Raw genomic sequence first — 57,671 nt, 5'->3', positions numbered from 1 at the left:
CGGATTGCTTAGCCTGACGCAAAGCCTGGCGCAGGAATGGGGGCCAGACGGCATCCGCGTCAACGCCATCATCGCCGGGCTGATGCAGACCGAAAACAGCGGTGACACCTATGGCGACGCGGCCGCGCAGGCCGCCGTGGCACGATCGCTGCCGCTGCAACGCATGGGCCATGGTGATGATATCGCCGGCGCGGTGCTGTGGTTGTGTTCCGATCTGGCCGCGTGGGTCAGCGGCGCGCGCATCAATGTCGATGGTGGCGGCGAACGCCCGTATTTCCTCGATCTGGTCAAAGGAGGCTGATGGCCATGGGCATCAAGGCGCTTGGTTATGTCGTGATCGCAACCGCAAAGGCGGCCGAATGGCGCCATTTCATGACGCAAGTCGTCGGCGTGATGGACGCCGGGCATGCGCCCGATGGCGCCGCGCTGTACCGCATCGATGACCGGCCGTTCCGTTTTCGGATAGAGGCGGGTGACACCGAGCGGCTGCTGGCGGCGGCCTATGAAGTGGGCGATGCCGCCGAATTGGCGGCCCTGCGTGCGCAGATCGCCGCGCTTGGCCGGCCGGTGGCCGACCTCAGTGCCGAAGACGCCAGCGCCCGCGGTGTTGCGGCCTGTTTCCGCACCAGCGATCCCGCTGGCAATGGTCTGGAATTCTTTCACGGGGACACCCGCGATCACGTTGCCTTTGTGTCGCCGGCGGGCGTCAGCGGTTTTGTGACCGGCGCCATGGGCATGGGCCATGCGGTGTTTGCCGCGCTGAATTTCGATGAAACCTATGCCTTTTACAAGGGCATAGGCTTTGGCGATACCGATATCCCGCGCTTTCATTTCAGCGATGATCCGGGCGATCCCGGCATGGGTTTTGCGTTCATGCATGCGCAAAACGGCCGCCACCATTCGGTCGCGCTGGGGCAGATGCCAGCGCCGCCATCCGGTTGCGTGCATCTGATGCTGGAGATGAAAACGCAAAGCGACGTGGGCAAATGTCATGACCGCATGCGGCTGAACAAGGTCCCCGAAAGCGCCACGATCGGCCGGCATGTCAACGATCAGACTTTCGGCTTTTACATGCAGACGCCGGGCGGGTTCGACCTGGAAGTGGGGTCCGACCCGCTGGTGATCGATCCGGCCACCTGGGTTCCCACCGCGCACCTGCAGCCCAGCGAATGGGGCCATGTCTGGGCCTGGCAAAAGGCCATGGAAGAACAGGCCACACAGGGAGAAACAGCGTGATTTTGGACAAGCGGATGAGCGCCGACGACGTCGTCGCGCAACTGTCCGACGGTATGACCATCGGCATCGGCGGCTGGGCCACGCGGCGCAAGCCGATGGCGCTGGTGCGCGCGATCCTGCGGTCCGACGTAAAGGATCTGACCGTGGTGTCCTATGGCGGGCCGGATGTCGGCATGCTGTGCGCGGCGGGCAAAGTGAAAAAGCTGGTGTTCGCGTTCGTCAGCCTTGACCATTATCCGCTGGAACCGCATTTCCGCGCCGCCCGGCAAAGCGGCGCGATCGAGGTGCTGGAACTGGATGAAGGCATGTTCCACTGGGGCCTGCGCGCCGCCGCCATGCACCTGCCGTTCCTGCCCACGCGGGTGGGCATCGGCACCGACATCATCACGCAAAAGGGCTTTACCTTTAAAACGGTGACCAGCCCTTATGACGATGGTGAGGAACTGATCGCGATGCCGGCGCTCAACCTGGATGTCGCGCTGATCCATGCGCAACGCTCGGATCAAAAGGGCAACCTGCTGGTCACCTCGCCCGATCCGTTCTTTGATGAACTGTTCACGCGGGCCGCGCCCAAGGTCTACGCCAGCGTCGAACAGGTGGTATCGACCGCCGATCTCGATATCGAGGCCAACGCGCGTTTTGCGCTGGTAGAGCGCGCGCGCATCACCGGCGTGGTGGAGGCACCGTTCGGTGCGCACCCGACCAGCGCCAACCCGGAATATCACCTCGATCTCAAGCATCTGAAAACCTACGTCGACAGCGCTGCCTCGCCCGAGGCCTGGGCCGACTATCGCAAGACGTTCATCGACGTCAGCGATGCCGATTACCTCGCCGCCGTGGGCGGTGCCGAGACGCTGCGCGCGCTGCCTCGCCCGGTTTATTGAGGAGGATGACACCATGACCGAAGCCACCCTGGCAGACCTCGTCATCCTCGCCTGCGCGCAGGCCTGGCGCCACGACGGTGAATTGATGGCAACCGGGATCGGCCCGTTGCCCCGGCTTGGCTCTGCGCTGGCCAAGACGCTGTACAACCCCGCGCTGCAGACCACCGATGGCGAATACCTGTACGGCGATGAACCGGTCCCGCCGGGCAAGCGCACCGGGCCGATCGTCTATGAAGGCGTGGCCAATTATGAACGCGTGTTCGCGGCGCTGTGGGGCGGCCGCCGCCATTCGATGGTCGGCCCGGTGCAGTTCGACCGTTTCGGCCAGGCCAACATCAGCGTGATCGGCAGCCACGACAAACCGAAATCGGCGATGCTGGGCGCGCGTGGCTTTCCCGGCAATTCGATCGTTCACCCCAACAGCTTTTTCTTCCCCAGCCACAACAAGCGCGCGTTTGTCGAAGGTGAGGTCGATTTCGTGTGCATGGCCGGGTACAATCCGGCGCGGTATATGAACGGCAAGGCGCCCGCGGGGCTCGACCTGCGGGTAATCGTCACCAACCTGTGCGTGATGGATTTTGGCGGGCCCGATCACCAGGTGCGCGTGGTTTCGCTGCACCCCGGGGTCACCTTTGACGAGGTGCAGGATAACACCGGTTTCCCGTTGGCCCGGATCGCCGATGCCATTCCCGCAACGCCGGTGCCGACTGACGAACAGCTGGCGGTGATCGCCAGGCTTGACCCCAACAACGTGCGTGCGACGATATTCAAGGACAACCCGCCGGCACAGCGGGCCGCCTGAAGGAGGATGCTGAGATGAGCGATCTGGTCGAGCCGCGCAAAGTTGATGTGGTCTATGAAACCGAACACCCGGTCCTCTATGAGGTCGACGGTGCGGTGGCGTGGATCACCATGAATCGCCCGGATTTTCACAACGCGCAAAACGGGCAGATGACTTATGCGCTGGATGATGCGTTCAACCGCGCGGTGCAGGATGATGCGGTGCGGGCGATCGTGCTGGCCGGCAATGGCAAGCATTTTTCGGCCGGCCACGACATCGGCACCCCCGGACGCGACTTGCACAAACCGTTTGAAAACCGGCTGATGGTGCAGGGCCATGTCAACAAGCCGGCGGCCGAGCTGCTTTATACGCGTGAACAGGAACAATACCTGGGCATGTGCCGGCGCTGGCGCGATATTTCCAAACCGACCGTGGCGATGGTGCAGGGCGCCTGCATCGCCGGCGGGCTGATGCTGGCCTGGGTGTGCGACCTGATCGTGGCCAGCGAAGACGCGTTTTTTCAGGACCCGGTCAACCGCATGGGCATCCCCGGGGTCGAATATTTCGCGCACGGGTTTGAACTGCCGCCGCGCGTCGCCAAGGAATTTCTGCTGCTGGGCGAACGCATGCCCGCGGCGCGTGCGTACCAGTTCGGCATGGTCAACAAGGTCGTGCCGCGCGATGAACTGCGTGCGGCGACGGCGGCGTGGGCGGCCAGGCTGGCGGCGCAACCGCGCCTGGGCAACTGGCTGACCAAGCAGGCATTGAACCATGTCGAAGAATTGCGCGGCAAGCGCAGCGCAATGGACGCCGTGTTCCACATGCACCATTTTGCCCATGCCCAGAACGACCTGGTGCAGGGCAATTCGATCGGCGGCCTGGGCGCCAAGGAAATGGCCGCCGCCAACAAGAAGCAGGCCGGCGAAGGCTGATGCCAGCTTCAACGTCTTTTGGCGCACTGCACACCGTGTTGACCGAGCGGCTGGGTTGCCGCGTGCCGATCATCCAGACCGCGATGGGCTGGGTGGCGGAACCGTCGCTGGTGATTGCCAGCAGCAATGCCGGCGCGTTCGGGTTTCTGGGCGCGGCGGTGATGACGCCGGATGAATGCCGCACCAAATTGCTGGCGGTGCGGCAGGGCACCGACCGGCCGTTCGGGGTGAATTTTCATTCGTTTCAGCCCGGTGCCGATGCGATTGTCGATCTGATCCTGGCCAACCGTGAACAAGTACGCGCGGTCAGCTTTGGCCGCGGGCCGAATGCGAAAATGATCGGGCGGTTCAAGGATGCCGGCATCCTGTGCATTCCCACCGTGGGCGCGGTGAAACACGCGCAAAAGATGGTCGAGCTTGGCGTCGACATGGTGACCGTGCAGGGCGGCGAAGGCGGCGGGCACACCGGATCGGTGCCGACCACCGTGCTGCTGCCGCAAGTGCTGGATGCTGTCAAAGTGCCGGTGATAGCCTCGGGCGGGTTTGGCGATGGCCGCGGGCTGGTGGCGGCGCTGGCCTATAGTGCGGTCGGCATCGCGATGGGCACGCGGTTTTTGCTGACTCGCGAAAGCCCGGTGCCCGACAATGCCAAGGCTGCCTATCTGCGGGCCGGCACCGACCAGATCATCGTGACCACGCGGCTCGACGGCATTCCGCAGCGCATGGTGCGCACGCCGTTGCTGGACCGGATCGAAAAATCCGGCACGATCGGCATGTGGCTGCGCGCGTTTGAGGCCGGGCGCGACATGAAACGCCAGACCGGCGCATCGTGGCTGCATTTTATCCGCGCCGCGCGCGGGATGACCGGGCACGGCGATGTGCCGCTGCGCCAGGCGATCATGGCTGCGACGATGCCCATGCTGATCCAAAAGGCGGTGGTTGATGGCGACATCGAACACGGCGTGATGGCCACCGGCGTCGTCGCCGGGCGGATCGGCGAAGTGCCCAGCTGCGCCGAACTGGTCGACCGCATCATGGCCGAGGCGGAAAGCCGGCTGGCCGCGCTGGGCGTGCCGCAGGTGGCCTGTGCGGCCTGAACATCAATAAGGACATCACCATGCCCATCACGCTGACCGTCAAGGACCGCATCGCGGAAATCGTGTTCGACCACCCGCCGGTCAATGCGTTCGACAGCGAAACCTGGCTGTCGATCCCCGCGCTGATCCGCGCAGCCGCCAGCGATCCGGATGCCAATGTCGTGCTGATCCGCGCCGCTGAAACCGCGCGCGGATTTTGCGGCGGGGTCGATATCAAGGAAATGCAGGCGCATCCCGAACGCATCACCGTGCTCAACCGTGGCAATTACCTGACCTTCAAGGCGATCCGCGACGCGGAAATTCCGGTGGTGGTGGCCGCGCACAAGTTCGTGATCGGCGGCGGCATCGGCATCTGCGGGGCCAGCGACGTGATCATCGCCGCTGACGATGCGTTCTTTTCGCTGCCAGAGGTTGATCGCGGCGCGATGGGCGGCGCCAGTCACCTGTCGCGGATGCTGCCGCTGCACAAAGTGCGCGCGGCATTCTTTACCGGTGGCACCATCCCCGCGGCCGAAGCCTGGCGGCTGGGCGCGGTCGAAAAGGTCGTGCCGCGCGCCGATCTGGTGGCCGAGGCGCATGCATTCTGCGCGGTGATCGCGGGCAAGAGCCGCAAGGCGCTGGTGATGGCCAAAGAGGCGCTCAACGGCCTGGAGCCGCGCGATGTCGATCGCGGCTACCGCTGGGAACAGGGCTTTACGTTGGAAATGTACATGCACGAAGACAGTCAAAAGGCGCGCGATGCGTTTGTCGAAACCGGCAAGGCGGCAAAGTTCTGATGCACCTGGCGTATACTCCCGAACAGCAGGCTTTCCGCGCTGAAGTGCGCGCGTGGATGCAGGCGCATGTGCCGGCGCACCCGCTGGAACATTATGACGCCAGCCGCGCCGGGTTCGAGGCGCACCGTGCCTGGGAAGCGACGCTGAAATCGGGCGAATGGGGCATGGTCACCTGGCCGCACGAATATGGCGGGCGCGGGCTGGACCTGATCCAGTGGCTGATCTTTGAAGAAGAATACTACCGCGCCGGCGCACCCGGGCGGGTCAACCAGAACGGGATTTTCCTGCTTGGCCCGACGCTGATGGAATTTGGCACCCACGCACAGAAACAGCGGTTCCTGCCGCCGATGGCCAGTGGAGAGGAAATCTGGGCGCAGGCCTGGTCCGAACCGCAGGCCGGGTCTGACCTCGCCGGGGTACGCGCCACTGCGCGGCGCGATGGCGACGACTATGTTTTGAATGGCCACAAGATCTGGTCAAGCCGCGCCGTTTTTGCCGACTGGGCATTCGGGCTGTTCCGCGAACCCGGCAGCGAGCGGCACAAGGGCATGAGCCTGATCTTTTTCCCGCTCACTGCGCCTGGCGTCACGCGCAACCCGATCCGCAAGATCAACGGCCATGTCGGTTTTGCCGAAGTGCTGCTGGAGGACGTGCGCGTGCCGGCGTTCAACCGGCTGGGCGATGAAGGCCAGGGCTGGCACATCTGCATGGCCACCGCCGGGTTTGAACGCGGGCTGATGCTGCGCAGCCCGGCGCGGTATCAGGTGGCGGCGGCTGCACTGGCCGATCTGTGGCGCACGCGCGGCAACAGCGCCGATCCCGCGCTGGAGGCCGATGTGGTGCGCGCGTTCATGAATGCAGAGGCCTATGCGCTCAACATCTATCAAACCGCATCGCGGCTGATGGCCGGCGCCAAGATCGGGCCGGAGGCGAGCACCAACAAGATTTTCTGGTCGGAAATGGACATCCACCTCAACCAGACCGCGCTGGCCATCCTGGGGGCAGAGGCGGAGCTGCTGCCTGAACCCGGCGTGCACGACTGGCTCGATGATTTCATCTTTTCGCTCGCCGGGCCGATCTATGCCGGTTCGAACGAGATTCAGCGCAATATCATCGCCGAGCGCATGCTCGGCCTGCCGCGCTGAAGGGGGACGAACCGATGGACTTCACCTTCAGCGACGAACAGACCATGTTTGCGCAAGCCGCAGCGACGCTGTTCGGGGAAACCTGCACGCCCGATCATTGGCGCCGCATGATGCAGACCGATACGGCGTTCGATGCGGCACGCTGGGCGCAGATTGCCGAAAATGGCTTTACCACCCTGCTGCTGCCCGAATCCGCAGGCGGGCTTGGCCTGACCGAGCTCGACTTTGCGCTGATCGCACAGGCCGCCGGATATGTGGCCTTGCCCGAACCGCTGGTGGAATCTGCCGGGATCGCCGCACCGATGCTGGCGGCGCTGGCGCCCGGTCATCCGCTGCTGGCCGATCCGGCCGTGATCATCGCGATTGCGCCCGCTTGCAACCCGGTCGTGGCCCACGCCGACGTGGCCCACGCGCTGCTGCTGGAACGCGACGGTCATGCCTTTCTCGCTACGCCCGATCAGGTCACGCTGACCCCGGTGGCGACCATCGATCCGCTGCGCCGGCTGTTTCGCGTGGATTGGGACCCGGACCATGCGGTGGACCTTGGCCTGGCCGACTGGGCACAGGCGCTCGATCGCGCAGCGCTGTTTGCTGCGGCGCAGGGGATTGGGCTGGCGCAACGCGCGGTCGATCTGGCAGTGGCTTACGCCAAGGATCGCACCCAGTTTGGCAAACCGATCGGATCGTACCAGGCGGTCAAGCATCACCTCGCCAGCGCGCAAGTGGCGATCGAATTTGCCCGCCCGGTGGTGATCGCTGCCGCCGCGCAGATCGGTCAGCGCGACATTTTCGCTCAAGCCCGGGTCAGCCATGCCAAGATCGTGGCGCTTGAAGCGGCCGACAACGCGGCGCGCGCGTCAATCCAGGTGCATGGCGCCATGGGCTATTCATGGGAAGTGGACGTGCACCTGTTTTTGAAACGCGCGCTCGCCCTGACCAACAGCTGGGGCACACCCGCGTTTCACCGCGCCCGCGTCGGCGCCCGCCTGTTTACCCGCCTGGCCGGTCCGGACCAGACTTTTGCCCAAGACCCACTTTTTGAAAACGAGGCCTGAGATGCCTGAAGCCTATATCATCGACGCCATCCGTGCCCCCGTCGGCCGCAAAAAGGGCAGCCTGGCGCATTTGCATCCGGCCGATCTGGCCGCGCATCCGATCAAGGCGCTGATGGAACGCAATGCGTTCGATCCGGCGCTGGTCGAAGACGTGGTGTGGGGCTGCACCGAAACCATCGGCGGGCAGGCCGGCGATATCGGCCGCACCGCCTGGCTGGTCGCGGGCCTGCCCGAAGACGTGCCCGGCGTAACCATCGACCGGCAATGCGGCAGCGCGCAGCAGGCCGTGCATTTTGCCGCGCAGGGCGTGATGAGCGGCACGCAGGATATCGTGGTGGCCGGTGGCAGTCAGGCGATGAACCGCATTCCGATCATGGCGGCGATGATCGCCGGGCAGACTTATGGCTTTGACAGCCCGTTCATCGGTTCCACCGGCTGGGACGCGCGCTATGGCGATCAGGAAGTGAACCAGATCCGTTCGGCCGAGATGATCGCCGAAAAGTGGCAGATCACCCGCGAAGAGCTCGACGCGTTTGCCTATGCCAGCCACATGCGCGCCCACGCCGCGACTGAGGCCGGCTGGTTCCAGGCCGAAATCGCGCCGCTGGCCGGGCTGGACCGCGATGAAACGATCCGCCCCGGCACCACGCTCGAAGGACTGGCCACGCTCAAACCCGTGCGCGAAGGCGGGCGCGTGACCGCCGGCAATGCCAGCCAGAACAGCGATTGCGCCGCCGCGCTGCTGATCGCCAGCGAACGCGCGGTACGCGATCACGGGTTCACACCGCGCGCGCGCATCCATCACTTGTCGGTGCGTGCCGACAACCCGGTGTGGATGCTGACCGGGCCGATCGCCGCCACCCGCTATGCGCTGAACAAGGCCGGGATGCGGGTGGAGGATATCGACCTGTTCGAATGCAACGAGGCGTTCGCCTCGGTCACGCTGGCCTGGATGAAGGAGCTCGCTATCCCGCACGACAAGGTCAATGTGCAGGGCGGGGCGATCGCGCTGGGCCATCCGATCGGTTCGACCGGGGCCAAGCTGATGACCACTTTGCTCAATGCGCTGGAGCGCACGGGCGGGCGTTATGGCCTGCAAACCATGTGCGAAGGCGGCGGGCAGGCCAACGTCACCATCATCGAACGGCTATGACATGATGCGGGGCGCCCAACCTGCGCCAAACACCAGGCCCCTCCCCTCAGGGGAGGGGTTGGGGAGGGGTGTCCAGCGCCCGTGGGACGCGTGCCATCGCCACGTCGGACACCCCCACCCAACCCTCCCCCTGAGGGGGAGGGCTTTCATCGCCCCGCTGCGGAGCGCTGCATGAGCCCCGAAACCCACATCACCAACCTGCTCTACCGCTATGCCGAACTGATGGACGCTGGCGATCTGGAAGCGGTGGCCGCGCTGTTCACCCACGCCGATGTCACGCTCGGCGGCGGGCAAGTGGTGCATGGCGCCGCGCCGATGCTGGAACAATGGCGCGCGTTCGTGCGCATCCACGCGTGCGGCACGCCGCGCACCAAACACGTGATTACCAACGCGATTGTCGAGGTGGATGCGGACGCGGGCACTGCGGCGTGCCGTTCGTATTACACCGTGTTTCAGCAGACCGACACGCTGCCGCTGCAGGCGATCTGCGCCGGGCGGTATCACGATACATTTGCGCGGGTGGATGGCGTCTGGCGCTTTGCCACGCGCGATTATTCGCTGCTCGACATGATCGGGGACCTGTCGCAGCACTTGTTGCTGCCCGTCCCCGCGCCGACCTTGTAAGGGAGAACACCGTGGGCATTTGCGAAAACCGCACTGTCATCATTACCGGCGCCGCGGGCGGCCTGGGCCGCGCCTATGCGCTGGCATTCGCGGCCGAGGGCGCCAATGTGGTGGTCAACGACATCGGCACCTCGCTGGGTGGCGAAGGCCGCGATACCAGCGCGGCCGACCGCGTGGTGGCCGAAATCATCGCCGCCGGTGGCCAGGCCGTGGCAAATTATGACGACATCACCGACTGGGACGCGGCCAAACGCATCGTTGATGCCGCGGTGGCCGCGTTTGGCGATCTGCACGTGGTGGTCAACAACGCCGGGATCGTGCGCGACCGCATGTTTGTTTCCGCGACGCCCGACGAATGGGATGCGACGATGCATGTGCATCTGCGCGGCCATTTTTGCGTCAGCCGCCACGCGGTCGATTACTGGCGCGCAAAGCAAAAGGCGGGCGGGCAGCCCGACGCGCGGATCATCAACACCTCGTCCGGCGCGGGATTGCAGGGGTCGATCGCGCAGGCCGCCTATGCCACTGCCAAGGGCGGGATCGCGGCGTTGACGCTGGTGCAGGCGGCGGAATTGGGCCGTTATGGCATTACCGCCAACGCGCTGGCGCCGTCAGCGCGCACGCGCATGACCGAACAGGCGTTTGCCGACAAGATGGCAACGCAAGGCGCTGAATTTGACGCGATGGACCCGGCCAATGTCGCGCCCACGGTGGTCTGGCTGGGCAGCACCGAAAGCGCCGATGTCACCGGCTGCGTGTTCGAACTCGAAGGCGGCAAGATCATGCTGGAGCAGGGCTGGCGCGAAGGCCCGGTGATCGACAAGGGCGCGCGGTGGGAACCTGCCGAAGTGGGCGCAGTGGTCGAACAGTTGCTGGCCGAGCGCGTGCCCCCGCGCAAAGTGTGGGGGACCGCCTGACATGGAGTTCGCGTTTACCGACGAACAGCGGATGATTGGCGAAACCGTGCGCGGGTTCTTTGCCGAACACGCCACCAGCGCCCGCACCCGGCAGGCGATGGCGGGCGAGGGGATCGATCGCGCGTTGTGGAGCGCCTTTGCCAGCGAATTGGGTCTGGCCGGGATTGCCCTGCCCGAAACGCATGGCGGCACGGGCCTTGGCATGGTCGAACTGGCGCAAGTGGCGGAAGCCGCCGGCGCGCATGTCGCAGCGCTGCCACTGCTGGGCCATGTCATGGTCGGGCAGGCCATCGCGCAGGGCGGCAGCGACGCGCAACAGGCCGAATGGCTGCCAGCGCTCTGTGCCGGAGACCTGATTTGCGCCGCCACGTGGAAGGCTGAGGTCGTGGTTGCCGGTGGGCGGCTGTCGGGCAGTTTTGCCTTTGTCCCGCATGGTGCGCTGGCCGATCTGCTGCTGGTCACCAGTGGCGACAACGCCTGGATCGTCGATCTCAAGGGCGAGGGCGTGGCGGTTACGCCGCATGTGACAATGGACCAGACCCGCCCGTTTGCCACCATCGTGCTGACTGCTGCTGCTGCCGAAGCGTTGGAACATGGCGATCGCGCAATCAGTGCGGCACAAACCGCCGGGTGGATCTGCCTGGCCGCAGAGGCACTGGGCGGGGCGCAGCAAACGCTCGACCACACAGTCGCCTATTCGCGCGAACGCGTGCAGTTCGGGCGCGCGATCGGATCATTTCAGGCCTACAAACACCGCCTGGCCGACATGATGATCGAAATCGAACAAGCGCGATCAGCCGTCTATTGGGCGGCCTGTGCGGTGGATGAAGCGTCGGACGAAGCGGCGCTGGCGCTGCATGCTGCAAAAAGCTTTGCCGCCGACACCTATTTCATGTGTGCGGGCAACATGATCCAGCTGCACGGCGGCATCGGCTTTACCTGGGATCACGACGCGCACCTGTTTTTCAAACGCGCGCGATCGATTCAGACCATGCTGGGCGATGGTGCATATCATCGTGAGGCCATTGCCGCGATGGTCCTGGGGGCAGCAGCATGAAACTGGGATTTTCTCCGGCGGAAGAGCTGTTCCGCGCCGAATGTGCGGACTGGTTGCAGGCGCAGATGGCCGGGCCTTTCCGCGACATCAAGGGCATCACCACGCTGACCGCCAAGGCCGAACGGCGCAAGGAATGGGAACAGCATCTGGGCGAACATGGCTGGTCGTGCATCGGCTGGCCAGCGGCCTGGGGTGGGCGCGACGCGACGCTGGCCCAGCAGGTGATCTTTGCCGAGGAATATGCGCGCGCCGGCGTACCGGGTCGAGTCAATCACATCGGTGTCGAACTGGCCGGGCCAACCCTGCTGGCGTTTGGCAGCGAAGCGCAAAAGCAGCGTTTTCTGCCCGATATTGCCGCGGGCAAAACCATTTTTTGCCAGGGTTTTTCCGAACCCAATGCCGGTTCCGATCTTGCCTCGGTGCGCACCAAGGGGCGGCTGGACGGTGGCGAATGGGTGGTCAATGGCCAAAAAGTCTGGACCAGCCTGGCGCATATTTCCGACTGGATCTTTGTCGTCACCCGCACAGAGGAAGGATCAAAAGGGCCAAAGGGGCTCACCTTTCTGATGATGCCGCTCGATCAGCCTGGCATCGAAGTGCGCGGCATCCGCCAGATCAACGGCGATGCCGAATTCAACGAAACCTTTTTCACCGACGCGCGTTGCGCCGCCGACAGCCTGATCGGCGCGCCGGGCGATGGGTGGAAGATTGCGATGGGCCTGCTGGCGTTTGAACGCGGGGTTTCCACGCTGGGCCAGCAGATGTCGTTCCGCAACGAGCTGGAGGCGCTGATCGCGGCGGCGCGCGCCAATGGCACCGCACATGATCCGCTGATCCGCCAGCGCATTGCCAGGGCCGAAACCGGGCTTCGTTTGATGCGCTATGGCGCGCTGCGCATGCTGTCGAACACCGACCATTCCAGCATCGACGGCGCGGCGCTGACGTACAAGATCCAGTGGGCCACCTGGCGGCGCAATCTGGGCGAACTGGCGATGGACGTGCTGGGCCAGGCGGGCGAAGTGGCGCAGGGCGAAGACTATGAATGGACCACGCTGCCCAACCTGTTCCTCTTCAGCCGCGCCGATACGATTTACGGCGGTACCAACCAGATCCAGCGCAACCTGATTGCCGAACGCGGCCTCGGCCTACCCCGGGAGCCGCGAGGCGACCTTTGAAAAAATTTGAACCACGAGGTGACCTGTGACCGTACCCGTTCCGCCATATCCCAGCCCGCTTGGCCTGCTGAAGGGCAAATCGGTGGTGATCACCGCGGCCGCCGGCACCGGCATCGGTTTTGCCGTGGCCAAACGCGCGGCGGAGGAGGGCGCGCGGGTGCTGATCAGCGATTTTCACGAGCGCCGGCTGGGCGAAGCCGCCGACCGGATCGCGGCCGAAGTGGGCTGCGAACGCCCGGTCACCTGCGTGTGCGATGTAACCAGCCAGGCCGCTGTCGATGGCCTGCGCGATGCGGCGCTGGCCGCATTTGGCAGCGTTGATGTGCTGATCAACAACGCCGGGCTGGGCGGCGAAGTCGATGTGGTCGCCATGACCGATGACCAGTGGAGCCGCGTGATCGATGTCACGCTGACCAGCCTGTTTCGCATGACCCGCGCGTTCCTGCCGTCAATGTATGCCGCGCGCAGCGGCGTGATGGTCAACAACGCCTCGGTACTGGGCTGGCGCGCACAACGCGGGCAGGCGCATTATGCCGCCGCAAAAGCAGGCGTGATGGCCTTTACCCGCTGCACCGCGCTGGAGGCGGCCGACCACGGCGTGCGCATCAATGCGGTCGCGCCCAGCCTGGCCATGCATCCGTTTCTGGCCAAAGTGACGACCGAAGAACGGCTGGCGGACCTCGTCAAGACCGAGGCCTATGGCCGCCCCGCCGAAGTGTGGGAAGTCGCCAATGTCATGCTGTTTCTGGCCAGCGACCTGTCATCCTATATGACCGGAGAGATTGTGCCGGTGTCGAGCCAAAGGGCGTGACCATGGCGCGCGTGTTTGACCGCCCGGCCGACCTGATCGGCGCAGAAGGGACGGTGCTGGGCCCCAGCGATTGGCTGACGATCGATCAGGACCGCGTGAATGGCTTTGCCGATGTCACCGGTGATCACCAGTGGATTCATGTCGATGTGGAACGTGCAAAGGGCGGCCCGTTTGGCGGCACGATCGCGCATGGCTATCTGACGCTGAGCCTGGTCAACCATTTCCTGCCCGAACTGATCGACGTGCGCGGTTTTGCCCATGCGGTGAATGTCGGCGCAGACCGCCTGCGTTTTCTCAATCCGGTTAGGGTTGGCAGCAAGATCCGCGCGAGCGGAGAGATCGTGGCGGTTGAAGAGATCAAGGGCGCGATCCAGTCGACCGTGCGCGTGACAATCGAGATTGATGGTGAAACCAGACCGGCCTGCGTGATCGACACGATCAGCCGGTATTTTCCGGAGTGAATGCGATGCCCGATGCCAGCCTGATGGAAGCCGCCGTCCACGAATATGTTGCCGCCTTTGCCGCCGGCAGCCCGGAACGCGTGGCGGCGATCTTTGCCCCCGATGCCGCGGTCGAAGACCCGATCGGCACGCCGCCCCATGTGGGCCATGACGCCATCCTGGCGTTCTATACCGCATCGATGCAGACCGGCGCGCGGCTTGAACTGCAGGGGCCGGTGCGCATCGCCGGCGATTATGCCGCGTTTGCCTTTTCGGTGCATCTGCACTGGGATGGCAGCGACAAGCGAGTCGACGTGATCGACACATTCAAGTTCAATGAAGCGGGTAAGGTTATTGAAATGAATGCCTATTTCGGGCCAACCAATTTTCACGGCTTCGGCTGAGAGGACCAGATATGCGTGAAGCAGCCATCGTTTCGACCGCCCGCACCGGCGTCGGCAAAGCCTACCGCGGGGCGTTCAACGACACCGAGGCACCGTTCCTGTCCGCCCATGTGGTCAATGCCGCGCTGGCCCGCGCCTGCATCGATCCCGCGCGCGTCGACGATGTCTATCTCGGCGTCGGCAACCACTGGAACACACAGAGCTACAATCTGGGCCGGTTGACGGTCCACGCGTCGAACCTGCCCGATACCACCAGCGGTTTTACCATGGACCGCAAATGTTCGTCGGGGCTGAATGCCATCGCGTTCGCGGCGCGCGGGATCATCGCCAACGAAATCGATGTGGCGGTTGCCGGCGGGATGGAAAGTATTTCGCTGACCCTTAACAAGCACGCGCCGGCGTTCCGCAACCGTTCGCAAACGGTCACGGCGCACGACCCTTATGCCTATATGGCGATGATCGAAACGGCCGAAGTGGTCGCCGAACGTTATGGCATTGCCCGCGAAGACCAGGACCACTTTGCCGCGCAATCGCAGCAACGCGCCGCCGCAGCGCAGGCTGCAGGCAAATTCGATGACGAAATCGCACCGATCACCGTCACCAAGGCGCTGTTTGACAAGGAAGGCAACGAGACCGGCAAGGAAGAGGTCACGCTGACCAAAGACGAAGGCGTGCGGGCAGGTACGACGTATGAAGCGCTGGCCGGGCTGAAGCCGGTGTTCAAAAATGGCATGGTCATCGCCGAGGGCAAGCATGTGACCGCGGGCAACGCCAGCCAGCTGTCCGACGGTGCATCCGCACAAGTGCTGATGGATCTGACCATGGCACAGGCGGAAGGCCGGCCGGTGCTGGGCATCTATCGCGGGTTCCAGGTGGCGGGCTGTGGCGCCGATGAAATGGGCATCGGCCCGGTGTTTGCCATTCCCAAGCTGCTGGACCGGGCAGGGGTCCGCCTCGAAGATATCGGCCTGTTCGAAATCAACGAGGCGTTTGCCAGCCAGGCGCTCTATTGCCAGCGCAAGCTGGGGATCGATCCCGAACGGCTGAACGTCAACGGCGGCGCGATCGCCATTGGCCATCCGTTCGGCATGACCGGATCGCGGCTGGTGGGCCACGCGCTGATCGAGGGCAAGCGGCGCGGGGTGAAATACGTCGTGGTGTCGATGTGCATTGCCGGCGGTATGGGCGCGGCCGGCCTGTTTGAAGTCGCGTGATCGCACCATGATTGAACAGCCCGGCATCTGGCCACCGACCATCCCCGCAGCGGCGCGGCGCGCGGCGGAGCAATGGCCGGATGCCGTGGCACTGATTGCGGGCGACCACAGTTGGACCTTTGCGCAGCTGTGGGCGGATGCGCGCGCCTGTGCCTCGGCCATGCTGGCCAGCGGGGTCGGGCATGGCGACCGGGTGGGTATCTGGGCACCCAATTCGCGCGAATGGATTCTGGCCGCGCTGGGCGCGCAGAGCGTGGGCGCGGCGATCGTGCCGATGAACACCCGTTTCAAAGGCGGCGAAGCAGGCGATATCCTGCGCCGTTCGCGGGCAAAACTGCTGTTCGCCCCGGCGCAGTTTTTGGGGCAGGACTATGCCGCGCTGATCGCGGGCGAAGACCTGCCCGATTTGCGTGAGGTCATTCCCCTCGATCGCGACTTTGCCGCCTTTGTCGCGCGCGGGCAGGGCAGTCACGATCCGGCGGTCGATGCCGCGCTGGCCACGGTCGGGCCTGATGACATTTGCGACATCATCTTCACCTCCGGCACCACCGGCCGGCCAAAGGGCGCACTGACCGCGCACCGGCAAGTGCCGCAAAGCTTTGGCGACTGGGCGGTGCGGGTCGATCTGCGCGCCGGTGACCGCTATCTGATCGTCAATCCATTCTTCCACACCTTTGGCTACAAGGCGGGCTGGGTCGCCAGTCTGGTGCGCGGGGCGACGATGATCCCGCTGCCGACGTTCGACGTGGCCGAGGTTGTGCGCCAGGTCGAACACAACCGCATTTCCTTCATTCCCGGTCCGCCGACGATCTACCAGTCGCTGTTGCAGGAACTGGCAAGTGGCGAGCGGCGCGATTTTTCATCTTTGCGCGTGGCAGTGACCGGCGCTGCGCCAGTGCCGCCCGCGCTGGTCGAACGCATGCGGCACGAACTGGGCATGCAAAACATCGTCAACGGCTATGGCATGACCGAATGCGGCGTGATCGCGATGACGCGCCAGGGCGATGATGCGGAAACGGTTGCGCATACTTGCGGTTATCCGATGCCTGGTATCGAAGTGCGCTGCGTCGATGATCAGGGGCACGATCTGCCGCCGGGGGTCGCGGGCGAATTGCTGGTGCGCGGGCATGGCGTGACGCGCGGCTATCTCGACGATCCGGCCGCCACGGCAGAGGCGATCGACGCGCAGGGCTGGTTGCACACCGGCGATGTCGGCACGATTGACGCGCGCGGCTATCTGGCGATCACCGACCGCAAAAAGGACCTGTTCATTTCGGGCGGGTTCAATGTCTATCCGGCCGAGGTGGAAAAGCTGCTGGCCGCGCACCCGGCCATCGCCCAGGCCGCGGTGATCGGCGTGCCCGATGAACGCATGGGCGAACTGGGCCGCGCGTTCGTGATCCTGCGCCCGGGCATGACCGCGACGGAGGCCGATCTGATCGCCTGGTCACGCGATGCCATGGCCAATTACAAGGTCCCGCGCAGTTTTGTGGTGGTGGCCGATTTCCCGCGCAACGCGGCGGGCAAAGTGCTGAAAACAGAATTGCGCGGATAAAAGACACATAGGGAGTGAAGGCATGACGCGGTTTGCTGGCAAAGTCGTGATTGTAACGGGCGGGGCATCGGGCATTGGCCGTGCGGCGGCGATCCGCTTTGCCCAGGAAGGCGCGACAGTGTTTGTCGCCGACCTCAATCTTGCCGGGGCGCAGGCCGTCGCGTCCGAAATCGGCGCTGCGGCCCATGCGGTGCATGTCGATGTGGCCAGCATGGCCAGCAACCAGGCGATGGTCGATGCGGTGATGGCAGCAGCCGGCCGGCTTGACGTGGCCTTTCTCAACGCTGGCTATTACGGCGACGCTGATGGCCTCGACACCGTGGATGAGGCGCTGTTCGACCGACTGATCGCGATCAATTTGAAAGGCACTTTCAACGGGATAAAGGCGGTGCAACCGGTGATCGCCGATGGCGGCGCGGTGGTGGTCACCGCCTCGGCCGCAGGCGTCATCGGCCATCCCGCCAATCCGGCCTATAGCGCGGCGAAACACGGCATTGTCGGCCTGGTCAAATCCTGTGTCACCGCCTTTGCCGAACGCGGCGCCCGGATCAACACCATCTGCCCCGGCGGCGTGCTGACCCCGCTGATCGGCGTGCCCGATGTGGCGATCGTGCCGCCGGGTGATCTGGCGCGGGTGCCGCTGCGCGGCATGGGCGGCGCGCAACACGTTGCCGAAGTCGCGCTGTGGCTGGCCAGCCCCGCTGCGGGTTTCATCAACGGCCAGGCGCAAGTCGTCGACGCCGCGCTGCTGTCAACCTTTGCGCCGGTGATGCTGCCGGTCGGGCCATGATACAAGATGCATTTTGTGCAACTGTGTACGTCATTCTCGCACTTGCAGCACGCAGCGAACAAGCCCGTATGAACGTTGCCTTTCAGGCATCCTCTCCCAAAACTTTCAAGGGCCGGCGCAAGCCGGCCCCTTTTTTTGGCGCTGCAGCGCTGCTGAATGAAACGCGCCGGTCCGTGCCATATCCGCGGACCAACGTCGTTTGTAGGCCCCGCGCTATACGCGCGGACCGACCAGTCCAAACGTCGCCCCTTGGGGATCAACGCAGTGGCAGCTGAATTCCCCACCGGGGATCGCGTTGGGCGGGCCAGCCAGTGTGCCGCCGCCGGCCGTTACCGCCGCCACCGCGCGATCGATATCGTCCACCCCGATATAATAATCCCAGTGCGATCCTGGTCCATCGGGCGTGGCCATGCCGATCGCGCCGATGCCGGTGCCCTCATGCTGGATAAAGCGGTATTTGCCCATTGGGCCCATGTCCATGTCGCCCTGCTGGGTCCAGCCGAGCAGCCCGGTATACAGCGCGACCGCCGCGTCCGGATCGCTGGTCCACAATTCGTTCCAGCGCACATGCTGCGGCTCGGTTCGGGAATAAACATCGCTGACAGCATCGGGGTTGTCGGCAGGCGGGGTCGGCGTCATCAGGTAGATGACCGCGCCCTGCGGATCGGCGACCATCGCCATGCGGCCGACATTGTCCATATCCTGTGGCCCCATGAAAATGGCACCGCCGGCATCGACCATGGTCTGCGCCGCCGCATCGACATCGGGCACGTGGACATAACCCAGCCACCCGGGCTTCGCGCCACTGGCAACCATCGCGGGCGCCATCGCCAGCAGCCCGCCGGCGAAACCGCCATCGCCGCGCACGATCATCCGGTAATCAAAAGATGCGTCAGGACCGCTATTGCCGGCATCGATGTTCCAGCCGACCACAGCGTCATAAAACGCCTTTGCGCCGGTGGCGTCGGTGGTCATCAGTTCGTACCAGATGAATGCGCCGCGATCGCTTGCCATGGGACTTACCTCCGGACTCGTGCGGATGTTACGGTACTGTCCATTGTTGCGCTTCGCAAACAAAGAACAAGCAGCCCTTGACCTCAACCTGCCCGGGGGCAGCCCGCCGCACATAGACCTTGTAGCTTTGCCCGGAACGCGGGTCATAGACCGTGCCGCGCCAGGCTGCGCCCTCGAACCGGTCGAGCTTGATCAGTTGCAGGCCTTCGATCGGGCGGTTGCGCAGTGCCGGATCGGGGTTGCGCACGTCGGTGGTCGGGCCACCGGGCGTGCGGCGCAGCACTTTGGTGATGTTGCCACACCAGCCCGGGCCACAGGGCGCAAAGCTGACGATGGAATCGTGTTTGGCGGTCAGCCATGGCCCGGCAATGTCGCGGGCGATATCGGTGGCGCGTGCCGGTTGCACACTGGCGATTGCCACTGCCATGGCGGCAATCGCCCCGCGCGCGATGGCGCGCGCGGGGCTTTGCTGCATCATTCCGCCGCCTCGGCCAGCGCCGGGGCATCGGGGCCGATATATTCACCGGGGAACGCCCCGGTATAGGCGCCGCGGTCGAACGTCGGCACACCATTGACCATGGTCAGCCGCATCGGCGCGGCCTGGCGGGTGTAGCGATAGGTGCGGCCGCCTTCGCCATCGGGCACATCCCACGCCTTTTCTTCGGGGCGACGTTCGATTTCATCCAGGTCGAACACCACGATGTCGGCCTTTTGCCCCACTTTCAGCGTACCGCGATCGTCCATGTGGAAATGGCCGGCGATGCGCCCGGTCAGATATTCGATGCCCTGTTCGATGGTCAGCTGTTTGCGGTCACGCACATAGCGAGTGAGGAACAGCACGTTGTCACCCACGCCGCAGAACATCTGCCCGTGTGCGCCCGAATCGCACAGATTGCCGATGGCCTGCGGATCGGTCAGCAATTTGTCCAACGCTTCTTCGTTGTTGGCAAAATCGCTGATCTTGATGGTCGAATCCGTGCCGTTTTCCAGCAGCCAATCGGCCAGGCCGTCTGACGGATGGGTCTGCCCGTGCACATCCATATAATCCTGCAGCGTGCCGGTAACCGGCCCGACGCCGGTCGCGCTGTCCAGGAAATGGATGTCCTTGGCGTTTTTCACAGGCGAGATTTCAAAGGTCTTTTCCCACGAATCGCGTGCGCGGGCGCGCCATTCGGGGTCTTCCAGCATGGCGAACTTGGCCGGTTCGCCCTTGGCCTGGATCATTTCGCTCCACACATAGTTGTTCGATTGCGCGAACAGCAGCGACGAATTGAAACTGACGATGGTGGTTGGCGAAATCACGTGGAAACCTGGCCACACGTCGTTGCCTTCGGCCTTGTTGCGCGCGTGCAGCGCCTCTGCACCTTCGATTGCGAACGCCTGGAATGCCAGGGTCGGCACGCCGCCGGCGATCTGCATGCGGATGCCGTGCTTTTTGGCCAGTGCGCTCATCCGTTCGGAATTGGGCAGGCCATCCAGCCGCATAAAGAAATCGACGATCACCTGCACGCTGGTGCCGGGGTGGCGCGCGATCACGGCAAACAACGCGTCAAATTCGGCATCATCGGCCTTGCGAGTCGGGATCGGGCGGTCGTTCTTGTCATGGTCGAGCAGGTTGCTCGACATGCCGAGCGCGCCGGCCGCCAGCGCGTCTTCCAGCAGATCGCACATCTTGGCGATTTCGTCAGGGGTCGCGGCGCGGTCCCACGCTTCCATCCCCATCACCGCCAGGCGAATGGCGATATGCCCGACATAGGCGGCATAGTTGACCGGAATTTTCACATTGCGCTGCATCGACGCCTTGTATTCGCTCCACGTTTTCCAGTCCCACGGCAGCAGGTCCTTGAACGGCTTTTCCGGGATATCTTCAAAGAAGGAAAAGATATCGACCATTTCCTGCCGCACGGCCGGGTCTTCATGCACCGGAGCAGCGGCAAAACCGCAATTGCCGTTGACCGACGTGGTCACGCCATAGCCTGGCATCGGGTCGAGCGTCGGCATCCACCACATCGGTGCGTCATAATGGTTGTGCGATTCGATAAAGCCCGGGGTCACAAAACAGCCCGTGGCGTCAATCACGCGTTCGCGGCGTTCGGGTTCGATATCCGGGCCAATGGCCACGATCCGGCTGCCGCGCACGCGCACGTCGGCGTGATAGGCCGGGGCGCCGCTGCCATCGACGACGGTCCCGTTTTTGATGAGGTACTTGTCCTGCATGATGAACTCTCCCGCTGGTCTGGGGCCAGTTTGCCTGGCCATGATCCTGCCCGATCATATTACCGCGCAGTGTGCCCGAGAGTGACCCCCATCATCTGTCCAAGAGGCAATCAAATGATCCCGACGGGCCAATCTGATGATCCGTTTCACCAAAGACCCGGCGCGTCTTGTTCCAGGTCAATGTAAACCAAAATGGCAACACAAATGGCGCGCGGGCCTGGCGCAAATGCTCTGGCCCGAAACAGCGATCCGGGAGAAACGCGATGAACGAAATGAGCACCATTGCCCCAACCCCTGTCCCCCTGGCCCCCATTCCGATGGCCACCCGCGACGATACCCCCGGCTTTGCCCGCGGTTGGTACGTCGTGGCCGAAGGCGCCGATGTCACCGCCGATACGATGTTGCCGCTGGCCTATTTTGGCGAACAGCTGATCGCCTATCGCGATGAAGACGGCGCAGCGCACGTGTCCGATGCGTTCTGCCCGCATCTTGGCGCCCATTTCGCCAGCTTTGACGGCCAGATCGACAAGGGCGATATCGTCTGCCCGTTCCACAAGTGGCGTTTTTCCACGAAAACCGGCAAATGCACCGCGATCCCCTATACCAAGGTGATCCCGCCGCAGGCCGCGCTGACCACTTATCACACGCGTGAATTTGCCGGCACGGTGATGATGTGGTGGGACCCGGCCGGCGGTGCGCCCGATTATGAACCGTCGGACTTGCGCGAAACCTTTGCCGACCGCACCTGGATTCCCTATGCGGAAAAACTGAAGGAAGGGCGCGCCCCGTTCCGCGACCTGTTCGAAAACCTGTTCGACACCGCGCATATCGAACAGTTGCACAAATCGGTCGGCCTGCCGCAGATCGACGCGGTCACACGCACCGCCTGGGGCATGCAGGTCGATTATGCGCCATCGGATGAACAGATGTTCCCGATCAAGCACATGCAGTTCAATTTTTCGGGCATCAGCTTTGTCAGCCATGTCGTGCTGGGCGAAGGGTTCGGGTTTATCCAGAACGTGTCGGCCACCCCGATCGACAAGGAACGGTTCCAGCTGCACGTGCGGATGTACATCAGCGACACCGGATCGAAAGAAATGAACGACATGATCGGCGGCGCCTTTGTGCAGCGCGTGCTGGATGAAATCGACCAGGATTTCGAAGTGCTCAATTTCAAGAAGCACCTGAAACGTCCGCTGATCTGCGCCGGCGACGGCCCGATCATGCGCTATCGTGACTATGCCAGCGAATTTCTGCCGGCCTGAATCGAAACTGGCCGGGGGTTTCGTACCGGAACCCCCGGCCGATCTGCCCGCAGGGTCATTCTGCTTGACGCAAAGGTGCGCGCAACCAAAAAGGCGCGTGCCGCCGCGTTGGTGGCACAGGACCTTTGCCCGATGATCATTGCCTCGATCCCCGATTTTCGTGAAGCGGCACGGCGGCGACTGCCGCATTTCCTGTTCGAATACATCGATGGCGGCAGCTATGCCGAGGTTACGCTGCGGCGCAATGTTGCCGATCTGGAATCGATCGCGCTGCGCCAGCGGGTGCTGCGTGATATTTCGCAGATCGACATGTCGACCACGCTGTTCGGGGTGAAACAAGCGCTGCCGGTGGTGCTGGCGCCGGTCGGGCTGGCCGGCATGAACGCCCGGCGTGGAGAGGTGCAGGCGGTGCGCGCCGCCAATGCCGCCGGTGTGCCATTCACGCTGTCCACCGTGTCGGTATGCCCGATTGCAGAGGTTGCCGCCGCAGCCGATCGCCCGTTCTGGTTTCAGCTGTATGTGATGCGCGACCGCGCGTTCATGCGCGATCTGATGGCGCAGGCCAGGGCCGCCGGGTGCAGCACGCTGGTGTTCACGGTTGATCTGCCGGTGCCGGGCAGCCGCTATCGCGATGTGCGGTCGGGGCTGGCGGGGGCGCCCGGATTGGCGGGCAGTCTGCGCCGCTTTTCACAAATTGCAGCGCGGCCTGGCTGGGCCTGGGATGTCGGTCTGCACGGCGCACCGCACCAGCTTGGCAATGTCGTGCCGATGCTGAAGGGCAAAACCGGGCTGGCTGATTTCATGGCATGGATGGGCCGCAATTTTGATCCGTCAATCAACTGGGCCGATCTGGAATTCATCCGCAAGGAATGGGACGGAACGCTGATCATCAAGGGTATTCTTGATCCCGATGATGCGCGTGCGGCGGCCGATCTGGGTGCTGACGGCATCGTCGTGTCCAACCACGGCGGGCGCCAGCTGGATGGGGTGCTGTCCACCGCGCGCGCACTGCCGCCGATTGCCGATGCGGTGGGCGGCCGCCTGACCGTGCTGGCCGATGGCGGGGTACGATCCGGGCTGGATGTCGCGCGGATGTTGGCGCTGGGCGCCAACGGGGTGTTGCTGGGGCGGGCCTGGGCGTTTGCGCTGGCGGCCGAGGGTGAGGCGGGGGTGTCCAAAATGCTGAAGCTGATTGCGGCCGAATTGCGCATCGCGATGGCGCTGGGCGGGTTTACGCGGATCGACGAGATCGACCGCGCGGCACTGGCGGCATACTGATGGCGGGATCGACCAAGGGGCGCAACGCGATGGCGCTGGCGGCATGCATGCTGGCCGGTGCACCATTCGCCCATGCCGCTGCACCGGCGCCATCGGCCAAACCGGCAGCAACGCCAGTGACCAAACCCGCAGCCGCACCGAAAGCCAGTCTGGCACCCAAACCCGCAGCCACGTATGCCGCCACGCCACCCGCACCCCCAGCCGCAACACCACCACCGTTTGTGGTGGAGGAGGCGACGATTGCCCAGGTGCACGCGGCGCTGGCAAACGGGCAGTTGACTTGTCGTGGTCTGGTCGATGCCTATCTGCGGCGTATCGCCGCCTATGACAAGATCGGCCCGGCGCTCAACGCGATCATCACGATCAACCCGGTCGCAACCACAATCGCCGATGCGATGGATCTGCAACTGGCCAAATCGGGCATGACCGGGCCGCTGTTTTGCGTACCGATGATCGTGAAGGACAATTTTGAAACGCGCGGGATTCAAACCACCAATGGCTCGCTGGTGTTCGCTGGTTATGTGCCCACCCGCGATGCCACCCAGGTCGCGCGTGCAAAGGCCGCCGGCGCGATCGTGCTGGCCAAAGCGAACATGGCGGAATGGGCGTTCAGCCCGGTCGAAACCGTCAGTTCGATCCTGCCCGGCTATACCCGCAACCCGTATGACACCAACCGCGTGACCGCAGGATCAAGCGGCGGGACCGCCGCCGCGATCGCCGCCAGTTTTGGCCTGGTCGGGCTGGGCAGCGATACCGGCGATTCGATCCGTGGCCCGTCATCGCACCAGGCGCTGGTCGGCCTGCGATCGACCATGGGCATGACCAGCCGCGCCGGGGTGTTTCCGCTGAACCTGCGCGCCGACATTGCCGGGCCGATGGCGCGCACCGTGGCGGATATGGCGACACTGTTTCAGGTGATCGCCGGGCCCGATCCGCGCGATCCGGTGACTGCGACGGCCGCCACCCACCCGGTGCCCGATCCGCGTGCCGTGCTGGTGGCCGACGGTCTGAAAGGGGTGCGCATCGGCGTTCTGCACGAGGCTTATGATCGCGCGACCGCCGATCCCGAGGTCATGGCCGCGTTCCGCACTGCGCTGGCTGATCTGGCACGCGCGGGCGCGACGATTGTCGATCCAGTGCGGGTGATCGGCTTTACCGAACCGCCGGTCTATTCCGGGGCTCCGCCATGCCTGGGATTTAAAAACGATATCAATGCGTTCATGCACGAACGTGTGGACCAGACTCACGTTGCCGATCTGACCGCGGTGATCAAATCGGGCAAATTTCACCCATCGGTGGCCAAGCGGCTGGAAGATGCGGACAAGGCCACGGTCAACCCGATCGATTCCGACGCGTGCAAGGTGGATGACGCCTATCGCACCCGGTTGCGCGGGTCGGTCGAGGCGGCGATGGCGGTCAACCGGGTCGATGCGCTGGTCTATCCAACCTGGAGCAATCCGCCCCGGCTGATTGGCGATCTCAACACGCCGGCCGGTGACAACAGCCAGATCTTTGCGCCCTATACCGGCTTTCCCGCGATCAACGTGCCAATGGGCTATGTGCGCGGTGGGACTTTGCCGGTGGGCCTGACCATGCTCGGCCGCCCCTGGGCAGAATCGGGGCTGATCACGTATGCCTATGCCTATGAACAGGCGACCCGGCATCGCCGACCGCCAGTGGCAACCCCGCCGGTGCCATGAAGGGCAGTTAGCGTGAGCGGCGCGCCGTGGTACAGCATTATGACAATCAAACAGAAAGACCAGCCCATGCCCACCGCCACCTGGAACGGCACGATCATCGCCCAGTCCGACGACACCGTAGTGGTGGAGGGCAACCATTATTTCCCGCGCGCCAGCGTCAATGCGGCGCTGCTTAAGGAAAGCGCGACAACCACGCATTGCCCGTGGAAGGGCACCGCGCACTATTACACCGTGGTCACGCCCCAGGGCGAAAACCCCAACGCGGCCTGGTATTACCCCGAACCGAAAAGCGCCGCGGCGCAAATCACCGACCGCATCGCATTCTGGAAAGGTGTAACCGTCGCCTGACCGGGCGGATTCGCGCCATATGCGCCAGCTTTGGTATTTCCCGGCCAAACCCTCACACCCGCTCGTCCTGAGCCTGTCGAAGGACACGCGCGACAGCCGATTCAGGCAGCCTTGCTGGGCGTGGGGCCGGCGTTGGCACGCATCCTTCGACAAGCTCAAGGATGACCGGGTGGAGTGAGTTGGGCGAATGCGGGCCGCAGTGACGAAGGAACCGTGCGCACAATGTAACGCGCAGGCGCACAACCCGCACACCTGCGTTGCATAGCGTATTGTCTTTTTGGCATAAGGCGTGTTTTAATTGAACCACCGTTCCACAGCGAAAGGACCAGCCAGACCGTTCTAAGCTTGTCTGCATGACCATGTGGGAGAGTCCGGTTGTTCGCATCCGGCGCCGACGGAGCAACCCCCCAGGAAACTCTCAGGCATCAGGGACCGCATGGCCTGGACACTCTGGAGAGTGATGGCGCGCTCACACGCAGCCATCCGCCGAAGGAGGAAGCCTGATCGCGGGGGCACCCCGCACAGGTCAAACTCTCAGGCACAAGCGACAGATGGGGATCTTGCGATTGCCGGGCACTGACAGCCCGGTCCTGTCCAGACCCCCATCAAGGATGCAACGCTCATGGCCCATTTTGCGGTTATCGGCGCCGGTATTACCGGCATTACCACCACCCATGCCCTGATCGAACGTGGCCACCGCGTCACGGTGATCGACCGCCACCCGCTGCCGGCGATGGAAACCTCGTTTGCCAATGGCGGGCAATTGTCGGCCAGCAATGCCGAAGTGTGGAATTCATTCGGCACGGTGTTCAAAGGCTTGCGCTGGATGGCGCAGCGCGACGCGCCGCTGTTGATGAACCCGCGCCCCGGCTGGCACAAATATTCCTGGCTGGCCGAATTTCTCGCCGCAATCCGCAGCCATGATGCCAACACGGTGGAAACGGTGCGGCTGGCGATTGCCGCGCGCCAGCACTTGTTCGATCTGGCCGCGCGCGAAGGCATCGATTTTGATCACCAGACGCGCGGCATCCTGCATGTCTATCACAACGCTGCCGACCTGGCCGCCGCCGCGCGCACCAATGCGCTGTTGCGGCAGGGCGGGCTGGACCGGTTTGAAGTGTCGGCGGACGAAATGCGCGGGATCGATCCGGCGCTGACCGGCGATTATGCCGGCGGGTACTTCACCCCGGCGGATTCGACCGGCGATATCTGCAAATTCACGCGCGGGCTGGCCGACGCCTGCGCCCGGCGCGGGGGCCAGTTCCGGCTGGATCGCACAGTGCTGGATATCGGCGTGGATGATGCCGGCGCCACCGTCCACACAGCCGCTGCACTGAATGGCGGGGACGCGAAGGCCGACCACTATGATGGCGTGGTGATCTGCGCCGGGGTCGGCAGCCGGCGGCTGGCGGCGATGGTCGGCGACCGGGTCAACGTCTATCCGGTCAAGGGCTATTCGATCACCGTGATGCTGCGCGATTCTGCCAGCCAGGCTGCCGCGCCGTGGGTCAGCCTGCTGGATGAAGCGGCCAAGATCGTCACTTCGCGGCTGGGTGCAGACCGTTTCCGCGTGGCCGGCACTGCTGAATTCAACGGCGAAAACCGCGATATCCGCGCCGACCGCATCGCCCCGCTGGTCGATTGGGTGCGCCAGCAATTTCCGGGTGTCGGGGTGGGAGAGGTCGTGCCGTGGGCAGGCCTGCGCCCGATGATGCCCGACATGATGCCGCGCTTTGGCGCCGGGCGGCAACGCGGGGTGTTTTACAACACCGGTCACGGTCATCTCGGCTGGACGCTGAGCGCGGTCACCGCCCAGTTGATTGCGGCGGCGATCGACCAGGCGGAATGGCCGGTAGCGGATCGGCGTAGCCACGTGGCCGCGATACGATAAAAAACTGTCACATTGGCGTCGCAGCTTTTGATTACCGTTCCGTAATACGCCCAGGCCGGGCGGATTGCGGAGCTGTGGCCTATGCTGCTCGATCTTGTGGATGTGTTCGGTGCGCGCCGGCTGGGCGGAAATCCGGTGGCGGTGGTGCGCGATGCCGATGCGCTGGATGATGCAGCGATGATCGCGCTGACGCGCTGGCTGGGCTATACGCAGGTCGCCTTTGTCGTGCCACCGACCGATCCGGCGGCCGACCTGGGGTTGCGGTTTTTCTATCCCGATGGTGAATTGCCGTTTGGCGGGCACCCGGCGCTGGCGGCAGCGGCGGCGTGGCTGGCCGATGGCCACACCCCGGCCTGGCCGGGGACGGTCGTGCTGCAATGTGGCACCGGGCTGGTCGATGTGCGGATTGAGGGCGATGGCGGGCGGCTGGCCTATCAGGCCCCGCCGCTGATCCGGTCTGGCCCGTTGAGTTCCGAAGAACGCGCCGAATCCGTGCGGCTGACCAATATCAACATTTCTGCGGTGGTCGATGCAGTGCAGGTGGTGAACAAGCTGCCGTGGCGGCTGTTGCGGTTGCGATCGGCCGCCGATGTGCTGATGGCCGATGCCAATGCGCGGGTGCCGTTCGTGCGCGCCAACATCGGCCTGCTGGGCCCCTGGGCAGAGGGTGATCCCGCCGCCGATGGTGCGCAATGGGAACTGCGCGGGCTGTTCGCCAATGAGGGCCGCGTGCTGTTGGAGGACCGCGTGACCAGCAGCCTGAGCGCAGCGGTGGCCCAGTACCTTTACCACAAAGGGCTGGAACAGGGCGAATTCGTGATCGCGCAGGGCCGCAGGGTTGGCGCAGAAGGGCGGACCACCATCAGCCGCGCCGACAGCGATGAAGATGGCGCTGACGGCGGCACGCGCGCGATCTGGATCAGTGGCGCGGTTGCCATGGTTGCCTGTGGAGCAGCGCTGACACCGCGCCGGGATGCCAGTCAGGTGGTGGAGAGTGTCACCGTTCCAGCAGTGTAAACGGCGCCCAGTTGGCAGGGTCTGCCGCGTTGCGGACGCGGGCATCGCGCAGCACCGCCAGCGCCGCCGCCTGCAGCGCGCGTGCCTTGCTCATCCGCTGTCCGGCGGTCACCGTTGCCACGGTCAGCCGTGCGGCAATGTCATCGCGCACCGGCCACATCGACACCAGCAGCGATTTGCTGCCCGCCTGAAAAAACGCGCGGGCCAGCCCGGAATAAGTCGGGGTGGCGCCATCGGTCGCGCCCGCGCTGTCGCAGGCCGACAGGATCACCCAATCGGCATCCAGCCGCAGCGTCGCCGCCTCTGACGCGGTCAGGATGCCATCATCCTGCGCGGTGGCCATGGCCGGCGGGGTCAGCACCAGCGCCGGTTCGCCAATCGCGGAAATGCCGCCGACCAGCCCGTGCGTGGCAAACGCCAGCACACGGTATTGCGACAGGTCGGCGGTGCGGACACGGGATTCGCTGGCATCGTCACCCAGCAACAACAGCGATTTTTCCGCATGCAACGCGGTGCTGATGGCGCGCAATTCCGCTGCCGCCCCGGGCAGTGACGGCAATTGCCGTAACGCCGAAAGGTCGGCAATCCCCCCGCGCAACAGATGCACGCCGCCATTCGTCACCGCCGCCGCCGGGGCCAGCGTGGGCGCGCCAATGCCGGCAAAACTGGGCGTTGCGGCAGCGATGCGGGTGGTCCCCGCCGGATGGTCCAGCGTCGCGACCACGGCCACGCTGTGATCGCGGATCAGCCAGGCGGCGTTGCGCAGCGCAGCCGGTTTCAGCACCGGCACCGGCGGCCGCGCGGTCAGCAGCATCCCCAGCGGGATGGTCGCAACCGGCCCCCCGCCAAACAGCACCAGATCGCGCTTGTGCGCCAGCGCGGCGCGCAAGGCTGGCGGGACCAGCGCGGCGTACAGCTGCCAGGCCTGATCCGCAGGAAAACCACCCGCACCGCCCCGGCCGGGTTCGACCGCGGCGCGCAAGGTGCCGACCAGCGCGGTCACCGCCGCCGGGATCACGCGACTTTGCTGCCATTCCAGCCCCTGGCGCGTAACGATGATCGACAGAAATCCGTCGTCGACCGCCAGCGGGATCAGCAGCGCCTGATCAGCAGACAGCGCGGCCATGGCGTCATGCAGGCTGATCGGGGCCGGCCGGCTGAGCGTCTGATAGTTCGGGAACTGCGCGTTCAGCGCGGTTGTGCCAGCGGCCAGATCGCGGTCCAGCGTCGCCAGCAGCGCATCGATCCGTGCGACTTCGGCGGGGGATTTGCCCAGCGCGAACGACCGTTCGCGGTCCAGCCCGGCGCGACGGGCGATCATGTCCTGCACGCCCCGTGCCAGTGCCGCCACCGCCGGATCACTGGCCGCCGCACGCGCCGCCACCGCGCTGTTGGTGACCGCAAGCGCCGACATGTTGGCGAACTGGGCGGCGCGAAACGCCGCTTCGGTATCGCCCGCCGCCAGCGCAATCGCCGCAAACCGTTCAAAATTATGGGCATAGGCTGGTGCCAGATTGATCAGTTCGCTGCGCGCGGTGGTGTTGGCGGTCAGCACCGTCTCCATCGCCCTGGCCGCCGGCAGGGTCTGCGCCAGCCCTTGCGCAGCCTGTCCGGTCCGCGCCAGCAACAGCCCCTGCAGCATCACCACGTCCAGGTGCACCGGATGCACCAGCGGCAATTCGCCCATGCCGGTCAGCGCGGTCTGGATCGCGGGCAATCCTTCGGCGGGGTGCCCGGCAATCAGCGACCCCAGCGCACGCTGGCCCCAGGCACGCGCCAGAATAAATTCATCGCCCTTGCGCGGGTGGGCCAGAAACGCCAGCGCCTGCGCCACACGCGCATCGGCAGTGGCATTGTCGCCACGCAGGCGCGCCAGCACCGCCGCATCGACCAGCAGCGTCGCCGGCAATTTGGGCGGAGCGGCTGCACCCAGATCGGCAAACACCTGTTCGGATGCCATCACCAGCGCCTCGGCCTCGGCCAGATGGCCCTGTCCCGACAGGCTTTTGGCCAGATTGCGCAGATCGGTGGCGAAACGCGTGCTGGCCTTGCCACGAAAACGCGCCTCCTGATCGACCGCGCGGCGGGCAATCTGTTCGCCCTCGGCAAAACGACCGGCATCGTTCAGTGCAGCGGAAAGATTGGCCAGCGCCACCGCCGCGCCGATATGGTCGGGCTGCAGGTATTGTTCGGTCAGCGCCTGCACCTCTCGCGCCAGCACCAGCGCCTCTTCCACCCGGCCCGATTGCGACAGCGCGTCAAACAGCACGGTGTGATAGCTCATCCACGCCATGCGGTTCTTGTCATCGGGCTTCATCAGCACCAGGCCGCGACGGGCCTGTTCGATGGCATAGGCCAATCGCCCCTGCCGGTTGGCGTTGAACGCGATCAGGCACATGGTCGTGCCGACATCGACGCTGTCCGGCCCGAATCGTTTTGACTGGATATCCAGCACCTGGTGCAACAGCACATCGGCCTCGTCCCGGCGGCCCATGTCGCCGACCACGGTGGCCTTGTTCATCAGCATTTCGACCACGCGCGGGCTGTCGCCCAGGCCGGCCGCCTGCAATTGCGCGATACCCTGGTCCAGCACCGCCAGTGCGCCCTGGTTATCATCCATATCGCTCAGCACGACCGTCAGCAGCACCTGCAATTGTGCGCGATCATCGGCATCGGGGCGGGCTTGCGCCTCCTCCTCGGCCAGCAGCGCGCGCACCGCCTTCAGTTGTTCAGCCAGGTCCGCTTCGCCGATGTAATTGACGCGCGCGATGACGCGGTCATGCAGGCTGGTGCCCGCCGCTGCCGCTGGTGCGGGCGTGGTGGCCGTGGCGGGTGTGGCAACCATCGTCGCCAGCGCAAGCGCAAACACCCTGTTCATCAGCACGGACATTGTATCGCCATCCCCCACCTTTTGCGGCAACAGGCCACAGATGGCAGCGTTGCGCAATCGGGCGCTAAGGCGCAACATGGTCCGCCCGGCTATTGCAGCACCAGAAACGTCCGCTGGCGTTGCCCGCCGTGGTTGCGCACGCCAATGTGGTAACGCGCCGTCCACAACGGCAGCCAGCTGCAATCGGCGGCGCCGGCGGGGCACTGTGGCGCGCCGGTTTCGTCCAGGATCGACAGTTCCACCCGGCCTGTGCCGGGGTGCATCGCATGGCGTTCGCCTGTCTGTACCAGCGCGGCATGCGCGCGCTGCCCGGCCAGAAAGGTCTGATCAAACGTGATTTCGGCCCCGGCATCCAACTCGACCAGGCGATAGGCCGGTCCCAGCGCGCGGTTGCGATACGGGGCATTGCCCGGGTGGGCCCAGTCGGTGGCGAGATCGGGGGTGCCGGCCTCTGCATGCGCGCCGGTGGCCAGCAGCACCGTGGCCGCACGGCTGCGCGCGGCGGGTGTGTGCGACCCGCGTTGCAGCGCCGCCACCACCCGGTCAACCGGGTCTGTTGCAACGTGTGCACCATTGCCCAGGCACAACACCGCCAACCCGATGATTGCCCGTTTTTGCCAATCGGTCATGCCGTGCCTTTCGCTGCGATGATAAACCGTGCGCCGGGGTTCGCATCTTCGATCCGCGCGGTCAGGCCGTTGCGCGTGGCCAGCGAATGGACCAGCGCCAGCCCCAGTCCATGTCCGGTGCCGGCGCCCCCGCTGCGGCGAAAGCGCTGAAATACGGCCTCACGATCGGCCTCGGGAATGCCGGGGCCGTCGTCTTCGACCACCAGCACCGGCCCGGGTGATACCGCCAGCCGGATCTGCGATCCTTCGGGCAGATGGCGCAGCGCATTGTCCAGCAGATTGGCGATGATCCGCGACACCTGCATCGGTTCGCCGCGCATCGCCACGTGCGGCGCGATCCGCGCGGTCAGATGCATGCCCGCTTCTTCGGCGCTGGCCTGGTACAGTTCGACCACGCCGGCGGCCAGTTCCGACACGTCAAACCGCGCCACCCCGGTGCGGGCATCGTGCGATTCGGCCAGCGCGATATCCAGCAGCGCATCGAACAGCGACACCACCGCGTCGATCTCGCTGCGCGCCGCCTGCAACAGCGGTTCGACTGCGGGATCGTGGTTGGCGGCCTGGGCGCGGCGCAGATGCGTATCCAGATGCCCCAGCGGGGTGCGCAATTCGTGCGCGATATTGTCGCTGATTTCGCGCTGCGCGGCGATCAGCGACACCACCCGTGCCAGATGGTGATCGGCGTGGTGCGCCAGCGTGGCGATTTCGTCGCGCCCCGGCATCGCACCGACCCGTGCGGCGGTGTCCCCGGCAGAAAAATCGGCAAAGGCGCGGTTGATGCGTTCGATCCGCACGGTCAGCCGCCGCGCCAGCAGTAGCCCGATCAGCAGCGATGCCGCGGCAATCGTCGCTTCACACACCAGCAGAATCCGGCGCAGATCGGCGTTGAACGCCTCCACCCCGGTCAGCGACCGCCCCACCGCCAGCACCGTACCCCCGCGCAACACCGTGGCGCGCAGCAGCACCGGTTGCCCCCCTGCGACAATCTCCACGCTGGCAGAGGTTTGCGCATTGGGCAGCCGCATCGGTGCCAGATTGCCTGCCAGCCGGTGCCCGGTCGCATCGGTCAGCAGGTAATAACTGGCCGGGCTGGTGACAAACGCGGTGCGATCGCCGATCCGCTGCGCCAATTGTTGCGCATCGCCGGCGGCCCAGACATCGACCAGCCCGGCAATATCGGTATCGATGGTGTGCAGCAGTTCTGCCCGTCCGGCCCGGTCCACTACCACCAGCATCAGCGCAGCAAACCCGCTGGTGGCGGCAATCACCACCGCTGCGGTCAGCAGCGCCTGACGGATTGCGATGGACAGCGCCGGGAACGCCTTCATCCGGGCAGCATGTCGCGCGGGATAGTGTCGCGCGGAGTGCCCAGCCGATAGCCCTGGCCGCGCACGGTTTCCAGGCAGCTGTCGGCAAAGCCCGCCTCCAGCTTGCGCCGCAATCGCACCAGATTGACATCAATGACATTGGTCTGCGGATCGAAATTCAGGTTCCACACGTGGCGCAACAGCATTGCGCGGGTGACGGTTTCGCCCGCATTTTCCATCAGATAGCGCAACAGATCAAATTCCTTGGGGCTTAACCGCAAGGGGCGCCCGGCGCGGTGCGCGGTGCGCGATTCGATATGCAGCGCGATGTCGGCATGGATCAACACCGATTGGCGCGTGCTGGCGCTGGACTGCGCGCGGCGGCACAGCGCGCGCACCCGCGCAATCAGCTCGGCGGGTTCGAACGGTTTGGCCAGGTAATCATCCGCGCCCTGGTCCAACCCTTCGATGCGGTGGTCCGATCGCCCGAGCGCCGACAGGATCAGCACCGGTTTGTCCACCCCCGCGGCACGCATCCTGGCAATCGCCTCGATCCCGCTGATCCCGGGCAACATGCGATCGATGACAATCGCATCAATCGTGGCATCGCCGCTGCGCTGCACGCCCTGTTCGCCGGTGGTGACATGGGTGGCGGTGATCGCCGCCGCCGCCAGCGCATCGACAATCGCCGCGGCCGTAAACGGGTCATCCTCGATCAGCAGGACGTGCAAGGGCCGGGCAGGGGTATCGGGCATCACCGGTTATGTTGCACACCCGTGCCGCGCCGCAAAGTTACAATGGCTGTTATTTGCTGCTGCACTGGCGTGCAGTCAAACCTCTCGCCCCGTTCTTCCCGAAACGGGCCATTACAGCTTTTGTAACACGACCATCGTCGCCGCACTGGTTAGTTGCAATGTCGTTACCGGTTGGTGCGGACGTGATCCCCGCCAGACCGGATGGGGATGGAGCGACGATGAAACGGTCAACTTCCGGGCTTTGCAGGCCCTCGTCCGGCGTGCTGGCGCTGCTTTTGCTGGGTACGGGCATTCCCGTCATGGCGCAAACTGTCAGCCCGGTGCCGGCGAATCCCACTGTGTCAAACAATCCGCTGGTGGCACAGGCGCTGCAACAGTTGCGCAGCGGTCAGGCGGCCGCCGCCTATGCGCTGTTGCGCCCGCACCTGGCGGATATGGCGGGCGACAGCGATTATGATTATGCGCTGGGGCTGGCGGCGATCGATTCCGGCCATGTGCCCGATGCCATCCTGGCGTTTCAGCGCGTGCTGGCCGCCAGGCCCGATCAGGCGCAGGCACGTGCCGAACTGGCGCGCGCCTATGCGCTGAGCGGCGATATCGAAACCGCGCGGCGCGAATTTGATACCGTCGCCGGCGATGCCACCATTCCCGATCCGGTGCGCCAGCGTTTCACCGGTCTGGTACAGCGCCTGGACCGCACGCTGCAGCCGGGGTCGAACCTGACCGGCTATGCCGAACTGGGCGGCGGCTATGACAGCAACGTCAATGCCGCGACCAGCGCGGGGCAACTGGTGATCCCGGTGTTTGCCTTTCTGGGACCGGCCACGTTGTCTGCCGATGCACGGTCGCACGGCGACGGGTTCGGCTCACTGGGCGGGGGCCTGAGCGAGGATTACGGGTTCAACCGCCAGAGCCACGTGTTTGCCAGCGTGCTGGCGGCATCGCGCATCAATGGCAGCGTCGGCCGGCTGAACCAGACCTTTGCCACCGGCACGCTGGGCTATGGCTATACCGCCGCCAACCACGATGTCGCCTCGATCTCGGTGCAGACGCAGCAATTCGTGCTGGGCAGCAACCATTACCGGTCGGCCTGGGGCGCGATTGCGCAATACAGCCACCGTTTGCCGGGCGGGGCGGTGCTGTCGGGAGAGGTTGAGGCGTTCGACATCACCTATCCCACCGATCGGCTGCGCAATGCGCGGCGCTATGGCGGCGGCGTGACCTATGTCGATCACAGCCTGTACCTGGGTGTGCAGGGCGGGCACGAACAGACCCGCAACCAGGCTTCCGACAACCTGTCCAACGGCTATTTCGGGGTGCGCGGCGCCTATGAATACCGCCTGGCACCCAAAATCAGCGCGTTTGTGCAGCTGGCGTTCGAAGCGCGGCGCCACGACGCGACCGATCCGCTGTTTCTGGTGCGCCGGCATGACGACCAGTTTGATGCCACGGTCGGCCTGCATGTGGCGGTCCTGGCGCATGTCACGCTTAACCCGCAGGTGGGTTACACCCGCAATTCCAGCAACATCGCCATCGATGATTACACCCGCGTAACCGGGTCGATCACCGCGCGGCTGGAATTCTGATCACCGCAATTCTGTCTGTCCGGCCTTGCGCCGACCGTTCCTGATTTCGCCGAATGTGGAGACTTTTATGACCGCAGGCCGCCCCTCATCGTCGCGCACGCGCATCCTGTTGCTGGCCACGGTGGCGCTGGCCATCGGCAGCACCCCGCCGGCCTTTGCCGCACCGCGCATGCTGTTTGCGGTAAATGTGCCGGGTGCGCCAGCGCGCAGCACCCCGCTGACCCCGGGGCAAAGCTTTAGCGCGACGGGTGCCACGATCCAGATCATCACCGACAGCGGCGCGACGATCGCGCTGGTCGGCGATATCGCGTTTACCGTGGCGGCCGACGGCACATTGCAGGTCACGCGCGGATCGGTGACGATCGATGGCGCAGTGGCGATCCAGCTGGGCGGCACGCACATGGTGACCACCGGCACTGGCGCCGCGGCGACGTTCAACGTGGATGCAACGGGCGCGGTCAACGGCCGCGTGGTGGGTGGCAATGCGCAACTGGCCTCTGCCGGCGGCACTGCGACTTTTTCGGCGGGACAGGCGTTCATGGTGGCCGGCGGTGCCGCGCCGCGCCTGATCTTTGCCGCCAATGGCCAGGCGGTTCCGGGCACACCGTCGCCGCTCGCGGGGCAATCGCCCGCGCGCGCCCCGCAGCGCGGATTTACGCAGACCCCCGCGATTCCGGGCCTCGCGCAGGGCGGCGCGCTGGCGCTGGCGGGGCAATTGCAGCGCAATGGCGGCAATGGCGCGCTGTTCACGCCCGCATTCCGTCAGCAACTGGCCGCCTATGTGACGCCGACGCCAACGCCGACACCGACACCGACGCCAACGCCAACGCCCACACCAACGCCGACACCCACACCCACACCAACGCCGACGCCCACGCCGACGCCAACTCCCACACCCACACCAACACCAACGCCGACACCCACACCCACACCCACACCCACACCCACACCAACGCCGACGCCCACGCCCACGCCCACGCCGACGCCGACGCCGACGCCCACACCAACGCCAACTCCCACGCCGACACCCACACCAACACCGCCCGGCGGATCGGGCGCAGGGGCTTTGTCGAGCACTGCTGGAGTCATTTATACCGCGTACCAGTCGAAGACGCTGAACGGCACGCCTTCGGTCGGCGGCACCGGCGATCCGGTCGTGCCCACCGCCTTGTCGATCTCTGCGGCGGGGGAACTGCAATCGGTGGCCGTGTTCGGCACGACCACCGCCAAAGGATCAGCGGTCAACACCGATGTGTTTGCCAACGGCACAGTCGGCATCGGCCGGTTGGCCGCCGGCACGCTGGGCAATGGCGATGTGCTGACTGCCGATCAGGGCCTCGTTTATGCACTGGCACTGCCTTCGCCGGTGCAATTGCCGACCTCGGGCAGTGCGCAGTTCAATCTGCTCGCCGCCACGGCGCCGGTCTTTGCCAGTGGCGCCACTGCGCCAGGTCATCTGACCTCGGCCGGGCTGGCCGTAACCTTTGGCACGGTCGCCCACCTGGGGTTTGAAGCATCGCTGACCATGCCCGAATCCGGCGGTGCGACCGTGTACAGCCTGTCGAGCACGGGCGGTCTTGCCAATCCCGCCGCCAGCGACTGGTTTTTCTTTGTCGATCCCACATCGACCTACAACCCCAACAACGCCTTTGAAGGCAGCATTACGGTCACCACCAGCGCGGCAACCAATCTGGCCTGCGCCAATGCAGCGTCATGCGGCGGGTTTGCCAACGGCCAATTGTCGGGCAAGGATTTTGCCGGCGCGGTGATCGCCTATGCCGGCGGCGACAATCCGATCATCGGCACAATCGCGCTGGGCCTCGATCCAGCATCATCATTCCCCACCCCGGTGCCCGTCGTGGTGCCGACGCCAACACCGACACCGACGCCAACACCAACGCCAACGCCAACGCCAACGCCAACACCGACACCGACACCGACGCCCACACCCACACCAACGCCGACACCAACCCCATCCGGTCCAACACCGCTCACCGCTGCCCCGGCCAATGCGGGTGCAGGGGCGCTGGCGGCTGCCGGAACGACCTACACTGGCGCCTGGGCAGAGCCGAACCGGGGTAACCGGGTTGGCAGCGTGATCAGCGTCAACAGCAGCTACACCCCCGCGCTCGACGCTACCGGGGGCGTCAGCTCCCTGAAATATGGCGGCACGACCGAGGCCAAGGGAACATTGAAAAACCTCGAAGTCTTTAGCGACGGCGGTGTAACCATCGGGCGGTGGGCCGATGGGGCCGCCACTGGCGGGCTGTATGGCGGTGATTACACGCTGACCGCCGACCAGGGCCTGCACTATGCCTTCGGCTCGAATGTCACTGTGCTGCCACTGACGGGCGGATCGGCGGTATACAGCCTGGCATCCGCGACCAGGCCGACCTTTGCCGACGGATCCACCGCGCCCGGCACGCTCAACAGTGCCGCGCTGTCAATTTCGTTCGGGGCCGCACCCAAAATCGGGTTCGAAGCATCGATCACCATGCCCGAATCCGGCGGTAACCAGACGTACACGTTCACCACGACGGGCGGCGCCGCCCACCCCGAACAAAACCTGCTGGGCACGACCATCGACGGCTTTGGCAATTTTTCAACGCTGTTTCGCGCCAGCGGCACATTCAAGCTGTGCGGCGTTTCGGGGTCTGGCAACACGTCGTGCAGCGGCCAGATCAAAGGTGGGTTTTCCAAGGACCTGACCGGCGCGGCGCTGGTGTATGATGTCGGGAACTATCTGGACGGCGCAATTGCGTTTTACCTGTCGGGCGCGACCAATGTCACCACCGCGGTTCCCGCTGGCACGCCATCGGGATCGTCGGCGTCCAGCGGGTTGGCCAGCGGCCGGAACGGTTTTTCGTTCACCGCCCAATCGGCGGACAACGGCGTGGTAATGGGCAACGCATCGTTCCCGATACAACAGACCTATGATGCGACCGGCGCGCTGAAATCGGTGGATGACAATCCGATTGCCGGCCCCGCCTATGCGCGCGGCACGGCGGTCACCGTCGATCAGGCATCGGGGCCGGGCTGGGAAGTGGGCCGCTGGGCCAGCGGCACGGTCACCGGCCGTTCGCTCGCCTATGGCGGGGCGGGCACCGCACTGTATGGCGCCTATACCGGGTTCCACTACGCGTCGTACACGGCAGCATCGGGCGTGCTGCCGCAGGGCCTGATCAGCTATGACCTGCTCGGTGCGACCGCGCCGACCTTTGACAACGGCCGGGCGACGACATCGGCGGTGTTTACCGGGTCGATGGCAATTTCGGTCGGCAGCAGCGCGCTGTATGGTTTGCAGGGCCAGATCACCACGGTCGATGCCCAGGGCACCGATGTGTTCAATTTCACCACCAGCGGCGGCGTGGCTGCGCCATCGGTGCAGGTGGTCGGTCCGTCGCCGCTGATCGGTGGCGGATTGCCGGTGACCGCGACCGGGCATGATTGCACGGGCAGCTCGATCTGCCTGTTCAATTTCTCCGTGACCAGCGGCGGCGTGGCTGGCGCGTTTCAGGCGGTGACCTATTACATCACCGACGCGCTGGGCGCGCATGGGGACAAAAGCATCTATCCCAATCTTGAAGGGGTTGCCCTGTTCGGCAAGACCGGGGTTACGCCATTGCCGGTGAAAAGCACCAACCAGGTGTTCGCCACATATGGCAGCCTGGGTGCAGGCACGATCAACCCCGCCACGATCATCGCCACCAGCGCTGGCAAACTGGACAGCTTTGCCAGCGGCAGCGCGGCGGCCACCACCCGCGGCACCAACACGGATCACGAAAATGGCGGTGTGGCCGGGGTCATCGGGTGGACACGCTGGGCCGGCGGCACCACCGCCGGCGCGCAGTCCGTGGCCATCCCGGCCGATGGCGGCAGCGGCATGGTGTGGGGCACCGGCGCGACCGCCATCCCCACCACCGGCAGCGCAACCTATAACCTGCTGGGCGCGACTGCGGTCACCGCCAACGATGGCTCGCTGGCGCCAGGCAGCGTGAAAACCGCGAGCCTGGGGGTGAATTTCGCCACCAGCAAAGTGGGGCTGGACGCCACCATCGGCATCGGCGGCGCGGATTATGCGCTGGCCTCTACCGGCGGGGCGGCCACGCCGGGAATGGCGTTCGACACGCTCGGCGCGTTCCTGGGGTCGGGCGCGGTCACCGGCAACGGCTGTACCGGCACCGCCTGCGCCGCGCAGATCAGCGGTTTCCTAGCGGGCAATGGCGCCAGCCACGCGGGCGCGGCGTTTACGTTCAGCACGCCCGGCAGCAGCGGCGTAAAGGTCAGCGGCGCAATTGCCTTTGCCAAGGCGCCGTGACAGTCTGTGCGGCGTGACAGGCCGGGCGGGCCATACCGCACACGCGGCTGTTGGGGGTGCAATGGAACTGGTCGCCTATGTGTTTCCGGGGTGGGAGCCGTTGTTGCGGCCCGCATCATCGCGGCGCGACTGGATGGATGGGTCGCCCGAACAGTTTGCCTATCGCTGCCTGCCGCTGAAAATGGCCAATGCGCATGGGTGGGAAATGCTGTCCCCGTGCGGTTTCACCGCCACATGGAACGGCGGGATGCGGCCACAGGATGTGGTGATCACCTGCGACCCCGGCACGCCTGTTGACGCCATGCCGGTCGCGCTGTTCGGCCAGGCCACGCTGACCTTTCATATCCCGGCGATCCTGCGCACCCCGCCGGGGTGGAACCTGTGGCTGTCGGGTTCGCCCAACGCGGCCAAGGACGGCATCAGCGCATTGGGCGGCGTGATCGAAACCGATTGGTCGCCCTACAGCTTCACCATGAACTGGCGTTTTACGCGCGCGCACCACACCGTGCGGTTTGCAGCGGACGAACCGATCGCGTTTATGATGCCGGTGCCGCGCGACAGCATCGAACAGTTTACGGCGCGGATTGCCCCGATCGATGATGAACCGGGCCTGCGCGATGCGTTTCTGCAATGGAGCGCATCGCGCGACGCGTTTCAGCAGCGCATGGCCGATGCTCCGCCCACTGCGCCCGCCGACAAATGGCAGAAACTGTATTATCGCGGGCTCAACCCTGATGGCACGCCCGCCAGCGCCGACCACCGCACCAAAGTGCGCGCGTGCCCGTTTCGCGCCGGTGACTCGCCGCTCGATCCGGAATGACCGGGGCGCGCTGATCGGTGCCCGCTGACCCGTGCCCGCAATGCTGCGCCCATTGCCCTGCCAAACCGCTTGTGCCACGGCCAGCGTGTTATATGATCGGTTAAACAGGTCGATCCCATCAGGAGCATTTCCATGCCCGTCGAAGTTCAGGTCAATGGCAAGCCGGTCACGCTGCATGCCGAAGACGATACCCCGCTGCTGTGGGCGCTGCGTGAAGAACTGGGGCTGACCGGTACCAAGTTCGGCTGTGGCATTGCCGCCTGTGGCGCGTGCAGCGTGCATATCGATGGCGAAGTCGCGCGGTCGTGCAGTGTGCCGGTCGGCACGCTGGCGGGCAAGGCGATCACCACGATCGAAGGGCTGGGCACCGCGCAAACGCCGCATGCGTTGCAGGCGGCGTGGATCGCGCACCAGGTGCCGCAATGCGGATACTGCCAGTCGGGCCAGTTGATGGCGGCGGCCGCGCTGCTGAAACACAATCCGCAACCCACCGATGCCGATATCGATGCGGCCATGACCAACATCTGCCGCTGCGCGACCTATGTGCGCATCCGCGCCGCGATCCGCGCCGCGGCCGGCATGCCCGCCGCCACTGCAGGAGCAAGCGCATGAAAATGAAGCGCAGATATTTTCTGATCGGCGGCGCCGCGGCAGTGGGCGCAGGCGTGTTCGGGGTGTGGTGGGGTGACAGCGCGGCGACCGCGCGGGCCAAACGCATGACCACCGGTGCGGGCGAAAGTTCGTTCGCCGGCTGGCTGAAAATCGGCCACGACGACACCGTCACGATCTATTCGCCGCATATCGATTTCGGCCAGGGGTCACAGACCGCGCTGGCACAGATGCTGGCCGACGAACTGGATGCCGATTGGTCCAAAGTGCGCGTTGAACAGGCGCCGGCGGACTATGCCTTTGCCAACACCGCGCTGGCCAAACTGTTTGTGCCCACGATGTCCGGCCACCCCGATGCCATGAAGAAACTGCCCGATCCGGTGTTTTCGCTGCTGGCGCGCAATGTGCCGTTGCAGGTGACCGGCGGATCATCGGCAATCCGCGCCACCGGGCAATTTGGCATGCGCGTGGTCGGCGCGGGCGCGCGGCTGGCGCTGCTGGCGGCCGCCGCCGAACGGCTGGGCGTGCCCGAATCCGAGCTGGTGGCCGCGTCCGGCCGCGTGACCCACGCCAAATCCGGCCGCAGCCTGCGTTATGGCGAACTGGCCGAGGCCGCCGCCAGCCGGCCGATGGTGGCGGAACCGGTGCTGAAGGTTCCCAGCGCCTATACGTTCATCGGCAAGCCGGTCGATCGCTTTGACATTCCCGGCAAAGTCAACGGTTCGGCACAATACGGCATCGATTTCGTGCTGCCGGACATGCGCGTGGCGACGGTGATGGCCGCGCCCGTGCGTGGCGGCAAACTGCTGTCGGTCGATCATGCCCCGGCCATGGCGGTGAAGGGCGTGGAAAAGGTCATCGCGCTGGATGATGCGGTGGTGGTGGTTGCCAGCGGTTATTGGCCCGCGCTGAAAGGCGCACGCGCACTGGCGCCCAAATTCAGCGACGGCGGCAACGGCGCGGTCAGCACGGCCAGCATTTATGATGCCCAGGCAAAGCTGATGACGGAAGGCAAGCCGACCAAAAGCTATGGCAAGGGCGATCTCGCCGCCGGGTTTGCCACGCCGAATGCCAAACCGTTGTCGGCCGAATACCGCGTGCCGTTCCTGCACCAGGCGGCGATGGAACCGTTCGCGCTGACCGGGCACCACAAGGATGGCAAGCTGGAGGTGTGGGGCGGCATGCAGGACCCGCTGCAGACGCGCACGCTGCTGGCAAAGTTTTCCGGGCTGTCGGTCGATGACGTCACGTTTCACCCGATGCTGATCGGTGGCGGGTTTGGCCGCCGGTTTCCGCCCTATTCGCAGATTGTGGAACAGATCGCGCGGGTGGCGATGCAGGTTGATCACCCGGTCAAACTGATCTGGTCGCGCGAAGAGGATGTGAAACAGGGCGCCTATCGCCCGCAATCGTCGGCGCGGTTGAAGGCGGCGCTGGGCGCCGATGGCAAAATCGCCGCGTGGCAGACCGATTATGCACAATTTGCCGATGCCGAAACCGAAACGGTGTTCCCCTATACCGTGCCGGCCACCGCGCGGCATCACCACCAGTATATCTCCAACCAGGTCGATGCTTATTGGCGCTCGGTCAATTCCACCCAGCACGGCTTTTACAACGAAAGCTTTGTCGACGAACTGGCGCATCTGGCCGGCGCAGACCCCTACCAGTTCCGCCGCGCGCATTTGCCCGCGGGCGGCCGGCATCGGGCTGTGCTGGATGCGGTGGCGAAACGCAGCGGGTGGGGCACGCCGCTGCCCGCGGGCACCGGGCGCGGCATCGCGCTGGTCGAATCGTTCGGATCGATCGCCGCCCATGTGGTTGAGGCATCGGTGCGCGCCGATGGCACGCCGCAAGTGCACAAGGTCTATGCCGTGGTCGATTGCGGCACCACCGTGAACCCCAAAAATGCCGAGGCGCAAGTGCAGGGCGGCATCCTGATGGGGCTGTCCAGCGCGGTGGGAGAGGCGATCACGCTGACCGGCGGCGCGGTCGATCAGCACAGCTTTACCGATTATCCGGTGCTGAAACTGGCCGATGCCCCGCAAATCGATGTGCATTTCATCGACAGCGGCGCGACCATCGGCGGCCTGGGCGAACCCGGCCTGCCACCGGCCGCGCCGGCGCTGGCCAACGCGCTGTTCGCTGCCACCGGCAAACGCATTCGCCACTTGCCGATCGCCCAGCAACTGGCCTGATCGCAAAAAAACCTTCCCCAACCCCTCCCCTCAGCGGAGGGGTTGGGGAGATGTGTCCAACACCGGCAATGACGCGCAAACATCCCGCACCAACCCGCTGAACACGTATGCATCAGGGTTGTATCCCCCCGCAACATTGGCCACCACCGGGGCACAAGACAAACCGGATGGGATGATGCGATGCGCGGGCAAAATCGGGTTGGAAACGTGCGGTGGGCGCTGCTTTGGTCGGCCGCGATGGCGGGGTTGGCGACCACACCGGCACACGCCGCGCCGGCACCCGTTGCGGCCACCGCGGCGCCGGCAGACGCGGTATTGTCGGTCCGCGCAAACGGCGCGACCATGCGCGTGACCGCGATCAGTGAAGCCATTGTGCGCGTGACGATCACCCGCGATGGCGCCCCTGCCGAAGATGCCAGCTGGGCCGTGCCGGCAGACGTTCGGTCAGCCCGCGCGCCCGCACAGATCGCCGGTACCACGCTGACCACCGCGCAGCTGCGCGCAACGATCGACCCGGTCACGCTGCATCTGCGCGTGGAAGACCACGATGGCCGCACCATTGTCGATGACACCGCCAATCCGATCAGTTTTGACCGCGACGGCTTTACCCTGCGCAAGGCGATGCCCCAGGCCGAACACTATTTCGGGCTGGGCGACAAGACCGGCGACATGGACCGGCGCGGCGGCAGTTTTGTCAACTGGAACACCGATGCGTTCGGATACCAATCCAGCACCGATCCCATTTACAAAGCGATTCCGTTCTTCATCGGCGTGGGCGGTGCGGGGGGCAGCTATGGCGTGTTCCTGGACAACACCTGGCGCAGCTGGTTTGATTTTGGCCATCGTGAAGAGGGCGTGCTGGCGTTTGGTTCGGTGGCCGGGCCGATCACCTATTACGTGATCGCCGGGCCGACGACGCGCGATGTGGTGCGGCGCTATACCGACCTGACCGGAAAATCGCCGCTGATGCCGCGCTGGGTGCTGGGCTATCAGCAGTCGCGCTGGGGATACAAGACCGCCGATCAGGTGATGGACATCGCCTATCACTTGCGCGCCGACAAAATCCCCGCCGACGTGATCTGGATGGATATCGATTATCAGGATCGCAACCGGCCATTCACCGTTGATACCAAGGCCTTTCCCGACCTGGCGAAGCTGACCGCGCGCGCCGGTGATCTGGGGATAAAGCTGGTGTCGATCGTCGATCTGCATATCGCGGCTGCGCCCGCGCAGGGCTATGCGCCCTATGACCAGGGCATGGCCGCCAACCATTTTGTGCACAACCCCGACGGGTCGGTCTATGTTGCGCCGGTCTGGCCCGGCCCGGCGGTGTTTCCCGATTTCACAACCACTGCCACGCGCACGTGGTTTGGCGCACAGTTCAAAAGCCTGGCCGGCATGGGTATTGCCGGGTTCTGGAACGACATGAACGAACCGGCGGTGTTTGAAACGCCCACCAAAACCATGCCGATCGATACCGTGCACCGCATCGATGGCGATGGCTTTGCGCCGCGCACCGCCACCCACGCCGAAATCCACAATGTCTATGGCATGGAAAACACCCGTGCGACCTATGATGGTGTGCGGCTGTTGCGCCCCGATGAACGCGCGTTTGTGCTGACCCGCGCCAGCTATGCCGGGGGGCAGAAATATGCCGCGACCTGGACCGGTGACAACAGTTCCAGCTGGGACCATCTGAAACTGTCGGTCAGCCAGCTGGTCAATCTGGGGCTGTCGGGGTTTGCCTATAGCGGGTCGGATGTCGGCGGGTTTACCGGTGGTCCGGCGCCCGAATTGCTGACCAAATGGTTTGAAATCGCCGCGTTCACCCCGTTTTTCCGCGACCATGCGGCCAATGACGCACCGCGTGCCGAACCGTGGATCGATGGCGAGGATCAGCTCGCCATCCGCCGCCGCTTTGTCGAGGCGCGCTATCGCCTGCTGCCCTATCTGTACAATCTTGCCGCACACAATGCGCAGACCGGCGATCCCATCATGCGCCCGGTGTTTTATGACTATCCCGCCGCGCTGTCGGCGCCGTGCAAGACCGCGCTGACCTTTACGCTGGGTGACAAGCTGCTGATTGCCGGCAACCCGCGTCCGGATTCGCCGCAGGCCTATGACATCTGCCTGCCCGCCGGTGGCTGGTACGATTACTGGACCGGCGAACGCGTGACCGCCGAACCGATCGGTGGCCGCACTTATGCGCAGATCAAGGCCACGCCGCGGCTGGATACGCTGCCGGTCTATGTGCGCGCCGGTGCGATTGTGCCGCGCCAGCCGCTGGTGCAAAGCACCGCACAAGTGCCAACCGGCCCGCTGGAACTGCACATCTATCCCGGCGGCACTTGCGCGGGCGAACTGTATGATGACGATGGCCACAGCATGCAGTTCACCGGCGGCGCCTTTGTGCGGCAGACCGTGCGCTGCACCACCGGCGCCAACGGGGTGCAGTCGATCAGCTTCGACGCGCGCCAGGGCCGGTTCAAACCGTGGTGGAAGGCAATCGCGCTGGTGATCCACGGCACCCAGACCCCCGCGACGATCCGCGTTAACGGCAAAACGATCACGCCCACGCCAGTCGGCGATGATCGGGCCCCAGGGTTTGTTATCCCCGATCAACCGGCGGCGGTAACGATCACTGCCATGCCTGGCTAAAGCGCTTCGCAAAAAAAGCCCCTCCCCCTGAGGGGGAGGGGTTGGGGAGGGGTGTCCAACGCCCGCAATGACGCGCGAACAATCGGCGTCGGACACCCCCACCCAACCCTCCCCCTGAGGGGGAGGGCTTTTTTATTGGGAGTTGATAACTCTAGGCCGTCAGCGTGATCTGGCCTCGCAAACCCTCGGCCTGGGCCGATGGGGCCACCCACACATCGACCAGACCCGGCTCCACCACCGGGGTGTTGCGCAGCCCGATAAAGCGCATGTCCGCCTGCGCCAGCGTGAAGTGCACAGTGCGCGCCTCACCGGGGCTCAGCGGCACCTTTTGAAACCCGCGCAATTCGCGCACCGGGCGCGATATGCTGGCGGTGCGGGTGCGGGTATACAATTGCGCCACTTCGGCCACGGCGTGCTTGCCGTGGTTGGTCAGTGTTATCGCGATTGTCACCGATGCGCCCGGGGCCAGCGTGGTCGCCGTGATGTGCAGATCGGTATAGCGCACATCGCCATACGTCAGCCCGTGGCCAAACGGAAACAGCGCCATATCGGGCAGCCCGCGGTAATGCGCCTTGTACGGTTGCAGCGCGCCATCCGGCTGCGGACGCCCGGTCGCCTTGTGGTCGTAATGATAGGGTTCCTGGCCGGTGGCATAGGGAAAGCTGACCGGCAGGCGGCCCGACGGGCTGACCGCGCCATAGATCACATCGGCAATCGCATTGCCGCCCTCGGTGCCCAAAAACCACGTGACCATGATCGCCGGTGCGGCGCGCACGCCGTCCTGCAGTGCCAGCCCGCGACCGTTGCTCAGCAACACGACCACCGGTTTGCCCGTGGCGTTGATCGCCTCCGCCAGCGCCAGTTGCGCTGCCGGCACGCCGATCTCGGCACGGGCCTGCGCCTCACCCGACATGTCCTGCGATTCGCCCAGCGTCAGGATCACCACATCGGCCGCCCTGGCCGCCGCCACGGCCTGTTCGATGCCGCCAACAATTGCCGCCTCCACATCGCAGCCGCGCACCACGGTAACACTGCCACCGGCCTGGCGCAGGCCAGTGGCCAGGTCCACTGCCAGCCGGTCATCGCCATAGACGTTCCACCCGCCGATGATATCGTGCGGCCCGCTGCCAAACGGGCCGATCAGCGCGATGTTTGCGGACTTGTTCAGCGGCAGCAGCGCGCCATCGTTTTTCAGCAGCACGATCGATTTGGTCGCCGCCTCACGCGCCAGCGCGCGGCTGGCGGGCAGCAGCGATCGGCGCGTTTCGCGCGCCGGATCGATCCGCCGGAACGGATTGTCAAACAGCCCCAGCATCGCCTTGGTCGCCAGCACGCGGCGCACCGCCTGATCGACGCGGGCCAGCGGCACCAGGCCATCGCGCACCAGGCCGGGCAGATGCAGGAAATACAGATTGCTCTGCATGCTCATGTCCACCCCGGCCATGATCGCCAGCCGCGCCGCATCTCGCCCATCGGCGGCCACGCCATGCGCGATCAGTTCCTCATCGCCCGTATAATCGGACACGACCAACCCGGCATAGTGCCATTCATCGCGCAACACATCGGTCAGCAGCCAGTGGTTGGCGGTGGCCGGCACGCCCGAAATTTCGTTGAACGATGCCATGGTCGATCCGCATCCGGCATCGAATGCAGCCTGAAACGGGGGAAAATACACCTCTCGCAACGTGCGTTCGGACACGTCGACGGTGCTGTAATCCAATCCTGCCTCGGCCGCGCCATAGGCGGCGAAATGCTTGGCACAGGCCATCATCGCGTCATCGGCGGTCAGGTCGTGGCCCTGAAACCCGCGAACGCGCGCGGCGGCAAACAAACGCCCCAGCAGCACATCCTCACCCGCGCCCTCCATCGTGCGGCCCCAGCGCTGGTCACGCGCAATGTCGACCATCGGCGCAAAGGTCCAGTCAATGCCCGATCCGGCCGCCTCAAACGCGGCGACGCGCGCGGTGCGGGTGGCCAGATCAGGTTCGAAACTGGCGGCTTCGCCCATCGGAATGGGAAAGATCGTGCGGTGGCCGTGGATGATGTCGGCGGCAAAGATCAGCGGAATTTTCAGCCGTGACCGCGCCATCACTGCGGTCTGCATCTGCAACGCCATGCCTGCGCCATTGCCGTTGAACACGCCGGTCAGCTTGCCTGCGACCGCATCGTTGATCTGGCTGGTAAAACTGCTGCCGGTGCCAGGGGGATTGAGCGCGGTCGCGCTGCTGCCGCCCCAGGCCGACGCCATCAGCGTCAATTGTCCGGCCTTCTCCTCGATCGTCATGCGCGCGATCAGGTCATCGATGAAACCCGGGATCGCCGTGCGTTCTGCCGCATTCGTCAGCGCGCGGGCCGGGCTGGCCAGCCATGCCGATGACAGTGCCATCCCGATCAACGCACCGCGCCGGGATATGCGGCCCTGGGGCACACGGTTATCGCGCATGGTTGCAATCCTTTCGCGTCCGCGTAAGCTCTGCAGACGTTTGCTATACCGCCGGGAAACTGGAATCATGACCCGGTTGACCTGTGGCCGTAACCGGTTACATAAGTGGCATCGCAGCGTTATGCAACAATCGTCGGATGCGGGATAAATGCCGCACTGCAATGGGTCTGACCACACACGTGAAAGCGCAACCCACCCGGTGACCGCGGAGCCCGCCACGCACAATTCGCAGACCGCCAGTGGCCGGTCAGAACCTGCGACGATCCGCGATGTTGCGCGCAGCGCCAACCTGTCGATCGCATCGGTGTCGCGTGCGTTGAACGGCCATGCCAATGTCAACCCGGCCACGCGTGCGCGGATTGTCGCGGTGGCGGCCGAACTGGGCTATGTGCCCAATGCTGCCGCGCGCAGCCTCAGCACCGCGCGCACCCATGCCATCGGCGTGGTGCTGCCCGATTTTCACGGCGAATTCTTTTCCGAACTCATGCGCGGGATGGACCGCGCGGCCAGCGCCCATGGCTATCAGCTGCTGTTGTCGAACACCCATTCGGACAACACCATGGCCACCCATGCGATTACCGCGATGCTTGGCCGGGTGGACGGGCTGGTGGTGATGGCGCCCAGTTTCGCCACCGCAAAATTGCTGCGCAACATGCCGGTGCGCGTACCGATGGTGCTGGCCAACACTGGTGACGGCACGGCGCACCACTCCATCCGCATCGACAACCGGCTGGGTGCGAACAGTGCGGTGGTCCACCTGCTGGAACAGGGATGCCGGCGGATCGTGCACATCGGCGGGCCGGCGGACAATATCGATGGCCACGAACGCCGCGAAGGGTTTGCTGCGGCGATGCGCGCACTGGCGCCGACGCAATCGATCGTGGTGCGCGACGGGGAATTTCAGGACAGTTGCGGTGACCGCATCGTGCGCGAACTGCTGGATCAGGGTATTGAATTCGATGGCATTTTCGCCGCGAATGACATGATGGCGCTGGGCGCACTGCATGCTTTGCGCGAATGCGGGATCGATGTGCCGGGTGAAGTGGCGGTGATCGGGTTCGATGATATCCCGCTGGCGCACTATCTGGCGCTGACCACCTTGCGCGTCGATGTGGCGGGCGTTGGTGGCCGGGCGATCGACCGCCTGATTGCCGAAATCAGCGGCACCGCCGGTCTGCCATCGACCGAGGCGATTCTGCCCGAACTGGTCATACGCGGATCAACCCGCAGCTGACGTTCGCGAATTCCTGCTCCTTTTCAATCAGCAATGGTGAACTCATGACGATCGATCGCCGACACCTGCTGGGCGGGATGGCCAGCGGCCTGGCCAGCAGCATGGCCTCTGGCGCGTTCAGCCGGGCCACGCTTGCTGCCGCCGCTACCGTCAACCCGGCCATGCCGCCGCTGATCGCGGATATCGAACGGCGCACGTTCCGGTTCTTTCGCGACCTGGTCAATCCCGCCAACGGGCTGTTCCCTGACCGCTGGCCGGCATCAGGACAAGTCGCCGGGATTGCCGCGGCCGACAATCTGCATGGCGGATTTGCCAGCATCGCGGCGGTCGGATTTGCGCTCAACGCCTGGCCGATCGGGGTGGAGCGCGGGTGGATGTCGCGGGCAGAGGCGCGTGCGCTGACGCTGGCCACCTTGCGCTTTTTTGATCGCGCGCCCAGCGGGCCTGACGCCACCGGGGTGTCGGGGCATCGCGGGTTTTTCTATCACTTTCTGGACATGCAGACCGGCCTGCGCTTTGGCAATTGCGAATTGTCGACGGTCGATACTGCGCTGCTGCACCTGGGCATGCTGTTTGCCAGCGGCTGGTTCGACGATGCTTCCCCCGAAGAGGCCGAGATCCGCCGGCTGGCCACCACCATTGTCGACCGCGCGCAATGGGATTGGGCACAACCGAAGGGCGCCGGAATTTCGATGGGCTGGCACCCCGAAACCGGGTTCATCGAACGGATCTGGGATGGCTATAACGAGGGCAAGATGGTCTATGTCCTCGCGCTCGGGTCGGGCGCCCATCCGATCGGTGACAACGGCTGGGACAGCTGGACCGCACCCTATGCGCGGTTCTGGCGGGGTGAGGGCGCCAGCCGCCATCTCGCCTTTGCGCCGCTGTTCGGGCACCAGTACAGCGAAACCTGGATCGATTTTCGCGGGATACGCGATGCGCCGATGCGTGCGGCGGGGTTCGACTATTTTGAAAACAGCCGCCGTGCTACTTATGCCAACCGCGCCTATTGCGCGGCCAACCCGATGCAGTGGCGGGGCTATTCGGACACGATCTGGGGCCTGGCCGCGTGCGACGGGCCGGGCAACCACGCGGTGGACTATCATGGCCGACCTGCGCAGTTTCTGGGCTATGCCGCGCGCGGGCCAGTCGGGCAGCCCGATGGCCAGGACGATGGCACGATCGCGCCGACGGCTGCGCTGGGGTCGATCGCGTTTGCGCCTGAAATCGTTATTCCCGCCGCACAGGCGCTGGCGCGTTATGCCGGCGGGCGGCTGTACGGCCGTTATGGGTTTGTCGATGCGTTCAACCCCAGTTTTCGCGACACCACGCTGCCGGTGGAAAACGGCACGGTGGACGCCACCTTTGGCTGGGTCGGCGGTGATTGCCTGGGCATCGATCAGGGCCCGATCCTGAGCATGATTGCCAACCACCGTGACGGCCTGATCTGGAACGTGATGCGCCGCGTGCCACACATCCGCCGCGGGTTGACGCGCGCCGGTTTCACCGGGGGCTGGCTGGATCGGTGACAGCAACAAAAAAGGCGGGGGTTGCGCCCCCGCCTTTTTCATAAATCTGGCAATGAAGCCAAACCTTAGCGCGAATAGAATTCGACAACCAGGTTGGGTTCCATCTTCACCGGATAGGGCACTTCATCCAGCGTGGGCACGCGGACAAAGGTGGCCTTGTCGGCTTCGGCCGAGACATAGTCGGGGATGTCGCGTTCGGGCAGGGTCTGCGCCTCGGCGATCAGCGCCATTTCCTTGGCCTTGGTGCCCAGGCTGATCACGTCGCCCGGACGCACGCGGCGGCTGGCGATGTTGCAGCGGACGCCGTTGACCAGGATGTGGCCATGGTTGACGATCTGGCGGGCCGAAAAGATGGTCGGCGCAAACTTGGCGCGATAGACCATCATGTCCAGCCGCTGTTCCAGCAGGCCGATCAGGTTCTGGCCGGTATCGCCCTTCATGCGCGACGCTTCCTGATAGGTCGCCTTGAACTGCTTTTCGGTCACGTCGCCGTAATAGCCTTTCAGCTTCTGCTTCGCACGCAGCTGAATGCCGAAATCGGAAACCTTGCTCTTGCGGCGCTGGCCGTGCTGGCCAGGGCCATAGCTGCGGCGGTTGACCGAGCTTTTCGGACGGCCCCAGATGTTTTCACCCAGACGACGGTCAATTTTGTACTTTGATGCCTTGCGCTTCGACACGCGTGTTCCTTTCAACTTGCGTCACGGCGCGGCGGGGATGCTGCGCCATGCAAAGACCCGGGTTCGCACCATGGCACCGATATGCGCCATGCGGCCGTCCGCTTCACCGGGTGTGCGGGGCCAATCGGACCTTGATCCGGACAAGCAGGCTTGCCGGGGTTCGCGTGGAAGCGGGCGCATGACCAGACATCGGCGCCAGAGTCAAGCGCAACCCGCCTGTGGCCCTCCAATCCGCGCGATCAGGGCCGCGGTTTGCGTGACAGCGTGGTCAGCACGCCGCGAAAGGTGCGGATTTCCAGATGGTTCCACGCCGGTTTGGTCAGGATCGAGCGCAGCGTGCGGCGGGTGACCGGTGCGCGCTTGGCCGGTTCGAAATAGCCCAGCGGTTCCAGCATCGCGGTCAACTGTTGCAACATCCCGTCCAGATGCTCCTGCGGGGCCGGGGGCAGCAGCTCTTCGACCGTGGGCTGCACCAGATCGACATGTTTTGACCATTCATAGGCGCACAGGATGACCGCCTGCGCCAGGTTCAGCGAACCGAATTCGGGGTTGATCGGCACGGTGATGATCGTGCGCGCCAATGCCAGATCATCGGCATCCAGCCCCGACCGTTCCGGCCCGAACACGATCGCGCTTTGCGCTGCGTCGGCCTTGATTGTGCGCGCGGCGGCCTCTGGCGTCATCACCGGCTTGGTCACGCCGCGTTTGCGCACGGTGGTGGCATAGACATGCGAACAATCGGCCACCGCCTCTGCCAGTGAGCCAAACACTTCGGCCTGTTCCAGCACAATGTCGGCGCCGGCGGCGGCAGGCCCCGCCGACGGATTGGGCCAGCCATCGCGCGGGGCCACCAGCCGCAGCCGGATCAGCCCGAAATTCAGCATGGCGCGCGCCGCTTTGCCGATGTTTTCGCCCAGCTGCGGCCGCACCAGCACGATGATCGGTGGCAGTGCTGTGGGCGGCAGGCCGGTCAAGGTTTGGCCACTTCGCGCACGGTGCTGGCAAACGCTTCAAAATCGCGCGCTTCGGTAAAATCGCGATAGACGCTGGCAAAGCGGATATAGGCGACGCTGTCGATCTGGCGCAGCCCGTCCATCACCATTTCGCCAATCTGGCGCGATGTCACATCGGTTTCGCCCAGGGTTTCGATCTGGCGCTGGATGCCGGTGATCAGCTGGTCCAGCCGTTCCTGTTCCAGCGGGCGTTTGCGGCATGCCAGCGACACCGATTGTTCGATCTTGGCGCGGTCGAACGGTTCACGCCGCTCATTGCTTTTCACCACCATGATTTCGCGCAATTGCACGCGTTCAAACGTGGTGAACCGCGCCCCGCACCCTTCGCATTGCCGCCGCCGGCGGATCGAGGTGTTGTCCTCGCTCGGCCGGCTGTCCTTTACCTGGCTGTCGTCATGGGCGCAGAAAGGGCACCGCATTACATTTCCGGGTAGATTGGATAGGCGGCGCACAATTCCGCCACGCGGTCGCGCACGCGCTGTTCGACCTGGCCATCGCCTTCATCGCCGTTGCGCGCCAGGCCTTCGACCACTTCGGCAATCAGCTGGCCGACCAGGCGGAATTCGTCTTCACGAAACCCGCGGGTGGTGGCCGCCGGGGTGCCCAGGCGAATGCCCGAAGTGACAAACGGCGACCGCTTGTCAAACGGCACGCCGTTCTTGTTGCAGGTCAGCCACGCGCGATCGAGGCCCTTTTCGGCGGATTTGCCGGTCACATCCTTGGGCGACAGGTCGGCCAGCATCAGGTGGTTGTCGGTCCCGCCCGATACGATGGCGATGCCGTGATCCTGCAGACTGGTGGCCAGCGCCTTGGCATTGGCGACCACCTGGTGGGCATAGGCCTTGAATTCGGGGCGCAGCGCTTCGCCAAAGGCGACCGCCTTGGCGGCGATGGTGTGGACCATCGGCCCACCTTGCAGGCCCGGGAACACCGCCATGTTGAACTTTTTGGCCAGCACTTCGTCATTGGTGAGGATGATGCCCGACCGCGGCCCGCGCAGCGATTTGTGCGTGGTCGATGTCACCACATGCGCGTGCGGCATCGGCGAAGAATGCGCGCCGCCAGCCACCAAGCCCGAAATGTGCGACATGTCGACCAGCAGGTATGCGCCGATTTCGTCGGCGATCGCGCGGAAAGCGGCCCAGTCCCATTCGCGCGAATAGGCGGTGCCGCCGGCGATGATCAGCTTTGGTTTGTGTTCGCGCGCCAGCGCGGCGACATTGTCCATGTCGATCAGGTGGTCATCGGGGCGCACGCCATAGGGGATGGGGTGGAACCACTTGCCGCTCATGTTGACCGGCGATCCATGCGTCAGGTGCCCGCCCGAATTGAGATCGAGCCCCATAAAGCTGTCGCCCGGCTGCAACAGCGCCAGAAACACCGCCTGGTTCATCTGGCTGCCCGAATTGGGCTGCACATTGGCAAAATCGCAGCCGAACAATTGCTTGGCGCGCTCGATCGCCAGCGTTTCGACCACGTCGGCATAGTCACAGCCGCCGTAATAGCGCTTGCCCGGATAGCCTTCGGCATATTTGTTGGTGAAAATCGATCCGGTCGCTTCGAGCACGGCCAGGCTGGTCACGTTTTCCGACGCGATCAGCTCGATCTTGGTCTGCTGGCGGTGCAGTTCGTCGCGGATAGCCTGGTGAATTTCCGGATCGGCGCTGGCCAGATGCTCGACGAAAAATCCGGGTTTGCGGATGTCCGGCGCGTTTGCAGGGGCTGCAGTCATCGTCAGGGCTCCTTCTCGGTGGTCAGAATGTCGGTGGTCAGAATCGGTGTGATGGTTGGTCAGATGGCAGGCTGCGACAGCTTGGCAACCCGTCCCTGATGACGGCCACCGGCAAAGGTGCCGTCCAGAAATGCGGCAAGGCAGGCGCGGGCCATGTCGATCCCGGTCAGCCGTGCGCCCATCGCGATCACATTGGCATCGTTGTGTTCGCGCGCCAGCGTGGCGGCATAGGGATCGGATACCAGCGCACAGCGGCAGGCCGGGTGGCGGTTGACCGCGATTGATATGCCGATCCCCGATCCGCACAGCGCCACGCCAAAATCGGCGGCACCGGCGGCGATCGCTTCGGCCAGTTTGTAGCCGAAATCGGGATAATCCACCCGCGCATCGCTGTCCGGGCCCAGGTCGGTGACCACATGCCCCCATTCGGCCAGCGCCGCGCACAGATCGGCCTTCAAGGCAAAGGCGGCATGGTCAGAGGCGATGGCGATGCGCAAACCGGTGGCGACCTGACTGTTTCATGACGGGGAATCGTCTGCCCGCGCCCATAAGACCTAACGCGCTTGGGTGCCACATAATTTGCCTTTATGGTCGGTGCTGGCCAGGGCAAGCGCACGGCACCGACGTGAAGGGCACGGCAATGTGGAAAGCTGACGGGATCTGGGGGCGGCATGTGCCGGCCTGCACTGCGCTGGTGCTGGCGCTGGTGCTGGCGGTGCTGGGCACCACCACACCGTGGCCGGCGCCCGTCGATGCCCCGCCTGCGGCCTTTTCGGCGGGGCGTGCGATGGCCGATGTGCGTGCGATCGCCACGCAGCCGCATCCGGCGGGATCGGCCGCCGATGCCGCGGTGCGCGGGCATCTCGCACAGCGGCTGACTTCGTTGGGCATGGTGGTCCATGCCGAACCGTTCGTGCCCGATCAGCAACGTATGGCGCAACATATGCCGTGGGGCGGCATCGCGGACCGGCCGCGCGAGCTGGTCAATCTGGTGGCGGTGCTGCCGGGACGCGACCGCGCCCTGCCGGCGGTGGCGCTGATGGCACACCATGACAGCGTATCCGGCTCGCCCGGCGCGGCGGATGACGGCGCGGGGCTGGCAGCAATCGTTGAAACGGTGCGCGCGATCGCCAGCGGGCCACAGCCCATGCGCGATCTGGTGGTGATCCTGACCGATGGCGAGGAGATCGGGCTGGACGGCGCGCGGCAGTTTTTTCGCGGGTTGCCGCCGCCGTATGACCCCCAGAATGCGCAAACGCGCGATCATATCGGCGCGCTGATCAATCTGGAGGCGCGCGGCGGCGGTGGGCGGGCGACGCTGTTCCAGACCGCAGACAACAATGGCGCGGCCGTGGCGCTGGCGGCACGGGCGCTGCACCATCCGGCGGGATCATCGCTGGCAGTCTATTTGTACCGCGTGCTGCCCAACGATACAGACGTGACCATGGCGCTGCCGTGGATGGCGGAGCGCGGCGTGGCGGCGTACAATTTCGCATTCATCGGCCGGCCGGGCCTTTACCATTCGCCGCAGGCCACTGCCGACCGGCTGGACCAGGGATCGTTGCAGGACATCGGTGGCCAGGCGCTCGATCTGACGCGCGCCTTGCTGACGGCGCCCGCGCTGCCTGCGCCTGCGCCCGATCTGGTGTTTTTCGATCTGTTCGGGTTTACGCTGGTCACAATGCCGGTGTGGGCGGGGTGGATCATGCTGGCCTGCGCGCTGGCGGCGATCATCGCCGTCTGGCACAGCCGCGGCCATGGGCGCGGGCATGTGCGCGCGGCGTTGGGCGGGGCAGGGCGCATGCTGGGGCTGGCCGGGCTGACCGCGCTGTTGGTGATGGGCGCCAACCTGGTGTCGCTGCACGTGGGCGGGCCCAACTATTACGACCGGCTGGCAGCGACCGCGCGGCTGGAGGTGATGGCGACTGCTGCGGCGCTGGCCGCGTTTTTCATCGTTGCCGGGCGCTGGCGGCCGGGGCGGGCGGCGCTGGCCGGGGCGTTTGTGCCGCTATGGCTGATCGCGTTGCTGTTGCAGGCGCTGGCGCCGGTGGCGGCCTATGTCGTGGTGCTGCCGGTGCTGTTGGCCGCGCTGATCGCGTTGCTGCCCGATCGTGCCGGGCTGCGCGTGATCGCGGTGCTGATCGCGGCGCCGGTAATCGGATACCAGCTGATGCTGGGGCACGAAATGATGCAGGCGGTGGGCAGCGAACTGCCGCTGGTGGTCACCCTGCCGCTGGTGCTGATCACGCTGACCGTGCTGCCACTGTGGCGCCCGCTGTCGGGCAATGCCCGGCGCGTGGCGGTGCTTGGCTGCGCGCTGGCGGCACTGGTGATCGCGCTGTCAATCCGCGCCGCGCCGATTTCGGATACGATCCCGCCTTACAGCCGGACGACGCGGCCGGTTTCGTGATGCATCCTATTACCACCCTATCGTCGCCCCGGGCGTGACTGTACAGACCGGCAAGATGGTGGACGGTTGTACGGGGACATGGTGGACACT

Annotated in this window: 48 protein-coding genes and 2 riboswitches (1 of these 50 running past the window's edge); of the genes, 35 read left to right on the top strand and 13 right to left on the bottom strand. The window is 65.0% G+C overall.

Annotated elements, in window-relative coordinates:
- The 20 genes from ABWP89_RS03505 to ABWP89_RS03410 all read left to right on the top strand — a co-directional run.
- On the top strand, window positions 1–301 hold the final stretch of the coding sequence (locus ABWP89_RS03505; protein WP_353227268.1) for an SDR family oxidoreductase. It extends 461 nt beyond the left edge of the window; the window shows 301 of its 762 coding nt (coding positions 462–762); its start codon lies beyond the left edge, outside the window; its stop codon occupies window positions 299–301.
- Complete coding sequence (locus tag ABWP89_RS03500; protein ID WP_353227267.1) at window positions 301–1,236, top strand: VOC family protein; 936 nt, start codon at window positions 301–303, stop codon at window positions 1,234–1,236. Before ABWP89_RS03505 ends, ABWP89_RS03500 begins: the two co-directional genes overlap by 1 nt.
- A 14-nt stretch (window positions 1,237–1,250) precedes the next feature.
- The gene (locus tag ABWP89_RS03495; protein WP_353227266.1) at window positions 1,251–2,120 is read left to right on the top strand and encodes a CoA transferase subunit A; all 870 of its coding nucleotides are present in this window, start codon (window positions 1,251–1,253) and stop codon (window positions 2,118–2,120) included.
- A 13-nt stretch (window positions 2,121–2,133) separates the two neighbouring features.
- Window positions 2,134–2,922 carry a CoA-transferase subunit beta gene (locus ABWP89_RS03490; RefSeq protein ID WP_353227265.1) on the top strand — a complete coding sequence of 263 codons (789 nt, stop codon included), beginning with the start codon at window positions 2,134–2,136 and terminating at the stop codon, window positions 2,920–2,922.
- Between the two features lie 14 nt (window positions 2,923–2,936).
- Window positions 2,937–3,833: an enoyl-CoA hydratase gene (locus ABWP89_RS03485; protein ID WP_353227264.1), complete on the top strand. Its 897-nt coding sequence runs from the start codon at window positions 2,937–2,939 to the stop codon at window positions 3,831–3,833.
- On the top strand, window positions 3,833–4,930 hold the full coding sequence (locus ABWP89_RS03480; protein ID WP_353227263.1) for an NAD(P)H-dependent flavin oxidoreductase: 1,098 nt from the start codon (window positions 3,833–3,835) through the stop codon (window positions 4,928–4,930). The genes ABWP89_RS03485 and ABWP89_RS03480 overlap by 1 nt, the downstream gene beginning before the upstream one ends.
- Before the next feature lie 20 nt (window positions 4,931–4,950).
- Entirely contained in the window at window positions 4,951–5,706 is a 756-nt protein-coding gene (locus ABWP89_RS03475; RefSeq protein ID WP_353227261.1) for an enoyl-CoA hydratase family protein, read from the top strand.
- Window positions 5,706–6,851, top strand: a complete 1,146-nt coding sequence (locus tag ABWP89_RS03470; protein WP_353227260.1) for an acyl-CoA dehydrogenase — start codon at window positions 5,706–5,708, stop codon at window positions 6,849–6,851. Before ABWP89_RS03475 ends, ABWP89_RS03470 begins: the two co-directional genes overlap by 1 nt.
- A gap of 14 nt (window positions 6,852–6,865) precedes the next feature.
- Complete coding sequence (locus tag ABWP89_RS03465; RefSeq protein ID WP_353227259.1) at window positions 6,866–7,906, top strand: acyl-CoA dehydrogenase family protein; 1,041 nt, start codon at window positions 6,866–6,868, stop codon at window positions 7,904–7,906.
- A 1-nt stretch (window position 7,907) separates the two neighbouring features.
- Window positions 7,908–9,059 (top strand): acetyl-CoA C-acetyltransferase, encoded by a 1,152-nt coding sequence (locus ABWP89_RS03460; protein WP_353227258.1) that lies wholly within the window; start codon window positions 7,908–7,910, stop codon window positions 9,057–9,059.
- A gap of 171 nt (window positions 9,060–9,230) precedes the next feature.
- Complete coding sequence (locus ABWP89_RS03455; RefSeq protein ID WP_353227257.1) at window positions 9,231–9,683, top strand: nuclear transport factor 2 family protein; 453 nt, start codon at window positions 9,231–9,233, stop codon at window positions 9,681–9,683.
- A gap of 11 nt (window positions 9,684–9,694) precedes the next feature.
- The gene (locus ABWP89_RS03450; protein WP_353227256.1) at window positions 9,695–10,600 is read left to right on the top strand and encodes an SDR family oxidoreductase; all 906 of its coding nucleotides are present in this window, start codon (window positions 9,695–9,697) and stop codon (window positions 10,598–10,600) included.
- A gap of 1 nt (window position 10,601) precedes the next feature.
- Entirely contained in the window at window positions 10,602–11,657 is a 1,056-nt protein-coding gene (locus tag ABWP89_RS03445) for an acyl-CoA dehydrogenase family protein (protein WP_353227255.1), read from the top strand.
- A complete protein-coding gene (locus ABWP89_RS03440) occupies window positions 11,654–12,832 on the top strand; it encodes an acyl-CoA dehydrogenase family protein (protein WP_353227254.1) in 1,179 nt (392 codons plus the stop codon). The genes ABWP89_RS03445 and ABWP89_RS03440 overlap by 4 nt, the downstream gene beginning before the upstream one ends.
- A 25-nt stretch (window positions 12,833–12,857) precedes the next feature.
- Window positions 12,858–13,643 (top strand): SDR family oxidoreductase, encoded by a 786-nt coding sequence (locus ABWP89_RS03435; protein WP_353227253.1) that lies wholly within the window; start codon window positions 12,858–12,860, stop codon window positions 13,641–13,643.
- A 2-nt stretch (window positions 13,644–13,645) separates the two neighbouring features.
- Complete coding sequence (locus ABWP89_RS03430; protein WP_353227252.1) at window positions 13,646–14,104, top strand: MaoC family dehydratase; 459 nt, start codon at window positions 13,646–13,648, stop codon at window positions 14,102–14,104.
- A gap of 5 nt (window positions 14,105–14,109) precedes the next feature.
- Window positions 14,110–14,487, top strand: a complete 378-nt coding sequence (locus ABWP89_RS03425) for a steroid Delta-isomerase (protein WP_353227251.1) — start codon at window positions 14,110–14,112, stop codon at window positions 14,485–14,487.
- An 11-nt stretch (window positions 14,488–14,498) separates the two neighbouring features.
- On the top strand, window positions 14,499–15,701 hold the full coding sequence (locus ABWP89_RS03420; protein ID WP_353227249.1) for an acetyl-CoA C-acyltransferase: 1,203 nt from the start codon (window positions 14,499–14,501) through the stop codon (window positions 15,699–15,701).
- Window positions 15,702–15,708: 7 nt separating this feature from the next.
- The gene (locus tag ABWP89_RS03415; protein WP_353227247.1) at window positions 15,709–17,256 is read left to right on the top strand and encodes a FadD3 family acyl-CoA ligase; all 1,548 of its coding nucleotides are present in this window, start codon (window positions 15,709–15,711) and stop codon (window positions 17,254–17,256) included.
- A gap of 22 nt (window positions 17,257–17,278) precedes the next feature.
- A complete protein-coding gene (locus ABWP89_RS03410) occupies window positions 17,279–18,046 on the top strand; it encodes an SDR family NAD(P)-dependent oxidoreductase (RefSeq protein ID WP_353227246.1) in 768 nt (255 codons plus the stop codon).
- 213 nt (window positions 18,047–18,259) lie between these two features.
- Here the strand turns inward: ABWP89_RS03410 and ABWP89_RS03405 are convergent, their stop codons facing one another.
- The 3 genes from ABWP89_RS03405 to ABWP89_RS03395 are packed head-to-tail and all read right to left on the bottom strand — an operon-like array spanning window position 18,260 to window position 21,319.
- Complete coding sequence (locus tag ABWP89_RS03405; RefSeq protein ID WP_353227245.1) at window positions 18,260–19,060, bottom strand: VOC family protein; 801 nt, start codon at window positions 19,058–19,060, stop codon at window positions 18,260–18,262.
- Window positions 19,061–19,088: 28 nt separating this feature from the next.
- A complete protein-coding gene (locus tag ABWP89_RS03400) occupies window positions 19,089–19,538 on the bottom strand; it encodes a DUF2147 domain-containing protein (RefSeq protein ID WP_353227243.1) in 450 nt (149 codons plus the stop codon).
- The gene (locus ABWP89_RS03395) at window positions 19,535–21,319 is read right to left on the bottom strand and encodes an N-acyl-D-amino-acid deacylase family protein (protein ID WP_353227242.1); all 1,785 of its coding nucleotides are present in this window, start codon (window positions 21,317–21,319) and stop codon (window positions 19,535–19,537) included. Before ABWP89_RS03395 ends, ABWP89_RS03400 begins: the two co-directional genes overlap by 4 nt.
- 275 nt (window positions 21,320–21,594) lie before the next feature.
- Between ABWP89_RS03395 and ABWP89_RS03390 the strand changes: the two genes are divergently transcribed.
- The 6 genes from ABWP89_RS03390 (at window position 21,595) to ABWP89_RS03365 (ending at window position 28,776) form a co-directional block, all read left to right on the top strand.
- Window positions 21,595–22,542: a Rieske 2Fe-2S domain-containing protein gene (locus tag ABWP89_RS03390; RefSeq protein WP_353227240.1), complete on the top strand. Its 948-nt coding sequence runs from the start codon at window positions 21,595–21,597 to the stop codon at window positions 22,540–22,542.
- Window positions 22,543–22,674: 132 nt separating this feature from the next.
- The gene (gene lldD / locus ABWP89_RS03385; protein WP_353227239.1) at window positions 22,675–23,820 is read left to right on the top strand and encodes an FMN-dependent L-lactate dehydrogenase LldD; all 1,146 of its coding nucleotides are present in this window, start codon (window positions 22,675–22,677) and stop codon (window positions 23,818–23,820) included.
- A complete protein-coding gene (locus ABWP89_RS03380; RefSeq protein ID WP_353227238.1) occupies window positions 23,820–25,520 on the top strand; it encodes an amidase in 1,701 nt (566 codons plus the stop codon). The genes lldD and ABWP89_RS03380 overlap by 1 nt, the downstream gene beginning before the upstream one ends.
- Before the next feature lie 66 nt (window positions 25,521–25,586).
- The gene (locus tag ABWP89_RS03375) at window positions 25,587–25,868 is read left to right on the top strand and encodes a DUF427 domain-containing protein (protein ID WP_353227237.1); all 282 of its coding nucleotides are present in this window, start codon (window positions 25,587–25,589) and stop codon (window positions 25,866–25,868) included.
- A 352-nt stretch (window positions 25,869–26,220) separates the two neighbouring features.
- A riboswitch (glycine riboswitch) is annotated at window positions 26,221–26,313 on the top strand.
- Window positions 26,314–26,317: 4 nt separating this feature from the next.
- Window positions 26,318–26,420, top strand: a riboswitch (glycine riboswitch).
- 70 nt (window positions 26,421–26,490) lie between these two features.
- Window positions 26,491–27,759: a D-amino acid dehydrogenase gene (locus tag ABWP89_RS03370; protein WP_353227235.1), complete on the top strand. Its 1,269-nt coding sequence runs from the start codon at window positions 26,491–26,493 to the stop codon at window positions 27,757–27,759.
- An 81-nt stretch (window positions 27,760–27,840) separates the two neighbouring features.
- The gene (locus ABWP89_RS03365; protein ID WP_353227233.1) at window positions 27,841–28,776 is read left to right on the top strand and encodes a PhzF family phenazine biosynthesis protein; all 936 of its coding nucleotides are present in this window, start codon (window positions 27,841–27,843) and stop codon (window positions 28,774–28,776) included.
- On the opposite strand, the gene ABWP89_RS03360 is transcribed toward ABWP89_RS03365, so the two are convergent.
- From ABWP89_RS03360 to ABWP89_RS03345, 4 genes are all read right to left on the bottom strand, one after another.
- Window positions 28,757–31,654: a CHAT domain-containing protein gene (locus ABWP89_RS03360; RefSeq protein WP_353227232.1), complete on the bottom strand. Its 2,898-nt coding sequence runs from the start codon at window positions 31,652–31,654 to the stop codon at window positions 28,757–28,759. The two genes, ABWP89_RS03365 and ABWP89_RS03360, sit on opposite strands and share 20 nt — an antisense overlap.
- Window positions 31,655–31,755: 101 nt before the next feature.
- Window positions 31,756–32,295, bottom strand: coding sequence for a hypothetical protein (locus tag ABWP89_RS03355; protein WP_353227231.1), 540 nt, complete (start codon window positions 32,293–32,295; stop codon window positions 31,756–31,758).
- Window positions 32,292–33,623, bottom strand: coding sequence for a sensor histidine kinase (locus ABWP89_RS03350; protein WP_353227230.1), 1,332 nt, complete (start codon window positions 33,621–33,623; stop codon window positions 32,292–32,294). The genes ABWP89_RS03355 and ABWP89_RS03350 overlap by 4 nt, the downstream gene beginning before the upstream one ends.
- Window positions 33,620–34,357 carry a response regulator transcription factor gene (locus tag ABWP89_RS03345; protein ID WP_353227229.1) on the bottom strand — a complete coding sequence of 246 codons (738 nt, stop codon included), beginning with the start codon at window positions 34,355–34,357 and terminating at the stop codon, window positions 33,620–33,622. Before ABWP89_RS03345 ends, ABWP89_RS03350 begins: the two co-directional genes overlap by 4 nt.
- A gap of 218 nt (window positions 34,358–34,575) precedes the next feature.
- Here ABWP89_RS03345 and ABWP89_RS03340 point away from each other — a divergent pair, with 218 nt between their 5' ends.
- From ABWP89_RS03340 to ABWP89_RS03315, 6 genes are all read left to right on the top strand, one after another.
- On the top strand, window positions 34,576–35,943 hold the full coding sequence (locus tag ABWP89_RS03340; RefSeq protein WP_353227228.1) for a surface lipoprotein assembly modifier: 1,368 nt from the start codon (window positions 34,576–34,578) through the stop codon (window positions 35,941–35,943).
- Window positions 35,944–36,010: 67 nt separating this feature from the next.
- A complete protein-coding gene (locus ABWP89_RS03335; RefSeq protein WP_353227226.1) occupies window positions 36,011–40,261 on the top strand; it encodes a beta strand repeat-containing protein in 4,251 nt (1,416 codons plus the stop codon).
- A 61-nt stretch (window positions 40,262–40,322) separates the two neighbouring features.
- Entirely contained in the window at window positions 40,323–41,081 is a 759-nt protein-coding gene (locus tag ABWP89_RS03330) for a DUF6065 family protein (RefSeq protein ID WP_353227225.1), read from the top strand.
- 132 nt (window positions 41,082–41,213) lie between these two features.
- Window positions 41,214–41,693, top strand: coding sequence for a (2Fe-2S)-binding protein (locus tag ABWP89_RS03325; RefSeq protein ID WP_353227224.1), 480 nt, complete (start codon window positions 41,214–41,216; stop codon window positions 41,691–41,693).
- 2 nt (window positions 41,694–41,695) lie between these two features.
- Window positions 41,696–43,885 carry a xanthine dehydrogenase family protein molybdopterin-binding subunit gene (locus tag ABWP89_RS03320; protein ID WP_353227222.1) on the top strand — a complete coding sequence of 730 codons (2,190 nt, stop codon included), beginning with the start codon at window positions 41,696–41,698 and terminating at the stop codon, window positions 43,883–43,885.
- A 237-nt stretch (window positions 43,886–44,122) separates the two neighbouring features.
- Window positions 44,123–46,543, top strand: coding sequence for a glycoside hydrolase family 31 protein (locus ABWP89_RS03315; protein ID WP_353227220.1), 2,421 nt, complete (start codon window positions 44,123–44,125; stop codon window positions 46,541–46,543).
- A gap of 151 nt (window positions 46,544–46,694) precedes the next feature.
- Here ABWP89_RS03315 and ABWP89_RS03310 read toward each other — a convergent pair whose 3' ends face one another.
- The gene (locus ABWP89_RS03310) at window positions 46,695–48,986 is read right to left on the bottom strand and encodes a glycoside hydrolase family 3 N-terminal domain-containing protein (RefSeq protein ID WP_353227219.1); all 2,292 of its coding nucleotides are present in this window, start codon (window positions 48,984–48,986) and stop codon (window positions 46,695–46,697) included.
- 199 nt (window positions 48,987–49,185) lie between these two features.
- Between ABWP89_RS03310 and ABWP89_RS03305 the strand changes: the two genes are divergently transcribed.
- A complete protein-coding gene (locus tag ABWP89_RS03305; RefSeq protein ID WP_353227217.1) occupies window positions 49,186–50,220 on the top strand; it encodes a LacI family DNA-binding transcriptional regulator in 1,035 nt (344 codons plus the stop codon).
- A 44-nt stretch (window positions 50,221–50,264) separates the two neighbouring features.
- The gene (locus ABWP89_RS03300; RefSeq protein WP_353227215.1) at window positions 50,265–51,749 is read left to right on the top strand and encodes a glucoamylase family protein; all 1,485 of its coding nucleotides are present in this window, start codon (window positions 50,265–50,267) and stop codon (window positions 51,747–51,749) included.
- A 65-nt stretch (window positions 51,750–51,814) separates the two neighbouring features.
- Here ABWP89_RS03300 and rpsD read toward each other — a convergent pair whose 3' ends face one another.
- From rpsD to rpiB, 5 genes are all read right to left on the bottom strand, one after another.
- Entirely contained in the window at window positions 51,815–52,426 is a 612-nt protein-coding gene (rpsD, locus tag ABWP89_RS03295; protein WP_353227214.1) for a 30S ribosomal protein S4, read from the bottom strand.
- 239 nt (window positions 52,427–52,665) lie between these two features.
- Complete coding sequence (locus ABWP89_RS03290; protein ID WP_353227213.1) at window positions 52,666–53,400, bottom strand: RNA methyltransferase; 735 nt, start codon at window positions 53,398–53,400, stop codon at window positions 52,666–52,668.
- Window positions 53,397–53,858, bottom strand: a complete 462-nt coding sequence (nrdR, locus tag ABWP89_RS03285; RefSeq protein WP_353227211.1) for a transcriptional regulator NrdR — start codon at window positions 53,856–53,858, stop codon at window positions 53,397–53,399. Before nrdR ends, ABWP89_RS03290 begins: the two co-directional genes overlap by 4 nt.
- Complete coding sequence (gene glyA, locus ABWP89_RS03280) at window positions 53,858–55,171, bottom strand: serine hydroxymethyltransferase (protein WP_353227210.1); 1,314 nt, start codon at window positions 55,169–55,171, stop codon at window positions 53,858–53,860. Before glyA ends, nrdR begins: the two co-directional genes overlap by 1 nt.
- Window positions 55,172–55,230: 59 nt before the next feature.
- Window positions 55,231–55,668 (bottom strand): ribose 5-phosphate isomerase B, encoded by a 438-nt coding sequence (gene rpiB, locus ABWP89_RS03275; protein WP_353227208.1) that lies wholly within the window; start codon window positions 55,666–55,668, stop codon window positions 55,231–55,233.
- A 143-nt stretch (window positions 55,669–55,811) separates the two neighbouring features.
- Here rpiB and ABWP89_RS03270 point away from each other — a divergent pair, with 143 nt between their 5' ends.
- Window positions 55,812–57,581, top strand: a complete 1,770-nt coding sequence (locus tag ABWP89_RS03270; protein WP_353227207.1) for a M28 family peptidase — start codon at window positions 55,812–55,814, stop codon at window positions 57,579–57,581.
- Window positions 57,582–57,671 lie beyond the last annotated feature (90 nt).

The organism is Novosphingobium sp. (genome assembly GCF_040398825.1).
Classification (GTDB): Bacteria; Pseudomonadota; Alphaproteobacteria; order Sphingomonadales; family Sphingomonadaceae; genus Novosphingobium.
This window is presented reverse-complemented; position numbering and strand designations above follow the sequence as displayed.

What these genes read in the sequence shown, in the direction of transcription:
- ABWP89_RS03325 (WP_353227224.1), top strand. Translation starts at nt 41,214, where the DNA reads ATGCCCGTCGAAGTTCAGGTCAATGGCAAGCCGGTCACGCTGCATGCC.
- ABWP89_RS03370 (WP_353227235.1), top strand. Translation starts at nt 26,491, where the DNA reads ATGGCCCATTTTGCGGTTATCGGCGCCGGTATTACCGGCATTACCACC.
- ABWP89_RS03445 (WP_353227255.1), top strand. Translation starts at nt 10,602, where the DNA reads ATGGAGTTCGCGTTTACCGACGAACAGCGGATGATTGGCGAAACCGTG.
- ABWP89_RS03330 (WP_353227225.1), top strand. Translation starts at nt 40,323, where the DNA reads ATGGAACTGGTCGCCTATGTGTTTCCGGGGTGGGAGCCGTTGTTGCGG.
- ABWP89_RS03465 (WP_353227259.1), top strand. Translation starts at nt 6,866, where the DNA reads ATGGACTTCACCTTCAGCGACGAACAGACCATGTTTGCGCAAGCCGCA.
- ABWP89_RS03440 (WP_353227254.1), top strand. Translation starts at nt 11,654, where the DNA reads ATGAAACTGGGATTTTCTCCGGCGGAAGAGCTGTTCCGCGCCGAATGT.
- ABWP89_RS03415 (WP_353227247.1), top strand. Translation starts at nt 15,709, where the DNA reads ATGATTGAACAGCCCGGCATCTGGCCACCGACCATCCCCGCAGCGGCG.
- ABWP89_RS03475 (WP_353227261.1), top strand. Translation starts at nt 4,951, where the DNA reads ATGCCCATCACGCTGACCGTCAAGGACCGCATCGCGGAAATCGTGTTC.
- ABWP89_RS03400 (WP_353227243.1), bottom strand. Translation starts at nt 19,538, where the DNA reads ATGATGCAGCAAAGCCCCGCGCGCGCCATCGCGCGCGGGGCGATTGCC.
- ABWP89_RS03480 (WP_353227263.1), top strand. Translation starts at nt 3,833, where the DNA reads ATGCCAGCTTCAACGTCTTTTGGCGCACTGCACACCGTGTTGACCGAG.
- ABWP89_RS03300 (WP_353227215.1), top strand. Translation starts at nt 50,265, where the DNA reads ATGACGATCGATCGCCGACACCTGCTGGGCGGGATGGCCAGCGGCCTG.
- nrdR (WP_353227211.1), bottom strand. Translation starts at nt 53,858, where the DNA reads ATGCGGTGCCCTTTCTGCGCCCATGACGACAGCCAGGTAAAGGACAGC.
- ABWP89_RS03490 (WP_353227265.1), top strand. Translation starts at nt 2,134, where the DNA reads ATGACCGAAGCCACCCTGGCAGACCTCGTCATCCTCGCCTGCGCGCAG.
- ABWP89_RS03410 (WP_353227246.1), top strand. Translation starts at nt 17,279, where the DNA reads ATGACGCGGTTTGCTGGCAAAGTCGTGATTGTAACGGGCGGGGCATCG.
- ABWP89_RS03470 (WP_353227260.1), top strand. Translation starts at nt 5,706, where the DNA reads ATGCACCTGGCGTATACTCCCGAACAGCAGGCTTTCCGCGCTGAAGTG.
- ABWP89_RS03320 (WP_353227222.1), top strand. Translation starts at nt 41,696, where the DNA reads ATGAAGCGCAGATATTTTCTGATCGGCGGCGCCGCGGCAGTGGGCGCA.
- ABWP89_RS03430 (WP_353227252.1), top strand. Translation starts at nt 13,646, where the DNA reads ATGGCGCGCGTGTTTGACCGCCCGGCCGACCTGATCGGCGCAGAAGGG.
- ABWP89_RS03360 (WP_353227232.1), bottom strand. Translation starts at nt 31,654, where the DNA reads ATGAACAGGGTGTTTGCGCTTGCGCTGGCGACGATGGTTGCCACACCC.
- ABWP89_RS03395 (WP_353227242.1), bottom strand. Translation starts at nt 21,319, where the DNA reads ATGGCCAGGCAAACTGGCCCCAGACCAGCGGGAGAGTTCATCATGCAG.
- ABWP89_RS03335 (WP_353227226.1), top strand. Translation starts at nt 36,011, where the DNA reads ATGACCGCAGGCCGCCCCTCATCGTCGCGCACGCGCATCCTGTTGCTG.
- ABWP89_RS03420 (WP_353227249.1), top strand. Translation starts at nt 14,499, where the DNA reads ATGCGTGAAGCAGCCATCGTTTCGACCGCCCGCACCGGCGTCGGCAAA.
- ABWP89_RS03460 (WP_353227258.1), top strand. Translation starts at nt 7,908, where the DNA reads ATGCCTGAAGCCTATATCATCGACGCCATCCGTGCCCCCGTCGGCCGC.
- ABWP89_RS03405 (WP_353227245.1), bottom strand. Translation starts at nt 19,060, where the DNA reads ATGGCAAGCGATCGCGGCGCATTCATCTGGTACGAACTGATGACCACC.
- ABWP89_RS03455 (WP_353227257.1), top strand. Translation starts at nt 9,231, where the DNA reads ATGAGCCCCGAAACCCACATCACCAACCTGCTCTACCGCTATGCCGAA.
- ABWP89_RS03365 (WP_353227233.1), top strand. Translation starts at nt 27,841, where the DNA reads ATGCTGCTCGATCTTGTGGATGTGTTCGGTGCGCGCCGGCTGGGCGGA.
- ABWP89_RS03485 (WP_353227264.1), top strand. Translation starts at nt 2,937, where the DNA reads ATGAGCGATCTGGTCGAGCCGCGCAAAGTTGATGTGGTCTATGAAACC.
- ABWP89_RS03375 (WP_353227237.1), top strand. Translation starts at nt 25,587, where the DNA reads ATGCCCACCGCCACCTGGAACGGCACGATCATCGCCCAGTCCGACGAC.
- ABWP89_RS03425 (WP_353227251.1), top strand. Translation starts at nt 14,110, where the DNA reads ATGCCCGATGCCAGCCTGATGGAAGCCGCCGTCCACGAATATGTTGCC.
- ABWP89_RS03390 (WP_353227240.1), top strand. Translation starts at nt 21,595, where the DNA reads ATGGCCACCCGCGACGATACCCCCGGCTTTGCCCGCGGTTGGTACGTC.
- ABWP89_RS03310 (WP_353227219.1), bottom strand. Translation starts at nt 48,986, where the DNA reads ATGCGCGATAACCGTGTGCCCCAGGGCCGCATATCCCGGCGCGGTGCG.
- ABWP89_RS03500 (WP_353227267.1), top strand. Translation starts at nt 301, where the DNA reads ATGGCCATGGGCATCAAGGCGCTTGGTTATGTCGTGATCGCAACCGCA.
- ABWP89_RS03270 (WP_353227207.1), top strand. Translation starts at nt 55,812, where the DNA reads ATGTGGAAAGCTGACGGGATCTGGGGGCGGCATGTGCCGGCCTGCACT.
- ABWP89_RS03355 (WP_353227231.1), bottom strand. Translation starts at nt 32,295, where the DNA reads ATGACCGATTGGCAAAAACGGGCAATCATCGGGTTGGCGGTGTTGTGC.
- lldD (WP_353227239.1), top strand. Translation starts at nt 22,675, where the DNA reads ATGATCATTGCCTCGATCCCCGATTTTCGTGAAGCGGCACGGCGGCGA.
- ABWP89_RS03495 (WP_353227266.1), top strand. Translation starts at nt 1,251, where the DNA reads ATGAGCGCCGACGACGTCGTCGCGCAACTGTCCGACGGTATGACCATC.
- ABWP89_RS03340 (WP_353227228.1), top strand. Translation starts at nt 34,576, where the DNA reads ATGAAACGGTCAACTTCCGGGCTTTGCAGGCCCTCGTCCGGCGTGCTG.
- ABWP89_RS03380 (WP_353227238.1), top strand. Translation starts at nt 23,820, where the DNA reads ATGGCGGGATCGACCAAGGGGCGCAACGCGATGGCGCTGGCGGCATGC.
- ABWP89_RS03315 (WP_353227220.1), top strand. Translation starts at nt 44,123, where the DNA reads ATGGCGGGGTTGGCGACCACACCGGCACACGCCGCGCCGGCACCCGTT.
- ABWP89_RS03345 (WP_353227229.1), bottom strand. Translation starts at nt 34,357, where the DNA reads ATGCCCGATACCCCTGCCCGGCCCTTGCACGTCCTGCTGATCGAGGAT.
- glyA (WP_353227210.1), bottom strand. Translation starts at nt 55,171, where the DNA reads ATGACTGCAGCCCCTGCAAACGCGCCGGACATCCGCAAACCCGGATTT.
- ABWP89_RS03350 (WP_353227230.1), bottom strand. Translation starts at nt 33,623, where the DNA reads ATGAAGGCGTTCCCGGCGCTGTCCATCGCAATCCGTCAGGCGCTGCTG.